This window comes from Undibacterium sp. WLHG33, assembly GCF_049544815.1.
Classification (GTDB): domain Bacteria; phylum Pseudomonadota; class Gammaproteobacteria; order Burkholderiales; family Burkholderiaceae_D; genus Undibacterium.
On sequence record NZ_CP186697.1, the window covers coordinates 3,571,128 to 3,628,798 of the forward strand.

Below are 57,671 nucleotides of genomic sequence, written 5' to 3' on the forward strand. Positions count from 1 at the left end.
TGCGGCGTGCCAGATGATTATCGATCATCCATAACTGTACATCTTCGATATCTTTGAAATGATCGTTTTGTATGGTCTTAAAAGGAATCTGATGGCGCTGGCAGATAGCGTAGCGATTGTGCCCGTCAATTAAAACGTCGCCCCAGAGTACCAGCGCATCGCGGCAGCCTTCTGTGAGTATGCTGCGTTCCAGCGCCGCATATTCATGTTCTGTCAGGGGATCGATATAGGCGTGCAGCCCTTCGTGAATAATGATGCTCATACAAATTGCCTTGCAGTGTTTCAGGGAAGGTCGCATTGTAGCTGAGAAAAAGTAGGGATTTCAGCTCGCACCTCAAGTTCTGGCGGATGCCCGAAATGTCTCGCGTGTACAATGCGCTCTGAAACAGTTGTTACTCCGAGGCAGTGCTGCGCCAGTGTCAGATGCAGCGCCATTCCGCTGCCATTCTGATGCGGAGCAAATAAATTAAATAAGGCGCGACAGGCGCTTTTCTCAAGGATTTCCTATGATGACCTATGAAGACTATCTGGATGAAGTTACCACGCTGATGACAGAGAAATTTGATCTCAGCGATGAAGCTGCGATTAAACACGTGATGCGTGCACAAGCGAATGATTTCTTTACGTTGCACGACGATCATCCGGAGATGCGGACGCAGGAACGTGCTGAACAGGACGCTCAGACGATTTACGATATGCGTAACAAATCACGTCCGCATACACCGCCGCAACGTACCGGCAAACCGCGCAAGTGAACAATACAGCGATTGCATGAAAATACCAAAAAGACTGCAGCCTCTGGCAGACGAGGGACTGATCGACGAAGTGTTGCGTCAGTTAATGAGCGGCAAGGAAGCCACTGTGTACGTTGTTCGCAGTGGCGACGATATTCGCTGTGCAAAAGTCTACAAAGAGGCGAGCCAGCGCAGTTTTAAGCAGGCCGCTTCTTATCAGGAAGGGCGTAAGGTAAAAAACAGTCGCCAGGCAAGGGCGATGGAGAAAGGCACGCGCTATGGCCGTCAGATGCAGGAAGAAGTCTGGCAAAACGCCGAAGTCGATGCCCTTTATAAGTTAGCGGCCGCCGGTGTGAAAGTCCCAACGCCTTATATTTGTTTTGAAGGTGTATTGCTGATGGAACTGGTGACCGATGCGGAGGGTAAGGTAGCTCCGAGGCTTAACGATATTAGTTTGTCGGCAGAGCTAGCGCTGCAATATCACGCGCAATTATTGCATCAGGTGGTGTTGATGCTGTGTGCCGGTGTTATTCATGGTGATTTATCCGAGTTCAATATTCTGGTCGATGGCGATGGTCCTGTCATTATCGACTTACCGCAGGCGATTGATGCTGCCAGTAATACCGAAGCGGCGGCGATGCTGGAACGCGATGTCGCGAATCTGGCATCGTATTTCGGACAGTTTGCACCTCAATTAAATGATACTCAATATGGTAAGGAAATCTGGAAATTGTATATTGCAGGTCAGTTGACACCAGAAACGCCATTGACTGGACATGTCGCCGCCGATACGCGGCCAGTGAACGTGGACGAAGTGATGCGTGAAATTGAGTCTGCTATTCTGGAAGAGCAGGAGAGATTAAGACGGTTGGCTGAAATATAGAATTCTGCATTTAGTCGGATAAAGTCGGATAAAGTCGGATAAAAAAATCCCGGTAGTAATCTATCGGGATTTTTTTACGCGCTCATTAATTGCACAGAGCTGGCATATGGCTGTTACTGGCGTACCCGTTTTTTCGCGCCTGTTGCAGGGCTGGCTTTACCTTTATAGGCTGGTCTGCCACCTGCTTGGGGGAAGGCAGGTTTATCACCTTGCAGATTCTTCGTCGGCGGAAATGGGAACTTCACCGCCGATTTTTTTTGTGTCACCGCTACCTCTGGGGAGACCGCGGGTGTCGTATTTTCCGGTGCAACAGCTTCTTTAATTGGAGCAGGTGTGGCTGGTACTGCGGCAGCAGGGGAAACTGGCTGCACCTCTGTTACAGCGGTTGCTGATGTTGCTTCAGCCTGAGCCGTGATCGTTTTTTTTACTGTTTTCGGTGCAGTCGCTTTTGTTTTTGTACCAGCGGCTTTTACCGATGTCGCGGAAACTGCGGGCGTGCTGCTGGCTTTTACCCCGGCTTTAACGGCTGGCTTTGCTTTGCTGGCGGGGATCGTGGCTTTTTTCGATGATGTTGTGGTTTGGCTGACGATCTTCTTGTCTGCACTTACTTTCACCGTGCTTATTTTCACATCCGTCTCAGGTAAAAGTGAGATTTGTTTAGTGCCGCTGATGCTTTTAACTTTTGCCGGTGATACCTTTTTTTTACTGGCAGGGCTTGCGTTCAGTGATTTTTCTGCAACGACTGGTGCAACTTCCGTCTTTGTTATATGCACTGAAATCAGATGATTGTTATCAGCATTCGCTAGATGCAGAAATGCCTCGCGCGTATCACTGGAAATAGTTGCCAGTTCTTTGCCGTAGGCAAGCAGGCTGTCGATCTGAGGTTGTCTCTGGGTTTGCGCCAAAGCGAATAATTCTTGTGGGCCATTACTTGAAAGCACCTGACGAGAACTCGCCGTAACTTTGTCGACGGCATCCCTGATTGTTGCAAAGTTGAGAGCAATCATTTTTTCCAGACCTTGAAAAGCGGTATCTGAAAATGACTGTAAAAGTTCCAGTTGTTTGCTCAGCTGTTCTTGCGCAACGACAGAAATCTGTGTTTGAATCAAAGCCATGAATCTCTCCTTAAAAGTGGATAAGACGTTTCAAGCGTTAATTTTTGATCAGGAACGCCTGGTAAAGCGATTACACAAATGAATCTTGCAATGACAGGCAGCACCTGCCGTTAATATTCGCCGGTCAAAGTAATCACTGACAATCATCGGTGAAAACCGTCCCGGGATATACGGCTCCGTTCGATATCATGACCGGCCTCAAATCTGGTGCTTCAATGTTCAGAAAATGCTGCATTGCCGCATTATGTATTTTAACCTCGGATTTATGCTCTTGCGATAAAAAATATTGCAACGCAATAAAACATCTTTTTACGTATGATGAAAACTCAGATGGCGAATGAATTAGTGAGTACGGACAGTTTGAACGATCTCCGTGCACGATTGCGTCAATTTACTGCGGAACGCCATTGGGAGCAGTTCCACACACCAAAAAATCTGGCGAGTGCACTCATTGTTGAGGCGGCGGAATTACTGGAGCCTTTTCAATGGCTGAGCAGTGGCAGGGCAGATGAGCTCGGCGCAGAAAAATTACAGGCGGTGCGGCACGAAATGGCGGACGTGATGGCTTATCTGATCATGCTGGCAGAACAGTTGAACATTGATCTGATCGCCGCGACGAATGAAAAAATTCAATTGAATGCGCTGAAATATCCATCTGACATCGTCCGTGGTGATGCTCGTAAGTACGATGAATATAAATAGGTGGGCGAAATGTCGTAAATCTGAGTGGAGCAGGCGCTACGCTACCCTGAAGAAGGTGCTGGTCGGGTCATTCTCCAGTCTTCTTTTCGCTTTTTCTAAAAACGCATGATGTTGAAAATCGTCGATAGAGAATGGGAAGCCTTTGGCAGTCAGCCACGCACAAGCCTCTTCAGTTGTGGCGCAGACATAAAGATCATCGCCAGGAACAACACCGGCATTACGTTTCACGATGTCCAGATGAAACCGGCTTGGACAGACGAACGCAATACATTGGCAGCCATGCGCAATTGCCCATTCACGCATATGCGTATAAGACTGCAGGGCAGCTGCGGGTGCCATTTCCCAGTATTCTCCCTGTGCCATACTTGCCCAGGGAGCCCCGACCGGCGCGATTTTCTTAAATTCTTCAAACATGGCATTAAAGCCCTGTTCATTAAAACTGCCTGCAAAAGCCCGCACGACCACGTTGCGCACTTTGCTGATTTCCCATTCGCAGTGTATCTTCATGATTTCACCTGTGTTGCCAGCCACGATTTTAATGTCGAATGGCGATGATCGGGTGAAAACAATCGTTAACTATCGGAATAGGTTTCAAAAGAACTGACAATACTATTTTTTTGTTCCTGCTGGTAACAATTTTTCCTCATGTTGACGATTGCATATTTCCAGCCTGACGATACAGCCGGGGAATTTTACTTTTACTCAGTATCACCATGATCACACTGGCAATCGCCAGCAATAACCAGTTGAGACGAGGGCTGTTGAAATGTTGCGACAGGTCGAACAGTATCCCGCCGGTCAGACTGCCTACCATATTCCCCATGCTCTGATACAGCATCTGTTTCGACATCAGTTTTCCGGTATCAGCGCTGGTTTTATCGGCAAAACGTGCGGTCAGCACGTCTAATGAAGGACCGTAAAATACTTGTCCGAACGACAGTAATATCGCAGATGTGATCACAGCAGAAGAAGAGCGCGTGAAAACAAACATCAGCAAGAAACTCAGAAAAAGACAGGCGTAGCCAATTTGTAAAAAACGGAAATGATCTCTGATTCTGATCGCACGTTTCGAAATCGGAATCTGAAAAAAGATGATTACCAGCGCAGATATCCAGAATGGTGTCGATACCGGAATATCCGGTGTGAATTTAGGAATATACAGGCTGAATCCTATCATCGGTTGTATTGCAAAACACCAGAACATGGCGTTTGAAAGATAGAACAAAATTGGTAATTCATGTGCCCGGTGATTTGCCGCAGCGATGTTTTTATTGATGGAATTTGTCTTTAATTCGCCTGCTTGTATTTCTTGCTGTACCGTCGCTGTGTGCATGGTCAGATATTCTTTTTCGTGTTTGGAAATTGCCCGCATCGCAATCAGCATAAAAATGCCGTAAGCAATGAAGGTGATCAGAACGATCAGAAATACCAGGCGCAAACTTTCATGCGGCACCCAGCTGGCCAGCAGATAACCGCTGACCAGCCCCATTCTTATCGCAAAGGCGAGGCGGCTGAACAAGGAAGACTGGTCGAGATCACGGAGTTTCAGCAGATAATTTTTTAAGCCGGGAAACGACAGCCCGCTGCCGAATCCGGCGAGTACCGCAAACAGTGCGAGCGCCCACGCTTGCTGCAGGAATGCCATGCAATACAGCGCAATCCCTTCGAGAAAAATATTCCCACAAACCATGAGCGGATGATTGACTGCACGTGAAAACCGGCTACCTGCAAACGAGCCTATGACGCGGCCCAGATTCAAGCCAAACAGGATGGAGGCAGCCCAGAAACCGGAAAAATTTTTTCCTGTTTCTGAAACGATCAGTGGCGTGTACAAAGCGACACCGCCGGAAGCGATAGCGACACCCACGTAGATTAAATACGAATTGGCCAGCGAGTTAAATTTCTTGTTATGCATACAAAGAGGTGCAACTTTGAGTCAAGGATTTCAGCCTGGCAGAAATTCTTTTTCAGAAGGGCAGGATGTGTGGCACGGCTCTATGCAGCGGTGCCTGACTAAGCCGTCATTGTACGCTGTCACTGATCAGAATATGGCGACAGATGTTTCGGAAATCAGCGATAGCCACTGATTTCCTGGGGTGACGCCGTGAAAGTAAGCGCCTGTCGCACTCTATATGATGGATGCACTCATCCGCTGGCTGATGAGTGTTGATGTCGTTTGCCCAGCCTTTTGTAACGAATTGAAAGGTGTCAGATTCCGGTACTTGCTGTTTCATCTCGGAAGACTATCAGAATTTTCATTTAAAAATTTTTTTCCCGCTGCCAGACTGCAGCCACACTTTAAGCACATCTTGCTGTGCTGAGGCTGAGCTACATAGTCATTGTGTAGCATTGAATGTTAAGACGTTGGATAACCTGAGGAGTCACATAATGCTGAATAAAAAATTAGTTGTTGGAATGATTGCTACCGTTGGTTTTATGCTGAGTGCAGCTGCATCCGCACAAGTGTATGTCGGTGGCACTGTCGGTAAAGCGCATTGGAATGATGATTGTAAAAATGTCGTTTCATGCAGTACCAATTCAAACACATACAAGTTATTGAGCGGTTACAACATCGACAAAAACTTTGCAGTTGAAGCAAGCTATTTTTCTCTGGGGACGATCTCTGCAACGACCAGCATTGCTGGCGCCAATGCATCTGCGGACGTGAAAGGTACAGGCTTTGAAGTCGCAGGTTTGTATAAATATGCATTTACTCCTGAACTGAACGGGTTTGCTAAATTGGGTCTGGCCAGCATCAAGGCCGAAGGCAGCGGAGCAGTTGCAGGTGTTGGAGCCTATAACGACAGCACAACATCGACACAGCCCGTATTTGGTTTTGGTGCAAGTTATCAGCTGACAAAAGAGCTGGCTTTGCGTGGCGAATTTGAAACCCGCAAAATCAAATTCAATGGTGACAAAGAAGCAGTCAATAACGTTTCAGTAGGTTTGCAATATTCGTTTTAATTCGTTACGGAACGCAGTCATGTCGCCGTTATGGCATGACTGCTGCTTGGCAGAACAATGTTTTTTCCTGATGTGATCTCTTGATGTGACTGACCTGCTGTTGTTACATGTGCTTACGATTGATACAGCAGCTGGGTCAACTTCATACACACATACTTCGTTGAGATATCCATACTGCTGTTTTAATTTTTTAATGGATCCGAGCTATGTCAGATAATCAAACAAATAAACGTATTCATCCACTCGTTGCCGGTGCTGCAGTATCTGTGATGCTGGTCAGTCTGATTGGTGTTGCTGCGATGACCGGCGTATTGCCGAACTCTAACAGCAAGACCGTACCGGACAACGCCAATGCCGTGGCGACGAAAGATGCCGCTGTCAATAACCAGACTTCCTTTTCTCCATCAAATGAGCCTGTGCAAAACACAGCTAAGCAGGGTTACCGTTCTGGAGGTTACGATAATCCGGGCACGACAACGATAGCGGAACGTAAGCTGGCTGTTTGCGATAATTGCGGTGTCGTTGAATCGGTGCGTGCGATTGAGCAGCAGGCTTCACAGGGCAGCGGTGTTGGCGCTGTTGCCGGGGCTTTACTTGGTGGTGTATTGGGTAATCAGGTTGGCGGTGGCGATGGCCGTAAACTGGCAACCGTGGCGGGTGCAGTTGGCGGTGGTTTTGCCGGTAACGCTATCGAGAAACGTACCCGTACCACGACCGTTTATGAGGTGCGGGTGAAAATGGAAAATGGCCATGTGCGTACTTTCCATCCTTCGGCACAACCAGGATGGCAATCCGGTGATCGCGTCAGAATTGTCAATGGTAGTTTGCAGTCGGCATAAGACCATCGATCAGTTGAATTCAGTTTTCATCTCTCAATATGCATGCGCTTGCCAGCATAGAAATGCTTTGGCAGGCGCATCAGATATGAGAGATTGCATGGAATTTGACTGCGGAAATTCTCAGTACAAATTTTCAGTATAAATTCCGGCCAGCGATTTGCTGTGCAGATTCACATCAGCGTAGCAGCAAAAAATTTAACGTCCGCTTGTCGTAGATTTTTTTTGGGGTGGGCTCTTTGGGGTTCCGTTCAATCTGGGCGGCGAAATTCATTCTCTATCCACCGCAAGGCGTTTTTTCTGTCCAGCTTATAGTTCGCAGCAACTTTCACTTTTGCCAGTTCTGCACCATCTGCATCGCGCGCGCTCAGATACGCATACGGATCATCGTCATCCGGCACAATATCCAACATGATTTTATAGTCAGCATCATCCGTGCTGACCAGCAGATTCTTGTGCAGCAGCGCGTGTAATTGTTGTTCATGACGGCGGATCACTTCTGACGCAGTTTTGACCAGCGTACCGAACGCGTTGGCATCTAAAGGTTTAGGATTTTTTTTGTCGCGTCCCATCGTCCAGGGACCAACCAATGCCGGTTCAGGTTCACCATCTTTCAGCATTGCCACTGCCCAGCCTTCGTCGTCGTCATTTTTGATGACTTTGGCTGTCCAGCCTTTATCGCGCCACAGGCGAGCTTCAAAAATCGGTTGGTCTTGTTCTGGCATAGTCTCTTCAACGTCATCGAAGTGATCGCCGGTGTTTAGATGAGTGTGTTGCAAAAGAAATTCTCTGTAAAAGCAAATACAGACGACATCCTACACGCATAGCGGCAACGTGGCAGATCTGATGCCGTTTCTGAGCCGAAAACCTGAGCAAAGGCGCATGCTATCTCGCCGTGATTTGACGTTTGACGAAGATCAAATCTGAAAAAAACGGGCTTGTTTTTTTGGCAGTTTATTCCTATCTTATGAATGGAATCAGGGTGCGTGTTGCCTGAATCTGCATCAGGTGCATGCGTGTCAGATATGTTTATAAAGACGATTGCAACGACATGATAAGGAGAGAAATATGGGTGCACTAACACCGCGTGGTAGTGGTTTCTTTGATGATTTTTTCCGTGATCTGAGCCCGGCGTTTTATGTCAAACCTCTGCATGGTGATCCACTTCCCAGCCCGGCACAAATCAAGATTGACGTACAGGAAAATGAGGGCGCTTACACTGTGCAGGCGGAAGTACCCGGCGTTCCTAAGGACGATATCCATGTTGCTCTGGACGGCAATGTCGTTACCTTGCGCGCTGAAATTAAGCAAGAAGACAGCAGCCGGAAAGACGACAAAGTGCTGCGTAGCGAGCGCTATTTCGGCGAAGTGTCACGGAGTTTTCAATTGCCTGTCGAAATTGATACCGCATCGGCGAGCGCAAAATATGATAACGGCGTGTTGAGTCTGACTTTACCTAAGAAACGTCCCGCAGGTGGTGTGCAGAAACTCAAAATCGAATAGTTTCGCTAACGGTGGCACGCGTATGTGGCATTACCCTTTTATCAGTAACGGGCAGTAAGCCTGAGTGCCATAAAAAAGCCTGCACAATTTTGCAGGCTTTTTATTTTTATATGAAATATTCAGCGTAAAAGTGATACTACGTTCAGCAGACTGCTTACTGTCAGTCCGCTTTTCTATTCTTATCGAAACGGTCAACCAGTAACATACCAACGATCATCGCCAGTAAAAATGCAGCACCTTTGGCGATGCCCGCTCCCAGCAATACAACTGCTGGACCCGGACAAATACCTGCCATGCCCCAGCCTATACCAAACAACAGGCTGCCACCGACCAGACGCAGATCGATCACCGAGATCGTCGGGAATTGCATGGGCTCTCCCAGTAATGAAAGAGAACGCCGGCGTAACAGCGTGAACGGGATGATGGCGACGCCGATGGCACCGCCCATGACGAAGGCCAGTGAAGGATTCCAGGCGCCGGCCAGATCAAGAAATGCGAGCACCTTTGCCGGATTGGCCATTCCCGCGACGATCAGACCCAGACCAAATATTAAGCCGCAGAATGCGGCGGTGAGCAGTTTTTTCATGTTGTCATCTCTCTCAGAGCAGGTGGCGTATGACATACACGGTCAGAAAACCGCTGCTCATAAATGCGACTGTCGCAACGATAGAACGCGGCGACATGCGTGCCAGACCGCAGACACCGTGACCACTGGTACAACCTGAGCCGAGGCGGGTACCGATGCCGACCAGCAGACCGGCGATCAGCAATGTGAGCCAGCCCGTATCCAGCGTGATTTCAGGCAGCGCCGAAAATTGACTATAAGTCAGCGGTGCGGCGATCATTCCCAGCGTGAACAAGGCACGCCATGCCCAGTCGCCACGCACCGGACTGAACAGGCCAGCAACGATACCAGTGATACCGGCAATGCGCCCCAGTCCGGCCATCAGCATGACCGCTGCCAGGCCTATCAGTACGCCGCCGGCTAAGGACGTTATCGGGGTAAATTCATTCCACGCAATCTGCATCACTATTCTTTCCATCTCTGAGGTTCAAACGGAGTCCCTTTATTGATGCGCTTGCTGGCAGCAAAATCGCTGGAAAGGCTTATCTGTATTGAGACTTTATACCTGTCGCTCGCCGCATCAGGAAAATCAGGCAAATTGCTGTTGCAGATAACGGATGATATCGCCCGATTCATACAGCCAGCGGACCTTGCCCTTGTCATCGGTGATTTGCAGACACGGTACTTTCGGGCTGCCGCCCTGTGTCAGTAAAGCCTGACGGTGTTGTGCTGATTTTTGTGCATCGCGAAATTCCACTGTGAGCGATAGTCGCCGCATTTCCTGACGAACCTTGATACAAAACGGGCAGGTCGTGAATTGATACAAGGCCAGTTTCTGGCAGGCTGCATCGACTTTCGCCTGGTCTTGAGGAACGCGGACGATGCCTTGCGGTCTGCTCAGACGTTCTTTGAGCAACATGAAAGGGCCGAGTATGGCCCGCAACAATCTGAAAAAAAGCTTCATGGATTCTTTCTGTGACGGTTTGCTGGCATGCAGCAAGAAGAGCGTCATTGTAAGTCAGAACGGCAGGTATCTGCTGAGGCGTACTGGCTGAAAAGAGTGAGTTGGATGCTGACTCTTGCGGGGGGGGCAGGGCGGAATGCGGTCAATGCAACAAATTTAAGGCAGTGAATTATCCGGCACAGACAAATGCGCTGACACACCGCCGGTTGTTGCCGTGATCTCTTACTGCATCGTTTTAATCGACTGTGGGCAGATTAAATGTACTGATCGATACGGTTGCCCAGCGTTTCCGTCGGATGTACGGCAGGCGTCGCATTCTGGGTATCCTGGATACTGGCGGTGGCGCTGTTGTTTGTCGCCTCATTGAGCGCTTGGGACTGCTCCAATTTCAGTCGGGCTATTTTTTGTTCAACTTCAGCAATTTGCAACCTGAGTTGCAGCATTTGTCGTTGCGATGCTTCGGTCGACGCTGTTTTTTCTGCATCAGTCAACTCTTTTTGTAATGTGGCAAGTTGTCTTTGCAGTGCAGCGATTTGCGCATGGCTGGCTGCGCTGATGGCTGAGGTGCTGCCGACCGCGGTGGCGGCATCGACTGGATAGACAGGCATATATCCCTCCGGCGAAATTGAACTGTATTTCGATCAGCACGCGTTGCTGGTTCATTGCAGAGTCGGTTCGCAAACCATCGACTGTCCGCTTAATGACATTAACGGCACAAAAAGCGTCAACCTCAGGGTTGGGAGCAAAATAATCAAAAAAACAATACCGCAGGTGAACAGCTTGGCTGATTTGCGGGATTGTGGAAGGTTAATTTGTGGGATAGATGCCGGAGATATCTGGAATAGCAATGGGAGGATATGTCTCCGTCTTCTATATTTAATGCGGCTTCTGGCCTGAAAACCGGCTGCAAGCCACAATCAATAAGGAGGTGAAAAAACGAAGCGATGCCAGTTAACGCAGACGCATGCCGGGTGGATGGCATGCGTCTGTTGCGGCAGATTTGCGGCAGATTATTTTGCCGGGATGCGTTCCAGTACCGCCAGTAACAACGTCCAGTATTGACCGACGGTCTCGATATTCACCATTTCGTCGGGACCGTGTGGATAACGGATGGTCGGGCCGATGGAAACCATATCCAGTTCAGGATAATGCTTTTTGAACAGACCACATTCCAATCCCGCATGAATCACCATGATCACCGGTTCTTTGTGATAAATGCTTTGGTAGGTGTCTTTGACAATCGCCATCACCGCTGAGCTGGTATCAGGCTTCCAGCCCGGGTAGCAACCGGAAAACGCGATTTGTGCGCCGGCCAGATCACTCAGCGATCGCAAAGTGCTTTCGATATTTTCACGACCGCTATCGATCAGCGAACGGATCAGGCACAGGATGCTCACTTTGTCTTGTGAGGTACTGATGACGCCGACATTCAGCGAGCTTTCGGTGACGCCGGTGATTTCATCGCTCATACGGATCACGCCGTTCGGGCAACTGTTGATCAGATTGATCAGTGTTGCCTGCGTTGCAGTTTGCATGACTTGTGCTGGCAAGGCAGTACTTTGCAGGCTCAGTGTTAATGCGGGTTCTACGACGGCCAGTTCAGCTCGCAAAAGTGCCAGATATTGCACAACACGTTGTTCCAGCAATGCGATCTGATCTGCTCTGATCGTAAAGCTGCATTGCGCTTCGCGTGGAATCGCATTGCGCAGCGAGCCGCCTTTGATGTCAGATAAAGATATTCCGAGTTCCTTTGCATGTCCGGCAAGGAAGCGGGCGATCAGTTTATTGGCATTGCCGCGTCCCAGATGAATATTCACACCGGAGTGGCCACCTTTCAGACCCGCAATACTGAGCGTGAATGCTTGCTGCTCTGCTGGCGCAGGCTGCCATTGCAAAGCAAGGCTGATTTCTGCATCGACACCACCGGCGCAACCCATGTAGATTTCGCCTTCCTGTTCCGAATCGGTATTAATCAGTATCTCGGCATCCAGCATGCCCGCCTGTAAGCCAAAGGCACCGGTCATGCCAGCTTCTTCATCGACCGTCAGCAGCACTTCCAGCGGGCCGTGGCGAATATCATCTGAACCCAGAATCGCCAACGCAGACGACATACCAATGCCGTTGTCGGCGCCTAAAGTTGTGCCCTTTGCTTTGACCCATTCGCCATCGATCCATGGCTGTATAGGGTCGGTCGTGAAGTCATGGTCTTTATCGGCATTCTTCTGCGGCACCATATCCAGATGCGCCTGTATCACGACGGTTTTACGGTCTTCCATACCTGCAGTGGCTGGCTTGCGAATGATGAGGTTGCCGACATGATCGACCACCACCGGCAAGCCGCGCTGCTTTGCCCATTGCTGGATAAATTCGCTGAGTGCAGCTTCGTGTTTAGATGGGTGCGGAATCGCACAGATTTGTTCAAACCATTGCCATAAAGGCTGAGGGAAAAGTTGGTGAATTGCAGTTGTCATGATTGTCCTGTGAAGCCATGTGCGCTGGTACGCGCGGCTGAGGGCAAAAGTTTAACATAGGCACCATTCTCATCTGATGTTGGCTTTATGCTCTGTAGCGCTGCGCTAGTTGATGCAGGATGACATGATGCTGAAGTGGATGATCGATGAGAACGGCAAAATAAAGACGTTTCAGTCAGTCCTCAGCAGTGGTTGGGAAATGCCTGATCTGACCTTGATGAATTTGATTATTGGTTACCAGATATTGCCTGAGGAGCGGAAGGAGTATGGTGAAATTCATACTGCTTACCGGCGTGAGTTTAATCATCGCTAAATCTGTTTCTCTGTACCGGAAGCAGCATCCGGTAAATCCCCGTATAAATGACGAATCTCCGGTGACAGAGATAACAAAGAAAAAATCCGGGCATTGTCGTCTGCATTTATACGTCTGAAACAGGAAAATTACCGGATGCCAAAGTGCAGTCGAATAACAATACCAAATCAAGGGAGTGCTGCTTGACCAACAATAACTCCGGCATGCATTACATTGTGGGTCATTGCTGGGTAAACTGGTGGGCCAGGCAGTGCTGCTAGTGTGTATCCTGCAGTTGCATGGGTGACGGGATCTAATCCGTATCCTGCGTTAACCAGTTCCTCGTTCACGCTACCATCCTGATCCATGACTACCGTATTCAATGCTCCGGGCGCATTAGGATCATCTAAGACCCCGAGGGCATCGGTATAAGCTGCCTGCACCGTGAAATTACAGCCTCTAACATGAGCCGCTCCAGTAAATTGATTTCCTGCCGGTAGTCCTCCTGCGTGAACTCTGTAATGCACACGTCTCCCCATAGCGTTTGCATTACCAATCGTTTGTTCTGTACCGAGATTCATGACCATCCACTTTACGTGACTTTCAACTCCTGCGTGAATTGCATTCATAGAAGGAGTAATCGGGAACAGATTGTACTCTGCACCTTCACCTCCTAATCGTGCGTTCAGAAGGTGACCTTTAGTAAATCCTCCATATCGTAAGTAAATTCCACCAATACCTGTGTCTGGAGTGGATCCTTGCATCGGGGCTTGTGGATCAATCCACGCCTCCATTTGATCGCCAACCCGTTGTTGGCGGTAATGCCCCCCACCGACGTGATAACTTATATTCTGAGCTATAAAGTTTTTTTCTGATAATAATTGGACGGTGGTGGATGGACTAAAATAACCAGCTCTGCATTGTTTTAGTTGTGTATTGTTTTGACTTTCATGGTTACCGGCCATTTGACTCGGGCCAATCTTTAATGCCTTCGCCCCCATCACATCCGCTTCTGTTTCCAGCCCCGCATCATCATTGACCGGTATGCCCTCTTTCATTTGCATCGTCGGCCTCACACGTCCCTGGGCTTGCTGAACGACATGCCAGGCTTCATGTGGTAAGTGTTGTTCCTGCCCCGGTGCAACGTGAATATCACTGCCTTGTGCATAAGCGAGTGCATTCAGTTGGGCGGGCTGGGATGAGTTGTAATGCACCTTCACATGATCCATGCTCATACCGGAGAGAGATTCGATTCCGGATTTGAGTTGATCCGGCAGGCCGGTATTGTTAGGTCTGGCAGTGACCTGCTCCTGCCTTTGTATGGTGTCGAATTTTCCTTGCAGCAGTTCGTCTTCTTCAACCCGTTGCACAGGCAGGAATTTCGCTTGTAACAGTTCTTCGTCTTCGACTCTTTGTGCAGTCATCAGCTTATTTTGCAGAGGCTCATCTTCTTCCACCCGCTGTGCGGTGTTGAATTTGCCTTGCAGCGGTTCATCCTCTTCCACGCGTTGCGCCGTTGTGAACTTTGCTTGTAAGGGTTCTTCATCTTCGACTCTTTGCAGTGTTGCTCCGCTCGCTGTTGAGTCCATTTTTTTGAGTTGCACCGCGCGTTCGCTTGCTGCGGCCATGCGCTGCAGGGCTCGCAATTGAGCAGATTGCGCGCTATCAGCGGCTGTGTCTTGCAGGCGACGTTGGATAGCCGCTTGTGGCCTTGAGTCAGCAAACTTATTGTGTGTTTCACGACCAGGTGCTGCTGAGTTCAGTCTGAGTTGACGAGGTTTGCTCCTTACTTCGGATTGTGAGTCGGCCCCCGTTTGCTGCAATGGCGCTGCGGAATTCATGATTGACCTCGCTTCGTGGAGATGCTGTGAGGAAAATGATGATATTAGCTAAAAAGTAGCTTAAATGTAAATATTTTGGAAATTTTAGCGAAATAAGCATACATTGGTAATGCATAATTTGTCGTGTTGATGATGAAGTTCCGCAGTGCTATCCGGCCAGGTGAATCAGTCGTGATGCAAGAATTTCAGAAGACGTTGCGCAATCAGATCATGTTCAAACGAAAGGATTTACGATGCACTTACGTTCATCAATAGCAGCAGAGCAAACATTCCCCGGGAAACAGACAAAAACGACGCAACTCAGGCATGAGAGTGCGGCTCAGATGACGGACGTAAGGCCACAGCAGCGAACGCTGCAACGCTTGCAAGAAAAGGCAGATTCCAGTCATTCAGCTTTGCAACTTAAAGTGATGCAGGAAAAATTGACAAACCAAACAAAGGCTATGTCAGGGACAGCGACCCTTCAAGGCAGATTTGACGCATTGCAACGGGTTGAAGAAGACGAACTGCTGCAAGGAAAATTCGACACCATACAAAGGCAGGAGCAGGTCACTGCCAGACCTAACAATACCGGCCTGCCGGATCAACTCAAATCCGGAATCGAATCTCTCTCCGGTATGAGCATGGATCATGTGAAGGTGCATTACAACTCATCCCAGCCCGCCCAACTGAATGCACTCGCTTATGCACAAGGCAGTGATATTCACGTTGCACCGGGGCAGGAACAACACTTACCACATGAAGCCTGGCATGTCGTTCAGCAAGCCCAGGGACGTGTGAGGCCGACGATGCAAATGAAAGAGGGCACACCGGTCAATGATGATGCGGGGCTGGAAACAGAAGCGGATGTGATGGGGGCGAAGGCATTACAGGCTAAGGCGGTACAGTTAAAAGAAATTGATGCGGTCGGTGATTACAACAAACTTGGATTACATGTTACGGGAGATACCTTTTCCGTCGTTGATCAGGTAAGCAAATTAGACGCAAAGCTGCACGGTGGGAATGAAGAGCCAGAAGTGGTCGAGAGCAAAGCGCAGGCATTAACTGCGATTGCACAGGTGGCAGGGAACACCATGAAAGAAGTAAGAGATGTCGTAGCAAAAAATGGTGGTTATACCGTGGCAGCTAAAGATATGAACAAGCCTGACATAAAGACGATAGATCCATTCACCCATGGGCATGTTCAGGAGTACGGTGACAATAACTATGTTTGCCTCATGTATCAACACTCTGCGTGCTTAGATGGCTACGTCAATGGCGTTGAAGAAGGGGTTGTTAATAGTCCTGGTCAATATGGGCGAACTTTTGTTGAGGCGATGTCGTATCGCAAAGGCGAAAAGGCAGAGTTGGGAACAGAAAAAGCGAACAAAATGAAGAGCTATAAAAGTCAGCATGACCAGTCACAGCCAGATAAAAGCCTACTGACGGTGGTAGAGGAGGGCGGAGAGCACAAGTCGGATGCGATTACCAAGTTGGCCGGCGAAGGTGCGAGATTTTTATGGGTAAGGAACAATATAGGGACAATTAAAGACTCAACGAAATTTGAAATTGATGAGAATGAAACGCACAGATTTTCTATCACCTTCAGAAATTTATGGTGTACATGGAAAGATTGGTTTAAAGGCGCCTACAATATTTCCGAAGAGTCGCAAAAAGCAACTTTGCTCGGCAAGGTCAGAACGAATACGTTGTCCCTGAAAGGAATCTCCAGAATTGATAGCGTAGCAAAGTAATTGCGCAAGAGAGCCCGATAAAGTCTTTTTAATTTTAGGCCGGGCATGTGCCGTAAGCCCCATCCAAAGAACAAACGCCCAAAAAAAATCACAAGTTGCCCAACCTCACATCCAGACACTGTGTTCCACATGATTTGTCGGAACATAAGTCAGATACTGCACCATACGCGGTGTCAGTCCGTGATTCGGGGTTGCACAATGGGGCAGGGCCTGATGCCAGATGAGGAAGTCGCCCGCCTTGCCAGGTACCGCGCGCGGCCTCAGGGTTTCTGCTGCAATTTGCCGGATATTGTCTGCTGGGCTGAATTGTCCCAGCCAGTCTCTGATCTGGTGGTGAAAACCAGGCACGCAATGAAAGGCCCCATCGGTTTCGCCGCAATCTGTTAAATACAGTAATCCCTGATAGCGTTCCGGTATAGGCTGCGCGATACTGACATCCCAGTGCAGGGCGCTGCCGCGAAAAGAAAAATGCTCTGTTTCCGGCGGATTGAAACTGACGTGATCTATCGTTTTGTAGAGTGAGTCGTTACCGTAGAGCTGTGCATAGGCAGCGCGTATACGTTTTGATGCGCGATTGTTGTTTAACTGCGGATGATTGTAGAAGGGCAGCATCAGACCATGTTGTATGCATTGCGGCTGATACCAGCTTGACGGATCTTGCTGCGTCGCACCTGTGTATTCCCAGATTGCATCGCAACTGGCAGTACACGCCGCGCTGTCGATGATATTGGGTAAAATCAGGTAACCGTTTTCCTGCCAGAAGGTAAGTTGTTCGGCTGAAAGACGATAGTTATTGTCATCAGTATCCGTCTTGTCTTCGGTGAACACATACTGCTTGCTGGTATACGCGATCCAGTCGTGGAATTCTTCCAGAGTCGGACGTTCTTGCAGAAGAAATCTGAGTGCAACCGGATGTGCGATCTGATTGGCGTATAAGGCTTGGATCTGTTGTTCCCATTTGACGGATTCGCGCGCACTCGTTTTATAAGCCGGGTCGCAATGGCGCTCCCAGAGCGTTTTCAATACAGACCAGTCTTGCATGGATTTCCTTCGTCATGAATTTCTAAGTGCTATTTATGAGAATTTTTGCTCAGAAGACCAGTGTAAATCGGCATGATCAATGATGCAAAAAAGATGCATATGCGTCAGCTACTTTTTGCAGTGCCGGGCGTTCTGAAGGTCCTGCTGTTGTTGTACAACTGAAGTCATCCATGCTGAAGACGCGGGAGGTTGATCAATAAAGAAATTGCATTAAGGAAATTTTGTGAGTCTTATCCACTATAATTGCGCCCACAAAAACGACAGCCTGTTTCCATTGATAAGAGCACGATGAAACCACTGGATTTATACACCTTAGTCTTGATGAGCGCGTTCATATGCATAGGTATGAGCACTATCATGTTTTCGGTGCATCGTACTTTTAAGTCGGAAGTGCAGGGAGTGGGACATTGGGCGTGGGCGCAATTAATGACATTGATAGCGCTGCCCATACTTGCGACGCAAGGGATACTCAGCGAATACATTGCGATTCCCGGATTCAATGGCGCGATGCTGTGGGGACAGGGAATGACTCTGATTGGCACCCAGTTGTTCTACGGTCAGAAACCGACCTGGCGTCTGTTTCTGCTTATATGGAGCATCACCATCGCAGGCTTGCTGTGGTGGTTGGTGGTGACGCCCAATTTCAGCATACGTGTGGCGATTTATTCGCTGACTGCTTTTGGTATGTACTGCGCACTGATACGGCTCGTCTGGCTGTACGGCGAAAGGCATTTCAGTAGCTATTTTTTTATGGCGCTGTTACTGGTTCACGCTACTCTGACTTTGTTGCGCGGTGGTTTTGCTCTGGTATTCGGCGGTACGAGCGTGAATTTGCTGAAGACCAGTAATCTGACAACGACTTATCTCGCAACCTCGACAATACTGGTGCAGTTGTTAAGCGTCGTTTTTCTCGTCATGGCGTCACGTCGTTTAAAGGACGTACTTGAGCAACGTGCAATTGAAGATCCTTTGACAGGGGTGCTCAACCGTCGTGGTTGTGTTGCCTATTATGCGCAATTGCAATTACACGCCCGCCAGACAGACTTTCCAGTGACGGTGCTGGCGATAGATCTGGATCACTTTAAACGCGTCAATGATCAGTATGGTCATGCCGTCGGCGATCAGGTGCTGGTGTTTATTGTAGAAAAATCCTGTCTGCTGTTGCGTGCGTGTGACCGGATGGCCCGTTTTGGTGGTGAAGAGTTTGTCGTAGTATTACCGGGAACGACGCAGGCAGAAGCCCGCCAGATAGCAATACGTATTCAGACAACGCTGAAACATGCGCAAACTGATTTACCACTTTGTACCCTCAGTATAGGTATTGCCAGCAATGCCAGTGCGGATGATGATTTGGATCACTTACTGGTTCGGGCCGATGCTGCTCTGTATCGCGCAAAGAATAATGGGCGTGACCGTATCGAAACGGACGACATCATTCCTGCTGATAACGCCACTTCTTCTGCCTCATAACCCAGTTTAATCATTCAGTTTTTTCCGGAGCTTGATCTCAGGAAGGCTGCGTCTGCATTCTTTGAAGCTGGAGCCGGTATACGCTAAGGCCGTAACAACAGGTTTGCTGTCTGTCATTACAAGTCATGACTTTGTCCCGAAGATACCCGGATTGCAAGGGGATGACGAGTACACAGTGCGTACCGCCCTAAAAGAACGGATAATGGCGCCTGATTTACTTTTAATGCGCTTTCAGCCGCTTTTTTGGAACACTCCTCATGGAAATTAAAGTCAACTTTCTCGATAAGCTTCGCCTCGAAGCCAAGTTCGATGATTTCACGGTGATCGCTGATCAGCCTATCCGCTATAAAGGCGATGGCTCAGCGCCCGGGCCTTTCGATTACTTTCTGGCTTCATCGGCATTGTGCGCGGCGTACTTCGTGAAGTTGTACTGCAACACGCGCAATATTCCGACTGAGAATATCCGCCTGTCGCAAAATAATATCGTTGACCCGGAAAACCGCTACGCGCAAATTTTCAAAATTCAGGTTGAATTGCCCGCCGATATTTCTGAAAAGGATCGTCAGGGTATTCTGCGCTCGATTGAACGTTGCACCGTCAAAAAGGTCGTGCAGGAAGGTCCGCAATTTGTGATCGAAGAAGTCGAGAGTCTCGATGCCGACGCACAAGCTTTGCTGACCTTAAATCCAGATGCGGATGCGGCGACCTATATTCTCGGTAAAGACTTGCCCTTAGAGCAAACCATCGCGAATATGTCCGGTTTGTTGGCGGGTCTCGGCATCAAAATCGAAATCGCGTCGTGGCGCAATATCATTCCGAATGTGTGGTCTTTGCATATCCGCGATGCGCATTCACCGATGTGCTTTACCAATGGCAAAGGCGCGACCAAAGAAAGCGCCTTGGCATCGGCATTGGGCGAATACATTGAGCGCTTGAGCAATAATCATTTTTACGCCGGTTCGTTCTGGGGTGAAGATATTGCGAATGCAGATTTCGTGCATTACCCGAATGAAAAGTGGTTCAAGCCGGGCAAAAAAGATGCGCTGCCAAAAGAGATACTGGATGCCTACACTCTGGCGATTTACAACCCCGATAAAGAACTGCGTGGCTCGCATCTGATCGATACCAATTCCGGTAACAGCGAACGCGGTATTTGCTCATTACCATTCGTGCGTCAATCCGATGGCGCGACCGTTTATTTCCCATCAAACCTGATCGAAAACCTGTTCGCCAGCAACGGCATGAGTGCGGGAAATACTCTGGCCGAAGCAAAGGTGCAATGTTTGTCAGAGATTTTTGAACGCGCTGTCAAACGCGAAATTATCGAAGGCGAAATCGCCTTGCCTGATGTGCCGCAAGATGTATTGGCAAAGTATCCCGGCATCCTGGCTGGCATACATGGTTTGGAAGAACAAGGCTTTCCAGTGCTGGTCAAAGACGCTTCGCTTGGCGGGCAATATCCGGTAATGTGCGTGACCCTGATGAACCCGCGCACCGGTGGCGTATTTGCTTCGTTTGGCGCGCATCCGAGCTTTGAAGTTGCGCTGGAACGCAGCCTGACCGAGTTGCTGCAAGGTCGCAGTTTTGAAGGCCTGAATGATTTACCGCAACCGACTTTCGTCAGTCAGGCGGTGACGGAGCCGAATAACTTTGTTGAACACTTCATCGACTCCAGTGGCGTCGTGTCATGGCGCTTTTTCAGTGCCAAAGCCGACTACGAATTTGTGGAATGGGATTTCTCAGGTCACGGCGAAAACTCGAATGCCGACGAAGCCGCGACCTTGTTCGGTATCCTTGCAGATATGGGCAAAGAATCCTACGTGGCGGTGTACGACCAGTTAGGCGCCACCGCTTGCCGCATCCTGGTGCCGGGTTATTCAGAAGTCTACCCCGTCGAAGATCTGATCTGGGATAACACCAACAAAGCTCTATTGTTCCGCAAAGATATTCTGAATTTACATCAGCTTGATGACGATGCACTTGAAGACTTGCTTGATCGTTTAGAGAATAATGAGCTCGACGATTACAGCGATATCGCCACCCTGATTGGCATCGAATTTGATGAGAATACGGTGTGGGGACAACTCACCGTGCTGGAATTAAAGCTGCTGATTCATCTCGCCTTAGAGCAACTCGACGATGCGCAGGATTTGACGCAAGCCTTCCTGCAATACAACGACAACAGCGTCGAACGCGGTCTGTTTTATCAGGCGCTGAACGTGGCGCTCGAAGTCACGCTGGATGACGACTTAGAGCTGGCTGATTACGAAGCCAATTTCCGCCGCATGTTTGGCAATGAACGTATGGATGCAGCAATCGGATCGGTCAATGGCAGCGTGCGCTTTTACGGCTTAACGCCGACGAGCATGAAGCTGGAAGGGCTTGAGCGTCACCAGCGTTTGATTGACAGCTATAAAAAATTGCACGTGGCGCGGAGCAGATTTGCTGAGAAATCCAGCTAATTTTTTTGCTACGAAAGACACGTGGCTACGTATTTTGCTTTCGACAACATGAAAATGTTAAAAGTCGGAAGGAAATTTTTAAAAAATAATCGAGTCTTTGTCCGTATAAAAACTGCTCCTTAAGCTACATTGCTGGCATTGGAGCAGTGAAATATTATTGGCGGTGTTAAACGACTGATATTTGTAGAGAGAATTATCTGGCCTGCAGTACGATAATTTTGAACTGAAATTCGCAATGAGAGACGCTCGAAATTTATATCCTCAATTGTGCGTGTTGTTAATCGTGTGGCTGTGGTCTTCTTGCGGCTTTTCACAAACCACGCTGGTGTCAGTAGAGAGTGTCAAAAAAGCGAATTCGACACTGGTGATTGCGAATAACCGAAGTCGTATTCCTCTGACCTTAAGCCTGAATTTAGTTCGTTCCAGCAACATCGCTTCCAGCGCGAGCTGGCCGATAGTGCGCTATATTGCACCCGGACAAACGCTGGAGTTAGTCGAAATTTCCGCTTTCAATAAGCAGCAGAGATACGAGTTTTTTTATAAATTTAATTATGTGATTGGCTCGCCAGTTGCACAGCATGATCCGACTGCGAAATACAGATTGCCTTTTATTTCAGAGCAGCCAGTTTTCGTTAGTCAGGCACCAGATGGACCGATTTTTTCTCACAATGCAGTTTCAAATAAAAATGCCATTGATCTCGTTATGCCTATTAGTACGCCGATTGTTGCGGCCAGATCTGGTTATGTCATCGAAAATGTAAACCAATTTGCAGATAATGGACTGGCGAAGCCTGAGTTTGTGGATAAAGCAAACTTCGTGAGGGTTCTTCATGACGACGGTACTTGGGCCGAATATATCCACCTGAAACAATATTCGTCTCACGTCTCCCCTGGGCAAAGAATCGAAGCTGGTATGGTCATTGGGCTGTCGGGGAATAGCGGATTTTCTACGGAACCACATTTGCATTTCCACTTACAAAAAAATGCAAATGGCATCATCGTTTCGCTGCCAATAGAATTCTGGCATTCAATCAAGGGCAAGATAACACCCCGCTATCACACTTGGCTTGTCCCCGAAAAAAATACTTCAACGACAACGATTCCCACAAAAAAATTAAAGGAATGTGTGAGAAAAGATTCGATCATTGACGACACGGTGTTGAAATGTATGAAGCAAACTTAATCTTGAGAAATAAGGCGGCAGGCAATGATACGGCTGTCAAAATTGGTCTGCGCCGAAAGCTATTCACGGTGAAGAAATACGTGCCGCCAGCGATATTTGAACGTCGGTATTCAGGCGTGAGAGCGACGGGAGAAATAAAATCACCGCGTGCTATTAACGCGATGACTCGTCAATATCCGTAAAAGAATATCCCAATAAAGATGCGGCTTGCAGGCCGAAAACACGCCACAAGCCGCACAAATATTAGGTGGTTTGTGCCATGCGCACCAATGATGGAAAAACGAACGGCTTAAAAAATGGAGATATCCGGTGAAACGGTGCGCATGGCGCACCCTACGGAGGTATGCACGCAACGTTTCTGAAGATCTTTTTTGTTACTCGCAGATGACTGGGAAACAGTTTTATTTATTGCGTCAGTAACCTAAAGCACGAAGTTCGTTTTCGATCTCAAGTAGCGCATCACCGATTAACTTTCTTTGAGTACGTAAAGAGGATGGACTCAAGATTTGTGGTGTTGTATTGTTCAAGTGAGTGTGTGCATGTGTGTTGCGATGTGACTTCAAATTGGATAAACAATTTTTGAATGCATCAAACTTTGATGCTGGAGTATGTAATAATTTTTGCTCAATTTTTTCACATTCTTTCGTTCCGATAAGAGACACCAACAATGGCCTGAAGCCTTCTATATAGTGAAAGGAATAAGTACGTTTGATTTGATTATCCAAGAATGAAGTATCAGTGATTGACGCCCTTTGGGCGGACGTGTAAGAAATTCTGTGTGTGCGGGGCCGGGTTTTAGTTAATCGCGTTGGTGAAGCGTTCGCCAAACATGATGGCAAACTGATTGGCCGCCAGCTTCCAAGTGCGCTTGATCTGTGTCTCTGTAAATCTGCTCTTACGCATTTCTGTTCTCCCTTGGCATATAAGTTTGCCTCAAGAACTCTAGTTATGCATGGCTTGATTTTACGGGAGGGTTACATCTGACGCCGAATCAATTTGCAGACAGTTTTTTAACCGCGGACTCTAAATTGGTTTCGTACTAATTTGGGGAGCAGGTCACAGTAATCGGGGCATGGCAAACTCGTGTTGGATCGGTGTGAAAACCTTAACAATACGAGTTTGCCTTTCTTTTTCAAAGGCTTACGTTCAAACGTCAACAGACCCTAATCAAGCGTACTATGAAAAATTTATTTGAGACCGCAAAACGGTGAGTTATTTGATCTACTACTCGCCCCAGAGTTATGCATTATTGTCGCGTCCATAGCTGTCCTGAAAACGGACGATATCGTCTTCTCCCAGATAGCTGCCCGACTGGACTTCGATAATCTCAAGCGGGATCACGCCAGGATTGGATAAACGGTGTACTTCGCCAAGCGGGATATAGGTCGACTGATTTTCAGTCAGCAGCATGGTTTTATCGCCGCAGACCACCTCGGCTGTGCCCTGCACCACGATCCAGTGTTCCGCCCGGTGATGATGTTTTTGCAGGCTCAGGCTGGCGCCCGGCTTGACCTGGATCCGCTTGACCTTGAAACGCGCTGATTCGTCGGTACTGTCGTACCAGCCCCAGGGACGATGCACTTTGCGGTGCAATACATGTTCTTCGCGTCCCGATTGTTGCAGGCTGGCCACGATTTTCTTGACCTGCTGACTATGCTGGCGATCGGTCACCAGCACCGCATCGGGCGTTTCGACGATCACCAGATCGGTCACGCCAACCGCACTTACCAGCCGCGAACTGGAAAATACCAGCGTATTTTCGCAATCGGCCTGAATCACGTCGCCATGCAATACATTGCCGCTCCCGTCACGCTCGCCGGTCTGCCACACCGCATCCCAGGCGCCCAGATCACTCCAGCCTGCGTCCAGCGCCACCATGCGCAATGCAAACGGAGAACCCGGACATTTTTCCATCACGGCATAGTCGATCGATTCCGACGGCACTGCCAGAAACGCCTGCCGGTCGGGGCGGATGAACTGGTCATCATGCTTACGCGACTGCCAGGCCAGTTCGGTGGCTGCGGCAATGTCGGGCCGGAACGCCGCCATGGCCTTTTGCCAGCTACTGGCGCGCAGCACGAACATGCCGCTGTTCCAGAGATAATTGCCATCCTGCAGATAAGCCCTTGCCGTGGCCAGGTCCGGCTTTTCTACAAAGCCGGCTACCTCGCTCCAACCCGCCTGGTTGGCGGCGCTATGCCGGCGGATGTAACCGTAGCCGGTTTCCGGCCGGTCCGGGGTAATTCCCAGTATCGCAATCGCGCCGTCGGCAGCGGCCGCCACCGCAGTTTGCAGCGCCTTGCGGAATGCCGCCGGATCGGTAATGGTCTGGTCGGCCGGACTGACGACCAGTACCGGATCGCTGCCGTCCTGCAAGGCAGCCAGTGCAGCCAGACTCAGTGCCGGAGCGGTATTGCGGCCGGCCGGCTCCAGCAGCAGGCGGGCATCCGGCAGTTTCAATTCGCGTAGCTGATCAAGCGTCAGGAAACGATGTTCTTCATTGGTTACCACCAGCGTCTGACCGACTTCGATCTGCCCGCCGGCCAGTTCGTTAATGCGGCTTACCGCCTGCTGAAACAGGCTGTCCTGTCCGGCCAGGGCCAGAAACTGTTTCGGGAATCCTGCGCGTGACAACGGCCACAAACGGGTGCCGGAACCGCCGCATAAAATAACCGGATTAATTTTTAACATAGCTTGCCCAAGATAGGATCGGTTAAGAAATAGTCAGAAATATTTGTTTATATGCGCTAATAGCCAATCAATAATCCAGAACCGGCTTTTATTTATGTTCTTTGAAACATGGACGCTGGTTCATTAATAAAAAACACTTTATCCAATATAATTGAAATACTTTTGCATGGATTTGACTAAGAAGAAACATTCAGGAGTAATTACTAAACAAAATTTAAATTGACTTTTATTAACTTCGGCCGGGCATAGATTATTTTTACGTAATAAAAAAGCATTTCTCAAAAGAAAATTTTTGCAATTATTATAAAAAATGTTGGTTTTTAAAAATCAAATTTAATTAATTTTTTTGCTATGATTTTTCGCTTGGTACCAATACTCGTGGTTATATATTTAAATACTTCACTTTGATTGATCAATACACAAAATAATGCCCAACAATCGGCATAGCTGATAGCAACAACACTATACGAATGAAATAAATGGCAAGGCGCGCTGTGGCTTTCAACATTGGCGCACAGGAAAGATGATGCAAAAAGCAAACTCGTCCGAAATTAAATTGAGCCAATTTTCTTTCAAATTTCGGCTCAATATGCTTTCATTAGAAATACGATATTAGAGTCTCCATACCTTATAACCAGCTCCAATAACATAATCTCTGTCAAACCGAGATTTAACATCTACCAACAAACCAGATGGTTTTAGTTTAGAAAGTAAATTTGTAATTGGTAATGATAGGATCTCATTGTGGGAAACTGCCACAACTAATGCATCAGCTTCAGGTAAAGAATCCCACGAAATTAATGGTATGCCATATTCGTGAAGCGACTCCTCCGAGCTAGCGACCGGATCATGGACGGTAACTTCACATCCATACTCTTTTAATTCATTGATCAAATCAACTACTTTAGAGTTTCTCAAGTCTGAGCAATTCTCTTTAAATGTTAATCCTAAAACATTAATTTTTGCGTTTTTTACCGCTGTACCCGCTTTAATTAATTGCTTGATAGTCTGCTGGGCAATATAAGCCCCCATTTCATCATTTATTCGTCTACCAGCGAGAATCACATCTGGGTGATACCCCAATCGCTCGGCTTTGTGGGTTAAATAATAAGGATCAACCCCGATACAGTGGCCTCCAACCAAACCCGGTCTGAACGGCAAAAAATTCCACTTAGTACCGGCGGCTTGTAAAACCTCAATAGTATCAATGCCAATTTTATTAAAAATAATTGCAAGTTCATTCATTAGGGCGATATTTAGGTCACGTTGTGTGTTCTCAATGACCTTTGCAGCCTCGGCGACTTTAATTGAGCTTGCGCGATGTACTCCTGCTACGATTATCGACTCGTAGAGAGTCGCTACATCTTCTAAAGTTGTCACACTGTCTCCCGAAACAACTTTAGTAACTTTTGTGATTGTCCTCTCTCTGTCACCCGGATTAACTCGTTCAGGCGAGTAGCCCACATTAAAGTCAACCTTCCATTTCAATCCTGATATTTTTTCCAAAACCGGGATACAAATTTCCTCCGTGGCGCCGGGATAAACTGTTGATTCATAAATTACAGTTGCGCCTTTTTTCATAAATTTCCCTATGGTCTCTGAGGCAGAGACCAGAGGTGAAAAATCAGGCTGATGAGCATCATCCACAGGCGTTGGCACCGCTACGATTAAGTAGTCAGCTTCCGAAAGATCTGAAGCACTGTTGGTAACTTTTAACAAAGTAGACGCCTGAAGATTTTCTGTCGATACCTCATTAGAGGGATCTATATAGTTCCTGTAACTCAACACTTTAGACTCAGATCGATCAAAACCTATCGTATGGAAAATTTTTCCAAACTCTACTGCCAGAGGCAATCCGACGTATCCAAGGCCCACGACCGCTATTATTTTATTGTTCACAAAAACGCCCTTTTAAATTTTATGAATTTAACAATTTAATTTAATGTAACAAATTTTCAAGAATCTGCTTTGCACAACTGGATGAAGAAAACAGACTTTGAAATAAGCGCTTACATTTAATTTCTCGATCTAAAGTATTTTCTTCTACTAATGAAATTGCTAGTTGCATCAACTCTTCTACCTGGTGCGAAATACAAACTTTACCCACGTCATGCTCGACAATTAATTTTTCTATGTCATTTCCAGAATTTACACACGCAAGTACCGGTAATCCGGATTGAAGATAGGTTAAAAACTTTCCTGGAATATTATGAGTTTGATGACGTTTATCTAAAGCTATCATGCCTACATGACATTGCTTGTATAAATCAGGAATTTCATAAGGATCGATTTCATCAAAAAATAAAGTGTTATCTAGCCCATTACTGATCGATACCTGTTTCAGTCTCAACGCCTCGCTACCTCTTCCTACAAATACAAAACCAATATCCTTACGATAAGCAAGGCGCGTTGCTAACGCTAGTAAGATATCCATGCCTTGAGCTAACCCCATATTTCCGGCATACACAAATATCTTTCTACCGCTTAAATTGGTGTCGGCGATCTTGATAGTTGAGGCGATATTAGGTCCATTGGCTAACCAATTTTGTAGCACCTCGATTTTGGCTAAAGTCTGAATTTTTTTCTTAAAATAATTCAAATTTCCAGGCGATTGAACCCCAATAACATCCGCCACTCGATATTGAAACAGCTCTATTTTTTTGAAAAAATGGTAAGGAAGAGAACGCCGCATCAAACCCATGTCAACGGCCCATTCTGGGAAAATATCTCTGAGTATCAAATAACTTTTGCAAGCAGCGTGTTTCTTAAGGCTTTTAACCAATGGTCCCCAAAATATGCTGGGTGAATACCAAACAATTCCAGACCACTTTGTATCTTTGAATGGGCTTTTTTTTAAATTATGCAACATGCAAAATGGCATCAACAACTCATTGATTGTTCTCATTACATAATTAATATCTTTCGTCTTAAAGGCTTTCAGCCTTAACACCGTTACTTCATTGAATTCCTCTACGATCCAAGGTACGTTCTGCTCGGGAGATGGGACCAATACAATTGGTCGTACATCAAATGTGCATAATTCAAGCGCCAAATCCCTAATCTGAATTGCAGCCGATGTTCGCATAGGAGGGAAAGCATCAGTAATAACAGCAATTTCCCTTTTGGAATTCTGACCAAGATCGTTTAGGAATCTTTTCGCCATGTTTTTCTGTTCACAAAATCGGTATAACTCTGGATTATTCTTAAAATTTTATCGGAAACATTGATTGGAGAATAATCTTCAACGATTTGGAGAGTGCGTATTTCAGCGCGTCCTTGTGTTTCCAAAATTTCCAAAGATTGCATAATTCGGTCAACCTCGAGGCCTACCATCATTACAGCACCTTCTTCAACTCCTTCAGGCCGCTCATGCACTTCGCGCAAATTTAATGCCGGGAAATTTAAGATTGATGATTCCTCAGTAATTGTTCCGCTGTCTGATAGAACCGCTCTAGCATTCATTTGTAGATGAATATAATCAAAAAACCCAAAAGGTTTATGAAATTGCACCAATGGATTAGCAACGATACCCTGTTCTTCGATTCGCTTTCTTGTCCTAGGATGCGTTGACACAATAATAGGAAGTTTATATTTTTCAACAATTTTATCTAAGGCTAAAAATAACTTAGCAAGATTTCGAGGGTTATCTACATTTTCCTCTCGATGAGAACTCACGACAAAAAATTCACCGTGATTGAGATTTAACTTTTGGAGTATGTCAGACGCTGTAATTTGGTCTTTGAAGTATTCCAGCACCTCTCTCATGGGGCTACCTGTCTTGATTACTTGATCAGGTGGAAGGCCTTCTCTCAGAAGATAACTCCTAGCAATTTCACTATAAGTTAAATTAATGTCAGATGTGTGATCTACAATTTTTCTATTAATTTCTTCAGGGACTCTAAAGTCAAAACACCTGTTACCTGCTTCCATATGAAATATTGGAATTTTTCGACGCTTAGCTGAAACCGCCGAAATACAACTGTTTGTATCTCCTAATATCAGTAATGCATCTGGCTTAAAACGGTCCAAAACTTGGTCTGAGCTAATAATGACTTTACCAATTGTCTCAGCAGCTGTACTACCAGCAGCATTTAAAAAAGCATCAGGTTTTCGAATTTTTAGATCATTGAAAAAAACTTCATTTAATTCAAAATCGTAATTTTGGCCTGTATGAACCAAATAATGTTCACAAAATAAATCAAGTTTTGGAATCACTCGGGAAAGTCGAATAATTTCTGGACGAGTCCCAACAATTGTCATCACCTTAAGCTTTTTCACAAACAGCCTCACGAATCAAATCCAATTTCATCAAAACTTCTTTTACCTGATTAACTGACAATCTAATGGTGTTATGTGACGTGTAATCATCGAGGCTCGAGACATCAGGACTTCCCTTTACGAAATATTTATCGTAGTTTAAATCCCTTGAATCTGCCGGAATCCGATAATATTCTCCTAAGTCATCCGCTCTAGCCATTTCCTCTCTGGAAACCAAAGATTCATAAAGCTTTTCTCCGTGCCTTGTTCCGATTACTTTAACTTCGCCAGCTGGATTAATTAGTTCGCACATTGCTGCTGCGAGGTCTGCAACTGTTGACGCGGGTGCTTTTTGAACAAAAATATCACCTGGACGAGCGTGTTCAAATGCATACATGACAAGATCAACCGACTCCTCCAGAGACATTAAAAAACGCGTCATGCTAGGGTCGGTAATTGTAAGAGGTTTATTTTCCTTTAATTGCTGTAAAAACAACGGAATAACCGATCCGCGTGAGGCCATTACATTGCCATATCTGGTAGCTGATAAAACGGTTTTATCAGGATTGCAAAGTCTTGATTTTGCAACCATCAATTTTTCCATCATCGCTTTAGAAATTCCCATTGCGTTAATCGGATAAACCGCCTTGTCAGTACTAAGTACAACACATTTTTTTACTTCATTTGCGATTGCAGCCCTCATAACGTTTTCAGCACCAAGTACGTTGGTCTGAACTGCTTCCATAGGATAGAACTCGCACGAAGGCACTTGCTTCAGTGCCGCTGCATGGAATACGTAATCAACACCCCTTAACGCATCATGGACGCTGTCATAATTACGAACATCGCCAATGTAAAACTTTACTTTCTCATTTTTCAGTGCGATACGCATATCCTCTTGTTTTTTTTCATCCCGACTGAAAATTCTTATCTCTGCCAAATCGGAATTAATGAAACGATTTAAAACAGCGTTGCCAAAGGACCCTGTGCCACCTGTAATAAGCAAGACTTTATCTTTAAACATATTCTTTCCTAGCTTAGCTAAATTGTTTCATTTCTTTTATTAAAGTGGTCCAATCCCTAGGGATATATCCAGTTACATTGCGAAAATTATCAGAATTTAAGGAACGATCAATTTTTAAAGTCTCATCAGGAATAATAGAAATATCTTTTCCATACTCCTTAGCAACCAAATTTAATAAATCGAATTTGCATATGGGTTCTGCTGAGAGATGGTACATCCCTGATAAATTCTTATTAGGCAACACGAATTGCCTAATAATTCGAGCGATTTCGACTGTGGGTAATCCCGAAAAAATTGCGTTCCTGTACCCCTTAACTTCGTTTGATTGATTTAGAAACCAGCCTACTAAACTACTATGGCTATCAAGTTCAGTCCCAATTATTGAAGTACGTAAAGTTATACAGTGCCTAGCCGACACCTCGCCTAAAAACTTACTTCGGCCATAAAGATCGTTTGCGTCCGGCAGATCTAATTCTGAATACATCCCTTTATTTCCGGAAAATACACAGTCGGTGCCAAAGTGAATGAGCCTAGCATTTCCTAAATCGCAAATTTGAGCAAGACGGTGGGGAAACTCTGCGTTAATTGGGATCGCCTTGAGAGGATTCTTAGAATCTCCCAACTGCTTAACTAAACCAATACAGTTAATAACAACATTCGGTCTTATTTTGATAAATGCGTTATTGAGATCCACCGGATTCAACACATCTATGTTGGAAAAAATATTTTTTTGTATTTCAGGAGAAAAGAAAGCTAGGCATTTTGGAGAGCGAATTGTTCCAAATACTTCAAATTCTTCGAATTGAGAAAAGTATCTAATAATGGCATTGCCAAGCATACCGGATGCGCCAAGCACTAAAATTCGCGTAGTTAAATTAGTCATTTTATGTATTAATCGAACTGAAGATGAAGCAGTCCAAATTAGACTTGTAAGAAGATGTAAGCAAGTATAACTTGTTAGCCTTAGTATAAGCTATCAAATAATTAACTATTTACTTATATTTTCACATGCTGACCTGCTCCCCAATTTAGTCCGGAACTGACATAGAGTCTGCGGTAAAAAAACTATCTGCAAATTGATTTGGTGTCAGATAACCAAGTGAGCTGTGCGGACGCTCTTCGTTATATTCCTGACGCCAAGCTGCAATGACTTCTCTTGCGTGACGCATTGATAAGAACCAATGCTCATTCAAACATTCATCCCGAAACTTGCCGTTAAAACTTTCAATGTAGGCGTTTTGCTGAGGCTTGCCCGGTTCGATGAAGCGTAATTGAAGCTGCTTTCGGTACGCCCATTCATCAAGTACTTTGCTAATAAATTCAGGCCCGTTATCTACAGTCACCGATCTTGGCAATCCTCGACTTTCTGCAAGCCGTTCTAAAACAGTAACAACACGACGTCCAGGTAGCGATGTATCTACTTCTATTGCCAAACATTGTTTTGTGAAGTCATCAACGATATTCAAACAGCGTAGCCTTCGCCCGTCAATAAATCCGTCCGAGACAAAGTCCATTGACCAACTTTGATTCGGTGCTAGAGCTATTACTTTCGGCTGTCGTTCAATGCCTGCAATTCGTTTACGTTTTCGCCTACGTACCATCAGGCCAGCATCATGATAGACCCGATAGGTACGTTTGTGATTAATCAACCAGCCTTCGCGACACAACAACACATGCAGGCGTCGATAGCCATAGCGGCGCTTTTGGCCGGCGAGCTCAGTCAATCGTTTGGACAACTCCTCGTCTCTCGGGCGAGTCGATTCATATCGATACAACGACCTGGAAATACCGATCAGCCCACAAGCACGCGTGATGCCTAATCCGTGAGTTGCCATGACATAGGAAACAGTGTCGCGTCTGGCTTGTGGGCTTACCACTTTCGGCCAACAACATCCTTGAGTGCAGCGTTATCGAGCATCGTTTCCGCCAATAACCGCTTTAGCCGGGCATTCTCAGCCTCCAGTGTCTTGAGCCGCTGCGCTTCTGAAACCGTCATCCCGCCGAATTTCGCCTTCCAGTTGTAATAAGTCGCATCGCTGATTCCGTGTTTACGGCAAATCTCTGCCACTTTCACACCGGTTTCAGCTTCTTTTAAGACACTAATGATTTGCTCTTCCGTGAATCGATTCTTCATGTTTGCCTCCATCAGGGCAAACTCTACATTATTACCGTACTAAACTCGGGGAGCAGGTCAATAATGGTCCGGAATACATCAGTGCTTTACTGGCTGAGTGGGCAGCGAGGCACGGGATTGAACTGAAGTTCATCCAGCCTGGCAATCCACAGCAGAATGCTTACGTCGAGCGGTATAACCGAACGGTTCGCGGAGAATGGTTGGATCAGTATTTATTCAGTAGTATTGAAGAAGTCCGGGAGCATGCGACAGAATGGCTATGGTTTTACAATAACGAACGTCCGAACAAAGCCATTGGTGGCATACCACCGAAATACAAAAAGGCATTAACAACCCCGTCTTCTACTTCTATCGTCCATTAAAAAGGGGATGATTACCTTTCTTCAAAATCTTCAGTATATAAATACTGCTTTATTGCAGAAAAATTTCCCTATTTTTGGCAACAGCATCATTTATTTCACCAACTGATAATCCATATTTCTGCGCTCTAATTTTCATTTGATTTAAAGAATTATTAGACATTCGCGAGAGATCTTCGATTGACTCAGCAAATTTGTATTCATCAGACAAAGAAAAAGACCATCCGACACCTTCTTTCATCAAATTCAGCCAAGGAGTTCTATCACTTATTAACACTGGTACTCCAGCTCGAAGGGCCTCATGAATTACATGACCATAATTTTCACCTAGTGTTGGTAAAAAGAACAAATCATAGTTTTTAAGAGTATCTAAAACTTCCGAATTTTGAATACTTCCCAAATATCGGACTTTCACATTTTCACGCAATTCCTGGATTAAACTTTGACACTTTGACCAATATTCCTCGTCCTCTATCGGTCCATAAATATCAAAATCAATATTGGCATTGACATGCTTCAAAATACTTAAGGCGCCGGCTAAATTTTTCATCCGACTAATTCTTGATAAAAAAACCATTTTTACATTACCAAGGACATCTTCAGTATTGATCGCCAAAGAAGATATATTGGGGGCCGTCTCATCTGGTATGTTAGGAGCGACGAAAATTTTATTCGGGAAATTTTTTCCCAACACGGAGGGAAATTGGTTAGAAATGAGGGTAGCTTCTATTTCACTTGAAGCTTGCCAAGAAACATTTTTATAAATTCCCAAAAACTTCACCAAGTTAAGATAAAACATTTTCTTAGTTTTTTTAATTGATAAAGCCCCGGGAGAAAACTCTCCTCTAGGTGCAACGATGACGCGTCTAGCTGGAATTAGTCTTAACCAACGTAATAATAGTGGGAAAAATGTAAACTTAAAATCGAAGAAGCTATTCAAATAGAGTTGTTCGTATGGTTCGCTTCTTAATATTCGATAAATATAAAGAAAAGATGACAACTCGGGAGCCAAATAAAAAATTCGGACATTTTTAACTTGAGTCCAAGTACTGTTTTTTACTTCCAAATAACGGCTTGTATCTCCTAAATCCCTATCCAAACACAAAAGTTTCAAATTAAATTCACCGCCAAGCTTCGCTACAAAATTCGCTATTGTTCTAATCGGCCCACCCGCTTTGTACCCAGGTAAATAGTATTTTGCCAAAATCAAAATAGTTTTTTTCTCTTTACTCACAATTGTCTATCCATAACCAAGTGTGCGACTGCCCGACTATTAAATTTCATTCCCCTTACATCACTTTCAAGAAGCCATGTCGCTACAGGAATTCCAAATCCTGACTTTTTTCGGCGCAATATTTCTTCTGGTAATTTTTTCGAAAGACAATTTGCAAGCAACATTTTTTTAGGGAAGTGTTTGAATTCCCCCAGAAAAGGACTAAGTTCTTCTGTTAAAAATGAATCCACCAAGGGAGTTCTTAACTCGACACTATGGTCCATAGATGCCCAGTCACTATCTCTTAACAATTGGTTCCGAAGGTATGCCATTGATTCTATTTGACTCAACGCTAAATAATTATCTTCAGGCAGGCTACCAGCGATATTTTTTATCCAGTAGTTAGGATCCTTTGTCGACTGTTCAAAAGCTATTTTATGGTCACTAACTTGTGAAATTGCTTCATCAAAATTGTAAAGACTACGACGTAACCACCAAGCACCAGAAATACTCTTTAACCATATTGGCAAATCAAGCCACCGCATATTTTTTGTTTGACTCGCAATATATTTACAAAGCAATTTAGTTAGAAATATCATTCCAGGTAATTTAGAAAATATTTTCCAAAAAGCAATAAGATGAGGCAATTGCTGAAAATGTTTATATCCTTGAAATAATTCATCCCCACCAACTCCAGAAACAACCACCTTGAGTCCTAACTCCGCAACGGCTTTACTGGCGTACCAAGTATTTATTCCATCTATAGTAGGCTGATCCATCGCTCTTAAGATTTGAGGCAAATCTCGTTGAAACTCAGCTTTAGTAACAATCCGGACATGATGTTGAATTCCATAGTGATCGGCAATTAACTTAGCACCAGGAACCTCATCTTCATGTAGTCCAGAGAATTCTTCATATGAAATTGTAATGCCATGTAAGTCTTTGATCCCAGATTCGACCATTAGCCCAGCGAGGACACCAGAATCAATGCCGCCAGACAAAAAAACCCCAACTGGTACATCTGCGACAATATGAGCTTTGACTGAACTAATTACTGCCTCACGAACGCGTTCTTGTATCTCATCCCGACTCAATCCTTTCAGTTGCTTTGCATGCCAATAATGTGAAATATCATTCCAACATTGTTCCCTCTCTATGCATCCGTCCCTAATTTCTGCGAAATGTCCAGGTTTCAAGGGCGTAATGTCCAAATACAGAGTATTCGGTTCTGCTACGCTCCCTAATAACCAAAAAGATTTTTCGCCGATCGGGTCTCTTGTTTCGTTAATTAGTCCGGTCGCCAACAATGCCTTAACTTGGGAGGCTAAAATAACTGCCCCATCAATCTCGGCATAATAAATTGGCTTAATTCCGTAGGGATCCCTAGCAACAAATGCTTTTCTCTCTAAGCGATCCCAAATTATGAATGCAAACATACCTCGTAGTTTATGAAGCATTCCGTCAGACTCGAAAATATATAACTGCAGCAAAACCTCGGTGTCAGAGTTGGTCAAAAAGGAAACCCCGCGAGTAATTAATTCTGCTCTGAATTCCTTAAAATTATAGATTTCACCGTTAAATACAATTACATATCGTTGACACTTTGAAATAAAAGGTTGATTGGATATAGGTTCCAAATCTATGATTGCAAGACGTCTATGGCCTAATGTTGCCCGTTCATCAGAGTACCATCCTTCATGGTCAGGCCCCCGATGTTCCATCAGTTGCAAACCGATTTTCAAATCATTTTCATCAATTTTTCTATTGTTTGAAACGAACGAAGCTATTAATCCACACACTATTTCACCATTTTTCTCATTAACTTGTTCCAAGTATCATAAAATTCCTTGGCAGCAACCCCCTGCTCGTACTTGGTCAATACTGTCTTTAATGCATTAAATCCCATTGCGCGATTTAGTTCTAAGTTTTGAGATAATAATAAAATTTTGTTACACAATGATTTCTCATCATTTAATGCTGTTAAGAAACCATCAAATCCGTCGGAAATAATGCCATCAGGACCACCAGACTTAGTAGAAATTGGAGGAATCCCACAGGCCATCGCCTCTAATATCACGACACCTAAGCCTTCCTCATCAGATGGAAGTACAAACATTAACGCTCGTTGGTATAACCTGACCAAATCTGCTTCAGAAGGCTTTAAAACAAACTTAACACGTTCATCAAGACCCAATTCTTGAACTCGTTTCCAAAATTTCTCAGGAGGTGATGAAGATCCCGCTAGAACTAAACTAATATTTTTAATAGTGTCTTTCGGCAATAACGCATACGCCTCAAGCAGCAAACCAACATTTTTTCTAGGATCACTTAACCTTGCAACGCAAAGAATATATGGATCTACCTCCAAATTCCTGCCATTTGGATCAGGGTAAAAGGTATTGCAATCAACACCAGGTGGTGCATATTTTATGTCTGCTGCCGGATTATTGTTGATGCCTCTCGAATATTCCAGCATCCATGGATTTTCAACTTGAATAGCATCGACCAATTTCAGCGCTCTGTCATCGAGACGGTCACTAACACTAGTCATAATCTTTCGCCAATGTCCGACTAACCCCTTGGCATTAGAATCGCGCATACGGCGCTCCACCCTTATACGAGTCGCGCACTGGAGTGAGACTGGTTTGCCTTGACCAATTACTGTATTTGCCCATGCCGGCGAACCACACACAATTTGCAAAATATCACATTCTTTAATTTCATTTTTTAAAATTAATCTCGGCTGATAGCGCTGAAATTCGAACTCACCGGCATTTGCGCCAACATGAATAAATGGCAGTCCCTCCCATTCCCCCTTTTCTACAATTGCGCCTCTCCTCCAAGAATTTATTTGAGTCAGTCCAAGATTGGTCGAATCAGTTGCAGAAGTTGCCAAAGAAATGATTTTTAGCCTATACGAGCCCTCTTTTATAATCGAATCTTTTAGAAAGCGTGCAACCGAAGGCACACCTCCACCTTGCATTAGCGAAGGAACGATAAGACCAATTTGGGGCTTGGATATTGCAATAGTAACACTCATATTAATATTTTATTAAGTATGTTTTTAATAACATTGTCGGTATCATAGCCACTCTTAATACATCTATTTAACCCGGCCAGAGCTATTTTCTTTCTTGCATCAATATTTTTTAAATAATAATCCGCTTTATTACGAAGTTCTTCTGGACTGTCAAAAAACTCTGCCTCCAATCCCTCATCAAAAAACTTCAAATGCTCAACAGTTCTCTCTGCCAACAGAAAAGTCCCGGCTGCTGGAATTTCGAAACTCCTAGTTGTATGTTGTTCTGGTATGATTTTAGACAGAAATCCTAACCCGATATCAAAACTTTTCAGTGCAACTGGATATTGCTCCCCCCATACACCACTACCCTGCACAAAAGAAGTCAGTTTTGAATTTCTTAGAGTAAATTTTCCTTCACGACTCCAACCATTGCCCCAAATCTTCAATCCAGGAAAATCAGTAAGCACTTGAGCTGTGTTTGCATAATGCTTTTCATAATGGCCAATAAATCCAATCTGTGCGTGGTATTTGGAATCACTCGCAAGATTCGAATACCTTCTTGGACAATAACTTTGTTGACTTAAAATTACTTCCTTGGCATGAAGGCGATGATATAAATCTACCTCAAATGATTTGGTAGTTACAAGGCAATCAAAAATTGGAATGGACTGGATAAAATGCTTAGAACGATGAAAGAGGAGCTGAGGGTCTGGGGTAAAATGTAGGACAAATCCACAATGCTGTCTTAGCTTTTCTATAGTTTCTGGAAAAATCCAAACCCCTTTATCAATCCAAGCGCAATTATATTTGCCAGATATCGCTGCATTTAAAATGGCTTGATTTAAAGTCGTTAATAAATAAGATGGTTGAAAACGCCACATCAACGAGCGCAACAACCTATTTTTGGGTTGATACATTAAAACATTGAGTCCGTCTGCCTCAAAACCATTATTCTTAATGGCGTTTAATCTATCAAGCGAAGTAGTACCAACCCCTAATTGACCAACATAAAAAATCTTTTTCCTACTCATATACTAGGTCCTAATGCTCGCTTTGCTAGAGCGATTGATACGATTAATCTCATTGTGAATGCCAAAAGTAATCCCATTGCCGCACCATTCAAACCAAATACTAAGCCACAAAAATATACAGTGACACCCATAAACAATAAACCACTAAATTCTACCGTTGAGACCAATCCAGTTTTCTCAAGTGCATATAGAATACGCTGAGGAATGAAGCATATAGCACTAATCAAATATGCAAAAAAACTAATCATAATTATGATTTTTGCACCCGCCCGGAATTCTGATGCCAGTAAATATTTTTCGATAATTGGCATAAAGAAAAATATCGCAACACTAATCATTAATCCAAATCGCAATATATCTATCAACCATTTCTTGGATCGAGATCTCAATTTCTCAAATGATTTACTAGCTAGTGCTTCATAAATTTGAGGACGATGGTAGGTTTCAAATACATTTCCAAGCATCAAGGGAATTCGTCCTCCAATTGCACTAGCAGCAATATATATGCCGGATGCTTCTGCCCCTAACGCCGCTGCGATAACGTACCTATCACCTGCACTGACGATCCAACCTAAAAGACTATTCGTAATTAATGGATAGCCGTACTTTATTAGTTTCAAAATCTGCTCTATTTTTATGTGCAAAATATCGGTTTTTTTCGCAATCAGTAAAAGCATTAATCCGACAGATAAAACAGATGACGTCGCGTATGAAGCCAAAATTAATTCCGTAGAGATTAACCCCAGATGGGAGAATCCCCAGGCTAAAACTGGTCTTAGCAGAGCATCGAATATAAGCCCGACAGCATAATAAAAAAACCTTCTCTCAGACTGAAGCCATGCGGAACAAATTGGTCTTAAAGACTCGAAGAGCAAAGCAACACAATAAGATGAAAAATAAATAACACCGTTAACTTTACCCGCCAAATAGCAAAATGTCACTATTATTTCCGCTATAATTACTTGAATCAAAACCAACTGTAGCGATGCGCTTAAAAGCTCGGTCCGCTTCTCAAAACTACTTTCATCAAAGTAATACTTCCCCAAAGCTTGAGATGTTGGTCCAGCAAACAGACCCGCAAGCAACAAAATTATTCCGTAGCGTAAAACACCATTACCAAATCCTTCAGCACCTGAAAATTCGCCAGTTACCCTGAAACCAATAATTGTTACGAAAGCACTAAAAAGCGCCCCAAACATCACCCAAAACATTGAGTCCGAACTGAAATTAAGATTTACTTTGATTTTTTCTATCATTTAGACGTCAATCTGTAAATCCACAACAAAATTAAAGCAAAGACCAAAGGTCCTGCCACATCGGTCAGCCACCACCCATCAATTCTCAACCCAACAAAAATCCCCATAAAAACCAGAGGGTACATAGCAAATGCATTATTTTTGAGAATCGGTTTGGTAATTTCTGCATAGATTTTTAAGGCAAGACCATAAGAAACCGAAGCTAGAATGAAGCCGACCCAACCCAAGTTATAAAATCCATCAACAAATATTCCTATTCCTGTTGAACTTAGTCGATGTCCCGTTACTTTTTCTGTTAGGTCAACTCCAGCCACTGTCATTTCGGGTTTTTCTGGATAGATAAATCGTGGTACAAAGATGAAGGGAATCAAATAAATATCTCGGCCACCATTCCCAGACTTGTATAGATCCAGGGCCGCCTGCTGCGGTGGCAGATAGTTCAAACGGGACCACCAAGACCCAGCTATTTGACCTTCATTTCTGTAGTCAGAATTCGTGTCAAAAAATTGTTGGGTAATTTCCAATCTTTCTGCAAGATCTGCAGCCACCGCAACTCCTCGTCCTCTGGCAACTAATTCATTTCTACCAAACGTCACGATCGGACCAATTAACACAAACAAAGCTAACAAAAAGGCAATTGATATAACTAATTTTTTAACGTCCTTTGAATTGATATATTGACCTAATAATGCTGCCATAATCGCTAGTATTGCTTCTGTTTTATTAAACATTAATAATCCAGAGAAAACTTCCAGCGCCGTTAATATATTGGAAGCAAATCTAATACCTTTATTACTAGTTTTAAATGCATTTCCAAGAATAATTGCAATAATAAGCAGCCGTCCTAATTGTCGCATCGCGGAGTCGGGAATACTTTTTGTTAGCCCTAATTCGAATGGTAGGACAAATAAATATTTAGCAATAAATCCGATAAATACTAATCCCCAAAAAACGTTAATGGCTGAAAATTTGCTCCAAGACCTACTGGCACCATGCGAAATTGCTGCGATTGAAGGAAATGTAACGAGTACATATGCAAGCCCTGCCAATGACACTCCCAAGGCATTAAACCCAACCAGCCAAACAGATTCACTAGAATTAATTTGGTACCATGCTTTTGAGAATTCAGCTCCTTCGCTTGGTCCCCAAACATATAACAATGGGCCAAAAATAAAATAAACCAGATATGAAACAATTAAATAGATAGCTACTTCACTTACTAAACTTGATGGTTCTCGCTTAACAGTTGCAAATAAAACATATCCCAAAACGCCAAAGCTGATTAAGCAAAATGGTAAAATCGCCCACCAATTTTCAGGTTCAATACTTGAAGCAAAGAGCATTGTGACAATTCCAAATATCCCGTAGATGAGGAATACTTTAGATCCAACTTTCTCAAACGTGTTGAAACTCGCATCTTTATTAATAGACATATAGTTATATATTAAGAATACCTAAATCCGTTGCTATTGAATTATAAAAATAATCAATTTTCTGTTAATAAAAACATTTTCCAAAAATGTCATTAATTGAGCCTGTAAGAATTTCTGTGTAAATGCCACGGAACAAGTCAGTGATCGTATTTTTGAATGCGATCACCAAACTCAATCATAAAACGATTTAAGGCCATACGCCAATTGTGGAGCAGTAATCGGGGCATGGCAAACTCGTGTTGGATCGGTGTGAAAACCTTAACAATACGAGTTTGCCTTTCTTTTTCAAAGGCTTACGTTCAAACGTCAACAGACCCTAGCCAGAAACCCTTTAATCATAAGGCTTCCCATCAGTTGGGGAAATTCAAGGTGCGCTAACGTCAGGATATGCACTCACATTTTTTGCAACCTTCACAAAGGCTTTGTCAAATGTCTTAAAACCAGTTTCTTTTGCACTCATAGCCAAATGTAATGCATCACCAAAATCCATCCCGCCTTCATACCAATGCAGTGCATAAGCAAGGGCATCCAGATTTTGTGGTTTAAAATTTTCCATGCCGCAAAGCAGTCTGATCGACTTAGCGATTTCCGGGCGCTCACAATCACAAGATTCCAGCACCCAAACCAACTCCAGAAAGACGGTTATCGGTGCGGTACATGGCTCAGCGCCGTTTAACAGCTTTTCTGCAATGTCTGCTTGTGCTGGAGAGTCATTCATCAAATAACGGACAAGGATGTTGGTATCAATTGCAATCATGCCGCTCATTCCTTGCTAGCATCGTCTTGTGCCTTCAGCCTAGCCTTGATTCTGGCTTTGATGTCTGCATCATCAGGTAAAGCGCGACCTCGCTTCGCTAAAAAACCCCGCACTTCCCTACCTGACGTTTTAGGAAATAATGTCTTCGGTGTCAGGGTCAAGCCAGTTGCAGTCATACTGACGACAAACTCTGTACCCGGAGGCAAATGCATATCATCCCTCATTGCTTTTGGGATAACAATTTGACCTTTGCTAGATAATTTGACGGTTTCCATATTGAGCCCTATATGCGGTAAGTCTCGCCATCTTACCTTACCGCAGTATCCAATGGATACCAAAAAAAGCCGTTTTAAATACGGGAAATCGTTCTACAAAACAAAAATACTCCTTACTGGTAAAGGTCTGTAAAGCTTTTGTGCAGCATAGTTTGTAGAATTACTTTTCGTTAAGCCATTGATTCAGATGTAATTAATTCAAATGTATTTACCTAAGTTGACTCTAAAAATTCCGCACAGATGAATGTGGCGGGAAATCCGATATGTGATGACTCACAAAAAAATGAAACGTTTCCCCAAATAAAGCAATCAATTCATTTCATGCATGATAGTAGGGATGTTTTTTTAATTCTTAAATTAATTATTAAAAAGAATGTCAAAATAAACAACATTCATCAAAAAAACCACAATTTAACTGCTTAAATTTTGAGCTTTTTCTTTTTTAAAAACCATTTTTAATCTATACTTGCGTTAAGTTTGTTTTATGTAACTAGTTCCCTATGAAGGGTAAGGAGAAGAAATGAATAAGTTCGTAGCTAAAGCGATACTTGCCCTGGCAGCTGGGGTAGTTATTCCTGGTGGTGCTGTCATGGCGCAAAACACACAGGCGGTTCAACCATCCGCATCGGTTATTGCTGCTATGCAAGCCCTGCAAAATGTGAAAGCTGACGGCGTTGCTGATGCAGTTAAAGCACTGGAGTCCAAGTTTGATGCAGCGACACTGGCTACTGCTGCCGGCGCGCTGGGTTTCGACCAGACTACCGTAATTAACGCGTTGACTACAGATTCTTCCACCAAGGCAACATTGGCGGCAGCGTTCAACACTGGCGCAACTAACGCAGCTAACTTTGCGATTGCTTCTGCAGCAGGTCCTGCAGCAAACAATAACAACAATAACCAGATCGCAGCTAACCAAAACAGCGGCTTCTCTGGTTCTAACAATTCGTCCTTCAGCGGCGGCGGTAGCGGTGGTTCTACTACTAAAGCGAGTGGTAGCTAATCTCCGGACCGGGTTTTACTAAAAAAGGTAGCGCTGCTACCTTTTTTTGTTCTTGAAATATTATCAAAAAGTTACGAATGAAATTGAGCACTTCAGCAGACAACGCCGATCACAGCGAGATTGCCGACAGAAGAGTCTTTGTCGCCTTACTTGCTCTATTGGTGTACGCACCTTTGCCGCTGGCCAGTAACCGTACCTGGGCAATTGCCATACTAGTGCTGGGCGTGACATTGATTTTCTGCTGGGGTATGTTTCACTGGTTAAGGCAGTGGGACTGGCTGTGCAAACGGCTGGCAACATTTGCCTTGCCAATCGGCCTGTTTTTTGTATTTGTGCTGATCTCCGTCCTACAAGTCTTGCCCTTGCCGGATGCGCTGGTTGCGAGTTTCTCACCGGAAGCCTACCGGGTCCAGAGCCTGGCTGGTCTGCAGGGGGCGATGCATTTATCGCTGGACGTTTATCAGAGTCGCATCATGCTGGCCTTGACCTGCTCGTATTTCATGGTGTTCATGATGTGCATCCTGATGGTCAGGGATAGCGAACGTATCAATACCCTGGCGACAACCCTGGTCTGGAGCGGACTGTTTCAGGCCATGCTGGGCATTATTCTGTTTTCTTTCGGCGCCCATTACAGAATCTTCTTTAATGAGATTTTGCATGAAAACGTCATCGGTACCTTCGTCAATCGCAATCACTTTGCCGGCTATATGGAGATGACGCTGGCGCTGGGCATCGGTTTGATGATTGCCAAGCTGGGTAATCATCGTGCGAGTAACCCAGGGTGGAAACTGAAAATTGTGGCTGCGCTGAATTTTATGATGAGCAGCAAAATGCGCTTCAGGCTGATGCTGGTTGTTATGGTAATTGCGCTGGTGTTAACACGCTCCAGAATGGGTAATACGGCCTTTTTCAGCGCCATGCTGGTGGTAGGCATACTGACCGTACTGATTTCCCGCAAAAACGCGCCGGCAACTGCCGCATTGATTCTGAGTCTGGTCATTGTTGACGTGTTTGTGATCGGTACCTGGGTCGGGCTGGAAAAAGTGGTCAGCCGGATTCATGAAACCCAGCTGGTGGCAAGTGATGTGCACACCGAAGAGACGATAGAAGAGCGTACTTTACCGGCCAAGTACAGCCTGAACCTGATCCGGGATTTCCCGTTGTTTGGCACCGGCGGCGGTAGCTACTATGACGCTTTCATTCGTTATCGCAGCTCCGAAATGACGGCATTTTTCGATCATGCCCATAACGACTATGCAGAGATCACAGCCGATATGGGGTTAATCGCTACGGCCAGTATGTTGTTGCTCAGTCTGAGCTGTCTGTTCGTTGCCATTAAGACTATTTACACGCGCCGTTCCAGTATGGCGAGAGGTGTGGCATTTGGCTCGGCCATGGGCATTGTTGCGATCGCCATACATAGTTGGGTTGATTTTAATTTGCAAATTCCCGCAAATGCACTAACTTTTGTAGTTGTCATCAGCCTTTCATGGTTGGCCTATAAATTACCTTCCAGAGCTTAAGGAGTATCAATCGGGGGATACCTTCTGCATAAAAAGCATGCAGAGGGTCTGATTTTATAAGATAATTGTAAAAAATTAGTAAATTCTGTAATTCAAGTAATTAGTTGTAACCGACGATATAGCTAGAAAGACAGATTTACTTTTTTTTTCGCAAACAATATTGTTTTTATAATAACTTAGTTCCGTTTTGCAACCCTGGTGACACCATGACTTTGAGAAGACAGCTTCTGATCGCAATTTCCATTATTTTTGCAGTCGTATTTTTCGGCTTGCAAACCCTGTCGGTGCTGTCGACCAAAGACTTCCTGAAACAGCAGCTGGCCTCCCATGCGCAGGATGCTGCCACCAGCCTTTCCAAATCGCTCGAAGATGCACTATCCAAACAGGATCTGGTGCTGGCAGAGATTCAGATTTCATCGATGTTCGATCGTGGTTATTTTCAGAAAATCATGGTGATTTCGCCGCGTGGCGAAACCCTGATCAGCAAAGAAATGCCGGTTGCCATCGAAAATGTGCCCAGTTTATTTTCGCATGCTCTGCCGCTCGATACGCCGCCAGGCGAAGCGCTGATTTCTTCGGGATGGCGTCAGTTAGGCAAACTGGTGGTGGTCAGTCAGCCTACTTTTGCGTATCAGTATCTGTGGGCCAGTTTCAAGAACGCGATGTGGTGGATGATCTCGATGTACCTGATCTCAATTGTGCTGACGATTCTATTGCTGCGCCTGATTCTGAATCCCCTGCTGCAAATCGAAAATGCTGCACTGGAAATTCGCAACAAACGCTTCACCAGGATCGAAGTGCTGCCTTCTGCACGTGAACTGCGCCGGGTGGTCACTGCAATGAATGCGATGTCCGGCAAAATTTCCGAGATACTTGATGCTGAAGTTGCCAAAGCCGAAGACTATCGCAAGCAAGCCTATACCGACAAGGTAACCGGTCTCGATAACCGCCAGGGCTTTGATCTGCGTTTCAATCATTTATTGGACGAAAAGAATTTTTCCGAAGCGGTTATTTTTGTACTTGAGATCGATGGCCTGAAAGAGTTCAACAATGCGCGCGGCTATCGCTCTGGTGATGCCGTATTGGCCACCATTACCAGGCAGGTTGAGGAAAGTTTCGGCAGTCATATCAGCATCTCCGGTCGTATTGGCGGCGCAGCATTCGCGTTTGTACTGCTCGAAAAAGATCTGGGCTGGGTACAGACCAGTCTGATTGAGCTCAGTAGCAGTTTGCAGGATTACTTCCAGCTGAACGATATTCACAAGCTGATGAGTTTCTGCATAGGCGGCAGCGAATTTACTCCGGATAAGATCCGCCCCGAGATTTTTACCAAAGCGGATATGGCCATTGAAACTGCGCGTCAAAGTGCAGCCAGAGAACCCGTCCTGTTTAAAACCAGCGACACCTCCGTGGTAGAGGGTTCCGGCGCCTGGCGCTCGCTGATCGTTGATGCGCTGGCCGAAAATCGCTGGGCCTTGTTTGTGCAATCTGTTGTTTCTTTGGCAGACGGTAAACTGTTTCAGCATGAAATATTTTCACGTCTGGTCGATAAGGATGGCAAATATGTGCCGGCTGGCAAATTCATGCCGATGGCCCTGCGTCATCAGTTGATGGAAGACATCGATAAGGCGGTGATCAGTGCGACGCTCGATATGCTGGCCGCCGCAGGCAATAAATATAAGGAAGTGGCAATCAATATCTCTGTGCAGTCAATTGCCAATCCGGAGTTTATTGAATGGCTGACAGACAAACTGAAGCATGCAAGGGACCTTGGTCGCATGCTCAGCTTCGAGCTCAGCGAAATGGGATGCGCCCGTGATATTGATGTCACCAGCGATTTCGTCAATGTGTTGCGACAGCACCACGTCAAATTTGGTATTGACCATTTTGGGCTGGATTCGCACTCTCTGGAAGTTTTGCGTGAAGTACCGCCGGATTACATCAAACTCGACGGCGGCCTGGTGAAAGGCATTCTGGACAACCCGGTTGCTCATGATCACCTGCGTTCCATCATCAGGCTGGCGGCTTCGCTGGAGATTCCTGTGATTGCTCAGAATGTGGAATCGCAGGAACTGAAAATGCAGTTGTTTGAAGACAGTGTGAATTATGGCCAGGGATATTTCCTTGGTGAGCCAGAAAAAGCATAGAGAGAACCAGGAAGAAAAAAATGATTCTTGATATTGCTCTAATAAATGTGAGATACTTATTCGCGGTTGTGGTTGTGTTTTTTGCAACCATAGCTGCATTAAAGAGCCTTAAGCCGTTCGCGCAGGCCTTATCGTTGCAGGATATCCCCAGGGGGAGAAAGCAACATAAGGAGCCCACGCCGGTGATTGGCGGAATAGGTGTGGTTTTTGCTTTTATCGCTGTCGTGTTCGGATTCCGGTACGCTTCAGCATTGCATCCCTCGTTTTGGGTTGCCGCTTTATTCCTGTTTATCGTTGGCGTACTGGACGATATGCGGGAATTCAGTTCCAAGATTAAATTCATTGCCCAGGCAATGGCGGCTTTGCTGATGATGTTCTGGGGACATGTCAGGCTGGTCGACCTGGGTAATTTGTTTGGATATGGCGATGTCGCGCTGGGGCCATGGGGCGTGGTCATTACGATCATCGGTGTGATGGGTGTGGTCAATGCCTTTAACATGATTGATGGCATTGACGGACTGTGCGGCACGCAATCGATTGTCCCGCTGCTGGTTTTTGCTGTCGTTTCAATGGTGGAAGGTAATACGGCATTAGCCGGCGTGCTGGTGATACTGATCGTTGCGATTATCGGGTTTCTGTCGTTGAATTTGCGAACTCGCGACGGTAGGCACGCAGTCGTATTTTTAGGTGATGCCGGTAGTCTGTTTCTGGGATTTGTGATTGCATGGATATCGATTCAGGTCAGCGACAGTACAAACAGAATCGTTAAACCGGCTGCAGTGTTATGGTTTTTGGCGATTCCTCTGTGTGATACCGTTGCCGTCATGTTGCGCCGCATACTGCACAAACAGAGCCCGTTTAAAGCAGACAGAACGCATATTCATCACGTATTGCAGGATTTAGGTTTTGACGTACCCGTTATTGTAAAAATATTATTTTTTGCTTCGTTGAGTTTTGCAGTGTTTGGTATGGTGGCCATTTTGATGATGCATATACCGGATTCCATACTGTTTTGTTTATTTTTATTATTGTTTATTACGTATTACTTTGTGAAACATGTAATGTTTGTGTCATTGCACAAAAAATCGCTTAAAGTAATAAAGACTATTTATTGAGGTTAATCATGGAAAAAAAATTCGGTTCATTAGCAAAATGCTCGACGCTCGGTTTGCTGGTAGTTGCCAGCCAAATGGTGAACGCACAAGTTGCAGAACCAGTTAAATCCGAGACCTCAGAAAACAAGCCGGTAACCAACCAGGTGAACGAAACCCCGGTTAACACCACATCCTCGCTGAACAGCTCGAATGTGTTGAGCAATACCACCAGCCTGTCGCAACAGGCATTTACACCGAGTTATGAACTGAGCGGCGGCCGGCTCGGAACCGGCGAAGCCGGCTTAATGACCGTACCGGCAAAAGGTGCACCAATTGTTTATGGTGGATTGTACGTGTATCTGGACGCTGGCTTGTATGCTGGCCGTAACGATAACGTTACCGGTTCGACCAGTAACTCTATTTCCAGTGCGCTGTACAGCCTGCAGCCAGAAATCATTGGCGAACTGAAAAACCACGGCGACCGTTACACCATCAGCTATCTGGGCGATTACACCCGTTATCAGGACAGCTCTGCCGATAATTTCAACCACCATGATTTCAAAGTGGCTGGCGACAATATTTTTGATGCACGCACTCGTTTCGGCTGGCTGGTCGATTACGTTAAAAGCACCGATCCACGCGGTTCCACTGACCGTGCTTTGACTGCAACACCAGATGAATGGCATGCACCAACTGTGGCCGGTATCTTCGCTTATGGTGCAAAAGATGCACAAGGCCGGGTTGAGGTCGATGGCTCTGTACAGCACAAACGTTACGACAATAACGAAACCGCTACACTCGGTTCGAATGTTAACCTGTCCACCGTATCTGCACGTTTCTTTTATCGTGTAGCGCCAAAAACTTCGTTGCTGATCGAAGGCAAACAGATCAAGGCTGATTACGTTACCGATATCTCTTCCAACAGCAATACCGACCGTCGTCTGATGGTGGGTGCTACCTGGACAGCGACTGCAGCGACGACTGGTATTTTTAAGGTGGGTTATGCCAAGAAAAATTTTGATTCGAATTTGCGTTCGGATTATAGCGGCGTCGCATGGGAAGGGCAGATCCGTTGGAGTCCGCTGACCTATAGCACTCTTGACTTGGTTACTTCGAAAATCCCGTCCGATTCAACAGGTATCGGCGACTATGTGGTTAATACTAACTACAACGCTACCTGGACCCATAAATGGACCAGTTTCATGGCATCCAGAGTTAATCTGGGTCTGGTTAAATCGGATTATGCCAATGGTGGTCGCCAGGACGATCTGCACAATGCAGGTATCGGTTTAACTTACGACCTGCGCCGCTGGTTGCGCCTGTCTGCACAGATCAATCGCACCAATCGTAGCTCCAATATTCCTGGCTTTGATTTCACCCGAAATGTGTTTATTATTGGCGTAGAAAGCACGTTATAATCCAATAATTGTATTTTTTATATCTGGCCAGTAGTCCCAGTGTGGGATGCTGGCTGTATATATTGAGAATCTCTATGAAATTTCGATCTGTAATCGGTTTTTTAAGCTGTCTGCTTTTGTCGTTTGCCGTACAAGCTCAGTCAACATTTACTTCAGACCCTGTACCGCAACAAGGCAATGCTCCCGGAAGTAGTTCGGCATACTCTTCTTACCGGTTGGGTGCTGGCGATGTCGTCAATATCCGCGTGTTTGGTGAAGATGATTTAAGCAAGGAAAAAATCCGTTTGACAGATGCAGGCACCGTCCCTTACCCGGTTTTGGGTGAATTGCGGGTGCTTGGAATGACTGTTGGCGACTTGGAACGCTTAATTACAGAGGGTTTAAAAGGACGCTATCTGGTTAACCCCAGAGTATCAGTTCAAATCGATGAATATCGCCCGTTTTATGTGAATGGTATGGTGGAAAAACCAGGTGGTTATCCTTACCAGCCAGGCCTGACAGTGCGAAAAGCAGCTTCATTAGCTGGTGGTTTCAAAGAGCGTGCATCGTCATCCAAGATGTACGTGATTCGCGAAGGTGACAAAGCTCAGAAACCTGTCAAAGTTGATTTGAATACGGTTATAGGTCCTGGCGATATTCTAACAATTGAAGAGAGTTTTTTTTAAAAACCGAAGCGACTATCACTCTCTTTTTTATTAATTACCTTATTAAGTGCGGCCTTAAATGGACACATCAGTTATTCCGGCAAATTCAAGCATTGATCCACAAGTTTCAAAAGAACTCCATGAACAGGAAGTGAAACTGGACTTTGTAGAATATTGGAAAAGTATATCTAAGAGGAAATGGGCAATTCTTGCCTTTGCTTTCGCTGTTGCTATAGTGACAATGGCGATTGTTTTTGTTATGACTCCGGTTTACAACTCTACAGTAACGTTGTTAATTGATACGTCAAAACCCAAAGTTGTTCAGATAGATGAGGTATATAGCAATTTCTCCGATAACAGAGACTATTTTTTGACTCAAGTAGAAATTATTAAGTCTCCAGATATCGCGCTAAAAACAATTTCAAAATTGAAATTATGGGAAGTTCCCGAATTTGATCCAAGAGTGAGTGAGAGTGGCCTTCTGTCTCAGATTTTAGTTTCCATTGGGTATACCGAGGCGAAGCCTAAAATATGGGACGATGAGTTGTTAGCACGCGCAGTTTTGAGTAAATTTCGAAAACAATTAAAGGTAGAACCAATCAGGCTCAGTTTATTGGTAAAAATTAGTTTTGAATCGACCGATAAAGTGTTAGCAGCTAAAGTAGCTAACACATTGGCTAACACTTTTGTCGATTCTGATCTGGATGTTAGATTTCAAATGACGCAACGCGCGAGTACTTGGTTACAAGAACGAATGAGTGCCGTCAAAGAAAAATTAGACTCATCGGAAAGAAATCTGCAAGCTTATCGTGATCAAGCCGGTATTGTTGATGTTAAAAGTGCAGCTCAAAGTGGTGCTGGTAAGCAAATCGAGGAAGTGACTCAGCGTTTAGTCGAAACTCGGCTTCGTAGAGCGGAAGCTGAAAATGCTTATAATCAGATTAAGAATGCACCAAAAGGTTCAGATCTTTCATCGTTGCCCGCCGTGGTGCGTAATTCTGTAGTAGGAGATGCCATTAAGGCGCAAAGTGAAGCTGAGCGCAAACTTTCTGAGGTGGCACAACGTTATGGACATGAGCATCCGAAGTATGTTCAGGCTGAAGGTGAGGTAAAAACTGCTCGGGAAAACGTACGTCGTCAAGTGGACACAGTTGTACAAAGTGTTACTCGCGAGTATGAGGTGGCTCGCGGTACGGAACGTATGTTGGAAGCGACTTTGAACCAGGCCAAAGGTTCTGTTCAAAATATCAATAAAAAAGAATTTCAGTTGAATATTCTTGAACGGGAAGTTGATGCAAATAAACAAATTTATGATTTATTTTTAAAACGTGCGAAAGAAACAAACATCTCAGCAGATTTGCAAAATCCTGTTGGGCGAATTGTGGATATTGCAAAAGTTGGTAATGTTCCAATCAAGCCACAAAAAATTCAAATAATTACAGTAGCATTTTTCTTAGGAGTTTTCGCCGCTGTAGCCGCTTCGTTATTAATCGACTTGCTCGATAATACTTTAAAGAGCACGACTGACGTTGAGACAAAATTAAAGCACCCGTTAATTACGACATTGCCATTACTCGATAGAAAAGAAGCTGATCGTACGTCGTCTGCTCATATTTTCATTGATGACCCGCGTTCGATCTATTCAGAAGCGATTCGAACCGCCCGGACCAGTATTTTGTTATCGGCCATCGATCTCGATAACAAGATTGTGCTGGTGACTTCGAGCGTGCCTGGTGAAGGTAAAACAACGTTCTCGATCAACCTGGCAGTTGCGCATTCGCATACCAAGAAAACCCTGCTGATCGATGCCGATATGCGTCGTCCTGCCGTTGCTAAAGGTCTGGACCTGGAACCAAATGCAAAAGGCCTGTCAGATTTGGTCGCCGGTACAGCAAGTTTGGCAGAATGTGCTAAAAAGGTAGATGGCACAGATCTGCATGTAATTTCAGCGGGTACTTCGGTATTGCAACCTTTGGAATTGATTTTGTCTCATCGTTTCAAAGACACCATAGACTTTTTGTCGAAAGAATATGAAATCATTATTATCGATTCGCCTCCTGTGGAATTGGTGAGTGATGCACTGGTATTGTCAAAAATGGCAACCGGGGTTGTGTATGTAGTAAAAGCGCTTGACACGCCTTATCAACTGGCGAAAAAAGGCCTGATGCGCTTGCGTCGTTCTGAAGGTAAGATTCTTGGTGTGGTGCTAAATCACCTGGACTTCAAAAAGGCGGAGAAGTATTACGGCGAATATTCTGGTTATGGCAAGTATGGCTATGACAAGTATGGCTATGGCGAAGGCTATGGCGCCAAGGTTGAAAAAGCCTGAACCATTTTTGGCTTTGATTTTAAGTAGTGATCCATCATGATTGATTTACATTGCCATTTTTTACCAGGTGTGGACGATGGGCCGGAAGAGGCTGACGAGGCCTTGGTTCTGGCCGCAACTGCCGTAAAGAATGGCATTCGTGTAGCAGCGCTGACGCCGCATGTTCATCCGCGGCGTTACCCTAACACCAAAACCAGCCTGTTAAAGACGTTCGTAAAATTTCAGCACTTGTTGAAAGTTAACGACATCCCGCTCAAGCTGTTTCTGGCCGGGGAAGTTCGTCTGTCTATCGAGTCGCTCGCGTTGTTTGAGCAGGATGAAGTGCCATTTCTGGGTGAAGTCGACGGCTATAAGATCGTGCTGCTCGAATTCCCACATGAAGCCATTCCAGTAGGTAGTCAGCAATTTGTCTCCAAACTGCTTAGCATGAAGGTAAGGCCACTGATCGCCCATCCCGAGCGTAACAAATATGTGATGGATGACCCGGATAGGATTCGTCCTTACGTCGATATGGGTTGCTGGTTGCAGATTACGGCCGGCTCCATCTATGGAGCTTTTGGCAAGCAGGCGAAAAAAGTGGCGACTCAGTTGCTGGAACAGGAAATGGGCTGGATTATTGCAACCGATGCTCACAATGCCAATCATCGCCCTCCAGATCTGGCTAAAGGCCGTGATGCCGTGGCCGATATTCTCGGTAACCGTCTTGCGAAACGAATGGTTTTGGACAGGCCTGCAAAAATTCTGGGAATCGACCCGGAAACACTGATGCCTCTGGCATCGGCTTCGAGCATTCCAGCAAGCATTCAGTAATTAACGATAACGACGAATTAACTCACTGCGGTTCATGCCCAAAATTACAATCAGACAAATCGGCACGGCCGGAATGCTGGCAACAGTCAGTGTGCTTGCGGCGATTAACGCTGTTTATATGATGGATGTCGGCCGAGCAGATGCGATTAATCTGAAAGCACGAGACACCTTAATTGGCGTCAAAAGCCAGGGTGGGAAAATTGACCAACAAAGCTGGCAGAATTTATTCGATCAGTTTAATGAGGTAGCGAGTATTGCGCCCGGCTCACCACAATTGCATGAAGACCTGGCTTACATGTACGCGATTCGAAGCTCGGTGAAAACGACAACATCAGAATCTGCCGCCTCAGCTCAGCAAGTTCATGCAAATCTGGAAAAAGCAGAGGCGGAATACAAAACCAGTATCCGCTTGCGTCCAATGGCTTCTGCTGCCTGGGCTAATCTGGCTTTGGCATCATTCTTGTTGCAAAGAGATGATAGCGCCATTGCTACTCAAATTGATCGGGCACTGGACCTTGGGGCAAACGATGCGGTGACGCTGATTCCTTTGTTTTTCATCATGACGCACGGCGGTAATCAGCGCTTTGCATCCCAGCAAAGCAGATTAATGGAAGCCTTCCGCGGTTTGAGAAATGCTGCGCGCCAGGATGTATTGAAAGCCATGCACTGACTACACCCGGAAGCCGCCTACATGTGCTTGGCATGGTTGCGTAGGACGCCAGATTTTTTACATCCTGCTTTCTTTATCCATTTTTTCAATGACGCCGCGCCACAGACGGACTGTGGTTGCCCCGCCTTTGCGTGTAGCACCATTCGGTAGCCATAAGTCATCATCGTTAAAACTGTAAACAGGTATCAGATCTTTTCTTTGAGAGGCGGGTTTTATTTCAGGGATTAAATTATCGAGGATCCACGGATCAGCGTCTGGGGTGGGGTAGTAGGCAAGAACCATATGGGTTTCACCAATATTGATTGCTCGAACGTAAGTAATTCTGAGTCGATCAACCGGAATGCCAAGTTCTTTCAAGGTCATGTATTTGGCAATGGCGTAGTCTTCGCAATCTCCGCCAAACGAGGCGACAAATTCGACAGGCGTCGCCCAATAGTCATCTACTCCCCAATGTTCAAGATCCGAGAAGTACGGCACCTGATTATAAAAATCATTGGTTTTACGTATGAATGGAAACTCAATATTGCCGTTTGTCGACTTTTGAACGTTGCTGATGAAATTTGGGCCGCCGGCCGTTTTCATTTCCCGTACCGTGGTCTGCATGATTTTCAGGCGACCAGGCGCTTCCCAGCCAAATTTTTTGGCGACGTAGTCGAATAAATTATTAGAAAAACCGACTAGATCTGCAAATGCTGACCCCACGAACAGACACGCAAAGATGAAATAACAGACTGCGACTAATTTTCTTCTGACGATAAAATTCCGAGAAATTTCTTTTAAATGACCCATGCTGTGCATACCAAAAAAAGATATTTAATCCTGCACTGCAGCATAACTTGCAATCAGCTGAGTAATTTTGTGTGCGGGTGAAAAATAAATACGAATTATTAATTATTTGATAAAAAAAATAATTGTTGATGAGATATTCTACTAAAACTTCAGAGAAATACCTGAAATTTCAAATTCTCACGGAAATTATTCAATGCAAAGCATACGCCTTAAAAATATTAAATTAACAATAAAACCATTGAATTCTTCCCTCTCATTGTTATTTGCTATATTTATAGTAGCTTTAATTAGCCCAAGTGAGACTTATGCAGGTGATATGTCACTTATTCGACTAAGCGAATTTTGTGAAAAAGAAAGTAATGACAATTCATGTATGCAGAATGCGATCAATTATGCCAGCAGAAATACCGAAAGCTTTGGTTTAATTATTGCTGATAAAAAGCGTGCATACAATATCTCGAAGACCATAATTATTTGCAACTCTTCTGATGGTGTATTTGATGGAGCGGGTGCTGCATTTAATTGGGTAGGTCCCCCAAACATACCAATGTTCTTAGTGATTAACGGTCGCCATATGAGATTTGAAAATTTCAATATTTTCTCTAGTCCTAAAGGAATCCTACACCCACTCCAAGCTGGAATGGAATTTACTAGCGACCTTACTAATAAATCAGGGTGTGAAGGCCAGGTGATTCCATCCTCTAAGAACTCGATTGATCATGTACGCATGGAGGGGAGGGAATTGAATGGATTGATTTACGGTATAAGGTTTACAAATAGATTCGGTGATGATGCAAATAATGATATGTCAACTATATTTGATGTGACTCTGAATAACATCACTAACGCCGGAATTTCTATTGAACATACCCAATCACACCAGCATCGTTTGATTTCGGTGAATGGCTACGGTGCTCCCGGAAATAACGGATGTTTTGTCGATGCTAAAACTGGATTTATTTCAGTTGTGGGCGGCTTTCAAGGAGGGTGGGGTGATGCTAACTTCTGTTTTGATGGGGCCTATGGACCATTTAGCGTTGTAGATTCTAACAGCGAGGGAAGTAGTCGGCTTCTTGAAATAGGAAAAAACAAAGATTTAACTGGTTTTCCAATGAATGTATCAATCCAAGGTGGGAGATTTGCTGTAAACAATTTAAACAAAGATGGTAGTTTTATTAATATAAACCGACTGGGCAGTTTTTTGCTAAAAGGCATTACTATCGATGGCGTATCAACAACTGGAAATTTCCCAAAAATTACAGTTATGCCAGGAAGCCGAAAACAAGAAAAACGAATTTCTAGCGTAGTAGTAGAAGGGTTATCATTTTATGTAATAGGAGCAAAAGTAGATCATCTCTTTAACTTAAGTGATGCGGTAGACGTTAGCGTAAGAAATAACGTTTGTTTCGACGATACACTGAAATACGTAACTGCTTGCCCAGTTAAATGAATTGTAAATTAATGGAGCCTGTAAATAAATTTGTGTAAATGTCCACGGTCTATTAACCTCTCGAGCGAGGAATTACCGATGGACATTTTAATGGATAGAGAAAAACTGAAAGCTTTGGCAAAGGACCTGATGCACCGGTATAACTGGATACGGCCACATCAGTTCAATCAAGGACTGGCACCGGCCGTCACTGAAGAAAAACTTAACGTAGTGTCCGGGATGGGTTGACCACTACACCAAAATTTCAGTGTCAGATGAACAAAATTCAGATTTAAGTGAATTTCGACATTTGTTCTACTACCGAAGTCAGGAAATTTTGTGATCAGTTTTATTCAAAACTGAATCGGTGACGCCACAGAGAAGTCTCCAAACAGCAATTAAAGGCGAAAAAAAACCGCGAGGAGTTTCTTTTGCCGCAGAAATAAAACCATCCCAAAATTCTTTCATTTTGCTATCTCCCTTATCGCCAGGTAGCTAGATTAAATTACTCACCGAACGATAAATACAATATCTGCGCAGAATACGGCCTTTTTCAGCATTTTCATAAGTCACCGAATATATCATCTGTAATACACTCCATACTATTAAATACTTTTCTTTATAAGACGGCGAAATGCTATCAAACGGAAATGCTCGATACGTCACATGCAATAAATTGACATATTAAATGCGAACAAAAATGTCTTTCCATTCTTGATACACACTTGTTCGAATAACATTTCCAAAAAGTGTTAATTTTATAATTACACGTGTAATATGGTCTGTCTGAATGAAAGCTTTTTTATGGCAACTCTTATTCCTGCGATAGGTTCATGTTCCTCCAGAATGACACCAGGCGAACGACGATTTGCGTTCCGGCTTGAAGAAAAATTGGAGGCTGATTACCTGTGCTGGTATGACGTCTCCATTGGGGAAAAAACCAAACACCCAGATTTTATCGTCTTTCATCCTAGTCGCGGATTGTTAGTGCTAGAAATAAAAGACTGGAAACTCGATACCATACAGAGTATCGATAAACAAAATGCCAGCATCCTCACCAGTCAAGGACTAAAGCATGTTTTGAATCCGCTAGTGCAAGCTCGTCAATACATGCTTGCAGTCACAAACCTATTAGAACGAGACCCACAGCTAATATGGCCAAGTGGATCGTTAAAAGGGAAAATTGCTTTTCCATACGGACACGGTGTTGTATTGACCAATATCAGTCGCAAGCAATTCGACAGTACCGATATCTGCGAAGTCGTTCCGCCCCATCTTGTCATTTGTCAGGATGAAATGACAGAGAGCGTTGATGCTGAGACATTTCAAAATCGCCTTTGGGAAATGTTTCCAATCAAATTCACCAGAAAACTCTCGCTACCTCAAATTGACCGTATTCGTTGGCACATGTTTCCAGAGATCCGAATCGACGCCCAGCAAGATATGTTTGAAGTTACGGGGCAAAAGATGACTGAGATTCCTGACTTATTACAAGTGATGGATCTGCAGCAGGAGCAGTTGGCTCGCAGCCTTGGCGAAGGTCATCGGGTCATACATGGAGTAGCAGGATCAGGAAAAACAATGATATTAGGCTATCGAGCAGAACA

The 57,671-nt window shown here is 44.9% G+C and carries 53 protein-coding genes and 1 pseudogene (2 of these 54 cut by a window edge); 24 read left to right on the plus strand and 30 right to left on the minus strand.

What is annotated here, in order from left to right; genetic code table 11:
- Window positions 1-262, minus strand: the 5' portion of a protein-coding gene (locus tag ACOTSW_RS16110) for a hypothetical protein (RefSeq protein ID WP_423680095.1). The gene continues 584 nt to the left of window position 1, outside the view; 262 of the gene's 846 nt are visible here — the first part of the coding sequence; the start codon lies at window positions 260-262; its stop codon lies beyond the left edge, outside the window.
- A gap of 247 nt (window positions 263-509) precedes the next feature.
- Between ACOTSW_RS16110 and ACOTSW_RS16115 the strand changes: the two genes are divergently transcribed.
- Together ACOTSW_RS16115 and ACOTSW_RS16120 are read left to right on the plus strand one after the other, a co-directional pair.
- Entirely contained in the window at window positions 510-755 is a 246-nt protein-coding gene (locus ACOTSW_RS16115) for a hypothetical protein (RefSeq protein WP_423682350.1), read from the plus strand.
- Window positions 756-771: 16 nt separating this feature from the next.
- Window positions 772-1,617 (plus strand): PA4780 family RIO1-like protein kinase, encoded by an 846-nt coding sequence (locus ACOTSW_RS16120; RefSeq protein ID WP_423680096.1) that lies wholly within the window; start codon window positions 772-774, stop codon window positions 1,615-1,617.
- Window positions 1,618-1,730: 113 nt separating this feature from the next.
- On the opposite strand, the gene phaP is transcribed toward ACOTSW_RS16120, so the two are convergent.
- Window positions 1,731-2,732 carry a TIGR01841 family phasin gene (gene phaP / locus ACOTSW_RS16125; RefSeq protein WP_423680097.1) on the minus strand — a complete coding sequence of 334 codons (1,002 nt, stop codon included), beginning with the start codon at window positions 2,730-2,732 and terminating at the stop codon, window positions 1,731-1,733.
- 315 nt (window positions 2,733-3,047) lie between these two features.
- On the opposite strand from phaP, the gene ACOTSW_RS16130 reads away from it, so the two are divergent.
- The gene (locus tag ACOTSW_RS16130) at window positions 3,048-3,434 is read left to right on the plus strand and encodes a nucleotide pyrophosphohydrolase (protein ID WP_423680098.1); all 387 of its coding nucleotides are present in this window, start codon (window positions 3,048-3,050) and stop codon (window positions 3,432-3,434) included.
- Between the two features lie 36 nt (window positions 3,435-3,470).
- Here the strand turns inward: ACOTSW_RS16130 and ACOTSW_RS16135 are convergent, their stop codons facing one another.
- Both ACOTSW_RS16135 and ACOTSW_RS16140 read right to left on the minus strand, forming a co-directional pair.
- Entirely contained in the window at window positions 3,471-3,941 is a 471-nt protein-coding gene (locus ACOTSW_RS16135) for a hypothetical protein (protein ID WP_423680099.1), read from the minus strand.
- Between the two features lie 136 nt (window positions 3,942-4,077).
- Window positions 4,078-5,349 carry an MFS transporter gene (locus ACOTSW_RS16140; RefSeq protein ID WP_423680100.1) on the minus strand — a complete coding sequence of 424 codons (1,272 nt, stop codon included), beginning with the start codon at window positions 5,347-5,349 and terminating at the stop codon, window positions 4,078-4,080.
- A gap of 473 nt (window positions 5,350-5,822) precedes the next feature.
- Between ACOTSW_RS16140 and ACOTSW_RS16145 the strand changes: the two genes are divergently transcribed.
- Both ACOTSW_RS16145 and ACOTSW_RS16150 read left to right on the plus strand, forming a co-directional pair.
- The gene (locus tag ACOTSW_RS16145) at window positions 5,823-6,398 is read left to right on the plus strand and encodes an outer membrane beta-barrel protein (protein WP_423680101.1); all 576 of its coding nucleotides are present in this window, start codon (window positions 5,823-5,825) and stop codon (window positions 6,396-6,398) included.
- A gap of 206 nt (window positions 6,399-6,604) precedes the next feature.
- Window positions 6,605-7,237, plus strand: a complete 633-nt coding sequence (locus ACOTSW_RS16150; protein ID WP_423680102.1) for a glycine zipper 2TM domain-containing protein — start codon at window positions 6,605-6,607, stop codon at window positions 7,235-7,237.
- Between the two features lie 248 nt (window positions 7,238-7,485).
- Here ACOTSW_RS16150 and ACOTSW_RS16155 read toward each other — a convergent pair whose 3' ends face one another.
- On the minus strand, window positions 7,486-7,959 hold the full coding sequence (locus ACOTSW_RS16155) for a hypothetical protein (RefSeq protein WP_423682352.1): 474 nt from the start codon (window positions 7,957-7,959) through the stop codon (window positions 7,486-7,488).
- 343 nt (window positions 7,960-8,302) lie between these two features.
- Between ACOTSW_RS16155 and ACOTSW_RS16160 the strand changes: the two genes are divergently transcribed.
- Window positions 8,303-8,737, plus strand: coding sequence for an Hsp20/alpha crystallin family protein (locus ACOTSW_RS16160; RefSeq protein ID WP_186885037.1), 435 nt, complete (start codon window positions 8,303-8,305; stop codon window positions 8,735-8,737).
- A gap of 160 nt (window positions 8,738-8,897) precedes the next feature.
- Here ACOTSW_RS16160 and ACOTSW_RS16165 read toward each other — a convergent pair whose 3' ends face one another.
- From ACOTSW_RS16165 to ACOTSW_RS16185, 5 genes are all read right to left on the minus strand, one after another.
- Window positions 8,898-9,323 carry a DUF6691 family protein gene (locus ACOTSW_RS16165; protein ID WP_423680104.1) on the minus strand — a complete coding sequence of 142 codons (426 nt, stop codon included), beginning with the start codon at window positions 9,321-9,323 and terminating at the stop codon, window positions 8,898-8,900.
- A gap of 13 nt (window positions 9,324-9,336) precedes the next feature.
- Window positions 9,337-9,765: a YeeE/YedE family protein gene (locus ACOTSW_RS16170; protein WP_423682353.1), complete on the minus strand. Its 429-nt coding sequence runs from the start codon at window positions 9,763-9,765 to the stop codon at window positions 9,337-9,339.
- Between the two features lie 126 nt (window positions 9,766-9,891).
- A complete protein-coding gene (locus tag ACOTSW_RS16175) occupies window positions 9,892-10,266 on the minus strand; it encodes a glutathione S-transferase N-terminal domain-containing protein (RefSeq protein WP_423680105.1) in 375 nt (124 codons plus the stop codon).
- Window positions 10,267-10,520: 254 nt separating this feature from the next.
- Window positions 10,521-10,874: a hypothetical protein gene (locus ACOTSW_RS16180; RefSeq protein WP_423680106.1), complete on the minus strand. Its 354-nt coding sequence runs from the start codon at window positions 10,872-10,874 to the stop codon at window positions 10,521-10,523.
- A gap of 402 nt (window positions 10,875-11,276) precedes the next feature.
- Window positions 11,277-12,737, minus strand: coding sequence for an aminoacyl-histidine dipeptidase (locus ACOTSW_RS16185; RefSeq protein ID WP_423680108.1), 1,461 nt, complete (start codon window positions 12,735-12,737; stop codon window positions 11,277-11,279).
- 127 nt (window positions 12,738-12,864) lie between these two features.
- On the opposite strand from ACOTSW_RS16185, the gene ACOTSW_RS16190 reads away from it, so the two are divergent.
- Window positions 12,865-13,050 carry a hypothetical protein gene (locus tag ACOTSW_RS16190; RefSeq protein ID WP_423680109.1) on the plus strand — a complete coding sequence of 62 codons (186 nt, stop codon included), beginning with the start codon at window positions 12,865-12,867 and terminating at the stop codon, window positions 13,048-13,050.
- Between the two features lie 167 nt (window positions 13,051-13,217).
- Here the strand turns inward: ACOTSW_RS16190 and ACOTSW_RS16195 are convergent, their stop codons facing one another.
- Window positions 13,218-14,870 (minus strand): DUF4157 domain-containing protein, encoded by a 1,653-nt coding sequence (locus ACOTSW_RS16195; RefSeq protein ID WP_423680111.1) that lies wholly within the window; start codon window positions 14,868-14,870, stop codon window positions 13,218-13,220.
- Between the two features lie 362 nt (window positions 14,871-15,232).
- On the opposite strand from ACOTSW_RS16195, the gene ACOTSW_RS16200 reads away from it, so the two are divergent.
- The gene (locus ACOTSW_RS16200; protein ID WP_423680112.1) at window positions 15,233-16,603 is read left to right on the plus strand and encodes a DUF4157 domain-containing protein; all 1,371 of its coding nucleotides are present in this window, start codon (window positions 15,233-15,235) and stop codon (window positions 16,601-16,603) included.
- A gap of 105 nt (window positions 16,604-16,708) precedes the next feature.
- On the opposite strand, the gene ACOTSW_RS16205 is transcribed toward ACOTSW_RS16200, so the two are convergent.
- Window positions 16,709-17,644 (minus strand): phytanoyl-CoA dioxygenase family protein, encoded by a 936-nt coding sequence (locus ACOTSW_RS16205; protein WP_423680114.1) that lies wholly within the window; start codon window positions 17,642-17,644, stop codon window positions 16,709-16,711.
- 345 nt (window positions 17,645-17,989) lie between these two features.
- On the opposite strand from ACOTSW_RS16205, the gene ACOTSW_RS16210 reads away from it, so the two are divergent.
- The 3 genes from ACOTSW_RS16210 (at window position 17,990) to ACOTSW_RS16220 (ending at window position 22,759) form a co-directional block, all read left to right on the plus strand.
- On the plus strand, window positions 17,990-19,114 hold the full coding sequence (locus ACOTSW_RS16210) for a GGDEF domain-containing protein (protein WP_423680115.1): 1,125 nt from the start codon (window positions 17,990-17,992) through the stop codon (window positions 19,112-19,114).
- Window positions 19,115-19,371: 257 nt separating this feature from the next.
- The gene (locus ACOTSW_RS16215; protein ID WP_423680117.1) at window positions 19,372-21,576 is read left to right on the plus strand and encodes an OsmC domain/YcaO domain-containing protein; all 2,205 of its coding nucleotides are present in this window, start codon (window positions 19,372-19,374) and stop codon (window positions 21,574-21,576) included.
- Window positions 21,577-21,811: 235 nt separating this feature from the next.
- Entirely contained in the window at window positions 21,812-22,759 is a 948-nt protein-coding gene (locus tag ACOTSW_RS16220) for a M23 family metallopeptidase (protein WP_423680118.1), read from the plus strand.
- Window positions 22,760-23,172: 413 nt separating this feature from the next.
- On the opposite strand, the gene ACOTSW_RS16225 is transcribed toward ACOTSW_RS16220, so the two are convergent.
- From ACOTSW_RS16225 to ACOTSW_RS16260, 8 genes are all read right to left on the minus strand, one after another.
- Window positions 23,173-23,484 carry a hypothetical protein gene (locus ACOTSW_RS16225; RefSeq protein ID WP_423680120.1) on the minus strand — a complete coding sequence of 104 codons (312 nt, stop codon included), beginning with the start codon at window positions 23,482-23,484 and terminating at the stop codon, window positions 23,173-23,175.
- A gap of 514 nt (window positions 23,485-23,998) precedes the next feature.
- The gene (locus tag ACOTSW_RS16230; RefSeq protein WP_423680122.1) at window positions 23,999-25,450 is read right to left on the minus strand and encodes a mannose-1-phosphate guanylyltransferase/mannose-6-phosphate isomerase; all 1,452 of its coding nucleotides are present in this window, start codon (window positions 25,448-25,450) and stop codon (window positions 23,999-24,001) included.
- A 612-nt stretch (window positions 25,451-26,062) separates the two neighbouring features.
- Window positions 26,063-27,349 carry a nucleotide sugar dehydrogenase gene (locus ACOTSW_RS16235; RefSeq protein ID WP_423680123.1) on the minus strand — a complete coding sequence of 429 codons (1,287 nt, stop codon included), beginning with the start codon at window positions 27,347-27,349 and terminating at the stop codon, window positions 26,063-26,065.
- A gap of 40 nt (window positions 27,350-27,389) precedes the next feature.
- Window positions 27,390-28,613 carry a glycosyltransferase family 4 protein gene (locus tag ACOTSW_RS16240; RefSeq protein WP_423680125.1) on the minus strand — a complete coding sequence of 408 codons (1,224 nt, stop codon included), beginning with the start codon at window positions 28,611-28,613 and terminating at the stop codon, window positions 27,390-27,392.
- Entirely contained in the window at window positions 28,595-29,728 is a 1,134-nt protein-coding gene (gene wecB, locus ACOTSW_RS16245) for a non-hydrolyzing UDP-N-acetylglucosamine 2-epimerase (RefSeq protein WP_423680126.1), read from the minus strand. The genes ACOTSW_RS16240 and wecB overlap by 19 nt, the downstream gene beginning before the upstream one ends.
- Entirely contained in the window at window positions 29,715-30,731 is a 1,017-nt protein-coding gene (locus ACOTSW_RS16250; protein WP_423680127.1) for a polysaccharide biosynthesis protein, read from the minus strand. Before ACOTSW_RS16250 ends, wecB begins: the two co-directional genes overlap by 14 nt.
- A 13-nt stretch (window positions 30,732-30,744) precedes the next feature.
- Window positions 30,745-31,614 carry a dTDP-4-dehydrorhamnose reductase family protein gene (locus tag ACOTSW_RS16255; RefSeq protein ID WP_423680128.1) on the minus strand — a complete coding sequence of 290 codons (870 nt, stop codon included), beginning with the start codon at window positions 31,612-31,614 and terminating at the stop codon, window positions 30,745-30,747.
- A gap of 145 nt (window positions 31,615-31,759) precedes the next feature.
- Window positions 31,760-32,865, minus strand: a protein-coding gene (locus ACOTSW_RS16260) for an IS3 family transposase (protein ID WP_423680129.1) whose coding sequence is annotated in 2 segments (ribosomal slippage) — window positions 31,760-32,607 and window positions 32,607-32,865 — 1,107 coding nt in all. Because the reading frame shifts where the segments join, the coding sequence is not laid out codon by codon here.
- 59 nt (window positions 32,866-32,924) lie between these two features.
- Between ACOTSW_RS16260 and ACOTSW_RS16265 the strand changes: the two are divergent.
- Window positions 32,925-33,227: pseudogene (locus ACOTSW_RS16265) on the plus strand (integrase core domain-containing protein); the annotation flags it as partial.
- 49 nt (window positions 33,228-33,276) lie between these two features.
- On the opposite strand, the gene ACOTSW_RS16270 reads toward ACOTSW_RS16265, so the two are convergent.
- The 8 genes from ACOTSW_RS16270 to ACOTSW_RS16305 form a co-directional block, all read right to left on the minus strand.
- Window positions 33,277-34,458, minus strand: a complete 1,182-nt coding sequence (locus ACOTSW_RS16270) for a glycosyltransferase (RefSeq protein ID WP_423680130.1) — start codon at window positions 34,456-34,458, stop codon at window positions 33,277-33,279.
- Entirely contained in the window at window positions 34,455-36,269 is a 1,815-nt protein-coding gene (asnB, locus tag ACOTSW_RS16275; RefSeq protein ID WP_423680131.1) for an asparagine synthase (glutamine-hydrolyzing), read from the minus strand. Before asnB ends, ACOTSW_RS16270 begins: the two co-directional genes overlap by 4 nt.
- Window positions 36,236-37,477 (minus strand): glycosyltransferase family 4 protein, encoded by a 1,242-nt coding sequence (locus ACOTSW_RS16280; protein ID WP_423680132.1) that lies wholly within the window; start codon window positions 37,475-37,477, stop codon window positions 36,236-36,238. The genes asnB and ACOTSW_RS16280 overlap by 34 nt, the downstream gene beginning before the upstream one ends.
- A complete protein-coding gene (locus ACOTSW_RS16285) occupies window positions 37,474-38,490 on the minus strand; it encodes a CgeB family protein (protein ID WP_423680133.1) in 1,017 nt (338 codons plus the stop codon). Before ACOTSW_RS16285 ends, ACOTSW_RS16280 begins: the two co-directional genes overlap by 4 nt.
- Window positions 38,487-39,746 carry a lipopolysaccharide biosynthesis protein gene (locus tag ACOTSW_RS16290; protein ID WP_423680135.1) on the minus strand — a complete coding sequence of 420 codons (1,260 nt, stop codon included), beginning with the start codon at window positions 39,744-39,746 and terminating at the stop codon, window positions 38,487-38,489. The genes ACOTSW_RS16285 and ACOTSW_RS16290 overlap by 4 nt, the downstream gene beginning before the upstream one ends.
- A complete protein-coding gene (locus ACOTSW_RS16295) occupies window positions 39,743-41,179 on the minus strand; it encodes a hypothetical protein (protein WP_423680136.1) in 1,437 nt (478 codons plus the stop codon). Before ACOTSW_RS16295 ends, ACOTSW_RS16290 begins: the two co-directional genes overlap by 4 nt.
- Before the next feature lie 364 nt (window positions 41,180-41,543).
- Entirely contained in the window at window positions 41,544-41,936 is a 393-nt protein-coding gene (locus ACOTSW_RS16300; protein ID WP_423680137.1) for a type II toxin-antitoxin system VapC family toxin, read from the minus strand.
- Between the two features lie 5 nt (window positions 41,937-41,941).
- On the minus strand, window positions 41,942-42,211 hold the full coding sequence (locus tag ACOTSW_RS16305) for an AbrB/MazE/SpoVT family DNA-binding domain-containing protein (RefSeq protein WP_423680138.1): 270 nt from the start codon (window positions 42,209-42,211) through the stop codon (window positions 41,942-41,944).
- A gap of 520 nt (window positions 42,212-42,731) precedes the next feature.
- Here ACOTSW_RS16305 and ACOTSW_RS16310 point away from each other — a divergent pair.
- The 9 genes from ACOTSW_RS16310 (at window position 42,732) to ACOTSW_RS16350 (ending at window position 53,846) form a co-directional block, all read left to right on the plus strand.
- The gene (locus ACOTSW_RS16310) at window positions 42,732-43,211 is read left to right on the plus strand and encodes a hypothetical protein (RefSeq protein ID WP_423680139.1); all 480 of its coding nucleotides are present in this window, start codon (window positions 42,732-42,734) and stop codon (window positions 43,209-43,211) included.
- A 77-nt stretch (window positions 43,212-43,288) separates the two neighbouring features.
- A complete protein-coding gene (locus tag ACOTSW_RS16315; protein WP_423680140.1) occupies window positions 43,289-44,734 on the plus strand; it encodes an O-antigen ligase family protein in 1,446 nt (481 codons plus the stop codon).
- Window positions 44,735-44,940: 206 nt separating this feature from the next.
- Window positions 44,941-46,881, plus strand: a complete 1,941-nt coding sequence (locus ACOTSW_RS16320) for a bifunctional diguanylate cyclase/phosphodiesterase (RefSeq protein ID WP_423680141.1) — start codon at window positions 44,941-44,943, stop codon at window positions 46,879-46,881.
- Window positions 46,882-46,928: 47 nt separating this feature from the next.
- Window positions 46,929-47,996 (plus strand): MraY family glycosyltransferase, encoded by a 1,068-nt coding sequence (locus ACOTSW_RS16325; RefSeq protein ID WP_423680142.1) that lies wholly within the window; start codon window positions 46,929-46,931, stop codon window positions 47,994-47,996.
- 8 nt (window positions 47,997-48,004) lie between these two features.
- Window positions 48,005-49,393, plus strand: a complete 1,389-nt coding sequence (locus tag ACOTSW_RS16330) for an outer membrane beta-barrel protein (protein WP_423680143.1) — start codon at window positions 48,005-48,007, stop codon at window positions 49,391-49,393.
- Between the two features lie 74 nt (window positions 49,394-49,467).
- On the plus strand, window positions 49,468-50,058 hold the full coding sequence (locus tag ACOTSW_RS16335; protein ID WP_423680144.1) for a polysaccharide biosynthesis/export family protein: 591 nt from the start codon (window positions 49,468-49,470) through the stop codon (window positions 50,056-50,058).
- Between the two features lie 58 nt (window positions 50,059-50,116).
- Entirely contained in the window at window positions 50,117-52,366 is a 2,250-nt protein-coding gene (locus ACOTSW_RS16340) for a GumC family protein (protein WP_423680145.1), read from the plus strand.
- Window positions 52,367-52,402: 36 nt separating this feature from the next.
- Window positions 52,403-53,176, plus strand: a complete 774-nt coding sequence (locus ACOTSW_RS16345; protein ID WP_423680146.1) for a tyrosine-protein phosphatase — start codon at window positions 52,403-52,405, stop codon at window positions 53,174-53,176.
- A gap of 34 nt (window positions 53,177-53,210) precedes the next feature.
- Entirely contained in the window at window positions 53,211-53,846 is a 636-nt protein-coding gene (locus ACOTSW_RS16350; protein WP_423680147.1) for a hypothetical protein, read from the plus strand.
- A gap of 57 nt (window positions 53,847-53,903) precedes the next feature.
- On the opposite strand, the gene ACOTSW_RS16355 is transcribed toward ACOTSW_RS16350, so the two are convergent.
- Entirely contained in the window at window positions 53,904-54,635 is a 732-nt protein-coding gene (locus tag ACOTSW_RS16355; RefSeq protein ID WP_423680148.1) for a transglutaminase-like cysteine peptidase, read from the minus strand.
- A gap of 193 nt (window positions 54,636-54,828) precedes the next feature.
- Between ACOTSW_RS16355 and ACOTSW_RS16360 the strand changes: the two genes are divergently transcribed.
- Window positions 54,829-56,085: a hypothetical protein gene (locus ACOTSW_RS16360; RefSeq protein ID WP_423680149.1), complete on the plus strand. Its 1,257-nt coding sequence runs from the start codon at window positions 54,829-54,831 to the stop codon at window positions 56,083-56,085.
- A 78-nt stretch (window positions 56,086-56,163) separates the two neighbouring features.
- Window positions 56,164-56,313, plus strand: coding sequence for a hypothetical protein (locus ACOTSW_RS16365; RefSeq protein ID WP_423682381.1), 150 nt, complete (start codon window positions 56,164-56,166; stop codon window positions 56,311-56,313).
- 78 nt (window positions 56,314-56,391) lie between these two features.
- Here ACOTSW_RS16365 and ACOTSW_RS16370 read toward each other — a convergent pair whose 3' ends face one another.
- Window positions 56,392-56,532, minus strand: a complete 141-nt coding sequence (locus tag ACOTSW_RS16370) for a hypothetical protein (RefSeq protein WP_423680150.1) — start codon at window positions 56,530-56,532, stop codon at window positions 56,392-56,394.
- A gap of 336 nt (window positions 56,533-56,868) precedes the next feature.
- Between ACOTSW_RS16370 and ACOTSW_RS16375 the strand changes: the two genes are divergently transcribed.
- Window positions 56,869-57,671, plus strand: the start of a protein-coding gene (locus tag ACOTSW_RS16375; protein WP_423680151.1) for a DEAD/DEAH box helicase. 1,039 nt of this gene lie beyond the right edge of the window; only the first 803 of its 1,842 coding nucleotides appear in the window; its start codon is at window positions 56,869-56,871; the stop codon falls past the right edge of the window.

Bases quoted from the DNA above. Each gene is read 5' to 3' on its own strand.
- ACOTSW_RS16115 (WP_423682350.1), top strand. From the start codon at position 510: ATGACCTATGAAGACTATCTGGATGAAGTTACCACGCTGATGACAGAG.
- ACOTSW_RS16120 (WP_423680096.1), top strand. From the start codon at position 772: ATGAAAATACCAAAAAGACTGCAGCCTCTGGCAGACGAGGGACTGATC.
- phaP (WP_423680097.1), bottom strand. From the start codon at position 2,732: ATGGCTTTGATTCAAACACAGATTTCTGTCGTTGCGCAAGAACAGCTG.
- ACOTSW_RS16130 (WP_423680098.1), top strand. From the start codon at position 3,048: ATGATGAAAACTCAGATGGCGAATGAATTAGTGAGTACGGACAGTTTG.
- ACOTSW_RS16135 (WP_423680099.1), bottom strand. From the start codon at position 3,941: ATGAAGATACACTGCGAATGGGAAATCAGCAAAGTGCGCAACGTGGTC.
- ACOTSW_RS16140 (WP_423680100.1), bottom strand. From the start codon at position 5,349: ATGCATAACAAGAAATTTAACTCGCTGGCCAATTCGTATTTAATCTAC.
- ACOTSW_RS16145 (WP_423680101.1), top strand. From the start codon at position 5,823: ATGCTGAATAAAAAATTAGTTGTTGGAATGATTGCTACCGTTGGTTTT.
- ACOTSW_RS16150 (WP_423680102.1), top strand. From the start codon at position 6,605: ATGTCAGATAATCAAACAAATAAACGTATTCATCCACTCGTTGCCGGT.
- ACOTSW_RS16155 (WP_423682352.1), bottom strand. From the start codon at position 7,959: ATGCCAGAACAAGACCAACCGATTTTTGAAGCTCGCCTGTGGCGCGAT.
- ACOTSW_RS16160 (WP_186885037.1), top strand. From the start codon at position 8,303: ATGGGTGCACTAACACCGCGTGGTAGTGGTTTCTTTGATGATTTTTTC.
- ACOTSW_RS16165 (WP_423680104.1), bottom strand. From the start codon at position 9,323: ATGAAAAAACTGCTCACCGCCGCATTCTGCGGCTTAATATTTGGTCTG.
- ACOTSW_RS16170 (WP_423682353.1), bottom strand. From the start codon at position 9,765: ATGCAGATTGCGTGGAATGAATTTACCCCGATAACGTCCTTAGCCGGC.
- ACOTSW_RS16175 (WP_423680105.1), bottom strand. From the start codon at position 10,266: ATGAAGCTTTTTTTCAGATTGTTGCGGGCCATACTCGGCCCTTTCATG.
- ACOTSW_RS16180 (WP_423680106.1), bottom strand. From the start codon at position 10,874: ATGCCTGTCTATCCAGTCGATGCCGCCACCGCGGTCGGCAGCACCTCA.
- ACOTSW_RS16185 (WP_423680108.1), bottom strand. From the start codon at position 12,737: ATGACAACTGCAATTCACCAACTTTTCCCTCAGCCTTTATGGCAATGG.
- ACOTSW_RS16190 (WP_423680109.1), top strand. From the start codon at position 12,865: ATGCTGAAGTGGATGATCGATGAGAACGGCAAAATAAAGACGTTTCAG.
- ACOTSW_RS16195 (WP_423680111.1), bottom strand. From the start codon at position 14,870: ATGAATTCCGCAGCGCCATTGCAGCAAACGGGGGCCGACTCACAATCC.
- ACOTSW_RS16205 (WP_423680114.1), bottom strand. From the start codon at position 17,644: ATGCAAGACTGGTCTGTATTGAAAACGCTCTGGGAGCGCCATTGCGAC.
- ACOTSW_RS16210 (WP_423680115.1), top strand. From the start codon at position 17,990: ATGAGCACTATCATGTTTTCGGTGCATCGTACTTTTAAGTCGGAAGTG.
- ACOTSW_RS16215 (WP_423680117.1), top strand. From the start codon at position 19,372: ATGGAAATTAAAGTCAACTTTCTCGATAAGCTTCGCCTCGAAGCCAAG.
- ACOTSW_RS16220 (WP_423680118.1), top strand. From the start codon at position 21,812: ATGAGAGACGCTCGAAATTTATATCCTCAATTGTGCGTGTTGTTAATC.
- ACOTSW_RS16230 (WP_423680122.1), bottom strand. From the start codon at position 25,450: ATGTTAAAAATTAATCCGGTTATTTTATGCGGCGGTTCCGGCACCCGT.
- ACOTSW_RS16240 (WP_423680125.1), bottom strand. From the start codon at position 28,613: ATGGCGAAAAGATTCCTAAACGATCTTGGTCAGAATTCCAAAAGGGAA.
- ACOTSW_RS16250 (WP_423680127.1), bottom strand. From the start codon at position 30,731: ATGTTTAAAGATAAAGTCTTGCTTATTACAGGTGGCACAGGGTCCTTT.
- ACOTSW_RS16255 (WP_423680128.1), bottom strand. From the start codon at position 31,614: ATGACTAATTTAACTACGCGAATTTTAGTGCTTGGCGCATCCGGTATG.
- ACOTSW_RS16280 (WP_423680132.1), bottom strand. From the start codon at position 37,477: ATGAGTGTTACTATTGCAATATCCAAGCCCCAAATTGGTCTTATCGTT.
- ACOTSW_RS16285 (WP_423680133.1), bottom strand. From the start codon at position 38,490: ATGAGTAGGAAAAAGATTTTTTATGTTGGTCAATTAGGGGTTGGTACT.
- ACOTSW_RS16290 (WP_423680135.1), bottom strand. From the start codon at position 39,746: ATGATAGAAAAAATCAAAGTAAATCTTAATTTCAGTTCGGACTCAATG.
- ACOTSW_RS16295 (WP_423680136.1), bottom strand. From the start codon at position 41,179: ATGTCTATTAATAAAGATGCGAGTTTCAACACGTTTGAGAAAGTTGGA.
- ACOTSW_RS16300 (WP_423680137.1), bottom strand. From the start codon at position 41,936: ATGATTGCAATTGATACCAACATCCTTGTCCGTTATTTGATGAATGAC.
- ACOTSW_RS16305 (WP_423680138.1), bottom strand. From the start codon at position 42,211: ATGGAAACCGTCAAATTATCTAGCAAAGGTCAAATTGTTATCCCAAAA.
- ACOTSW_RS16310 (WP_423680139.1), top strand. From the start codon at position 42,732: ATGAATAAGTTCGTAGCTAAAGCGATACTTGCCCTGGCAGCTGGGGTA.
- ACOTSW_RS16315 (WP_423680140.1), top strand. From the start codon at position 43,289: ATGAAATTGAGCACTTCAGCAGACAACGCCGATCACAGCGAGATTGCC.
- ACOTSW_RS16320 (WP_423680141.1), top strand. From the start codon at position 44,941: ATGACTTTGAGAAGACAGCTTCTGATCGCAATTTCCATTATTTTTGCA.
- ACOTSW_RS16330 (WP_423680143.1), top strand. From the start codon at position 48,005: ATGGAAAAAAAATTCGGTTCATTAGCAAAATGCTCGACGCTCGGTTTG.
- ACOTSW_RS16335 (WP_423680144.1), top strand. From the start codon at position 49,468: ATGAAATTTCGATCTGTAATCGGTTTTTTAAGCTGTCTGCTTTTGTCG.
- ACOTSW_RS16340 (WP_423680145.1), top strand. From the start codon at position 50,117: ATGGACACATCAGTTATTCCGGCAAATTCAAGCATTGATCCACAAGTT.
- ACOTSW_RS16345 (WP_423680146.1), top strand. From the start codon at position 52,403: ATGATTGATTTACATTGCCATTTTTTACCAGGTGTGGACGATGGGCCG.
- ACOTSW_RS16350 (WP_423680147.1), top strand. From the start codon at position 53,211: ATGCCCAAAATTACAATCAGACAAATCGGCACGGCCGGAATGCTGGCA.
- ACOTSW_RS16355 (WP_423680148.1), bottom strand. From the start codon at position 54,635: ATGGGTCATTTAAAAGAAATTTCTCGGAATTTTATCGTCAGAAGAAAA.
- ACOTSW_RS16360 (WP_423680149.1), top strand. From the start codon at position 54,829: ATGCAAAGCATACGCCTTAAAAATATTAAATTAACAATAAAACCATTG.
- ACOTSW_RS16365 (WP_423682381.1), top strand. From the start codon at position 56,164: ATGGACATTTTAATGGATAGAGAAAAACTGAAAGCTTTGGCAAAGGAC.
- ACOTSW_RS16370 (WP_423680150.1), bottom strand. From the start codon at position 56,532: ATGAAAGAATTTTGGGATGGTTTTATTTCTGCGGCAAAAGAAACTCCT.